The sequence below is a fragment of the Streptomyces sp. NPDC043952 genome (assembly GCF_056435325.1).
Map to the genome: position 1 here is coordinate 1 of NZ_JBWKES010000045.1, position 53,910 is coordinate 53,910.

Annotated in this window: 47 protein-coding genes and 4 pseudogenes; 31 read left to right on the plus strand and 20 right to left on the minus strand. The window is 71.3% G+C overall.

Features of this window, described 5'->3' with window-relative positions; translation table 11 throughout:
- The first annotated feature begins 766 nt into the window (after positions 1 to 766).
- The gene (locus AC069R_RS31005) at positions 767 to 1,324 is read left to right on the plus strand and encodes a hypothetical protein (RefSeq protein ID WP_478770048.1); all 558 of its coding nucleotides are present in this window, start codon (positions 767 to 769) and stop codon (positions 1,322 to 1,324) included.
- A 61-nt stretch (positions 1,325 to 1,385) separates the two neighbouring features.
- Positions 1,386 to 1,571, plus strand: a pseudogene (locus tag AC069R_RS31010) (hypothetical protein); the annotation flags it as partial.
- Between the two features lie 123 nt (positions 1,572 to 1,694).
- Here AC069R_RS31010 and AC069R_RS31015 read toward each other — a convergent pair.
- Positions 1,695 to 2,147: a hypothetical protein gene (locus AC069R_RS31015; RefSeq protein WP_478770049.1), complete on the minus strand. Its 453-nt coding sequence runs from the start codon at positions 2,145 to 2,147 to the stop codon at positions 1,695 to 1,697.
- A 950-nt stretch (positions 2,148 to 3,097) separates the two neighbouring features.
- Here AC069R_RS31015 and AC069R_RS31020 point away from each other — a divergent pair.
- The 3 genes and pseudogenes from AC069R_RS31020 to AC069R_RS31030 all read left to right on the plus strand — a co-directional run bounded on the left by AC069R_RS31020 (position 3,098) and on the right by AC069R_RS31030 (position 5,160).
- Complete coding sequence (locus AC069R_RS31020) at positions 3,098 to 3,439, plus strand: hypothetical protein (RefSeq protein WP_478770050.1); 342 nt, start codon at positions 3,098 to 3,100, stop codon at positions 3,437 to 3,439.
- A gap of 799 nt (positions 3,440 to 4,238) precedes the next feature.
- Positions 4,239 to 4,626, plus strand: a pseudogene (locus AC069R_RS31025) (integrase core domain-containing protein); the annotation flags it as partial.
- A gap of 75 nt (positions 4,627 to 4,701) precedes the next feature.
- Positions 4,702 to 5,160: a PPOX class F420-dependent oxidoreductase gene (locus tag AC069R_RS31030; protein ID WP_478770051.1), complete on the plus strand. Its 459-nt coding sequence runs from the start codon at positions 4,702 to 4,704 to the stop codon at positions 5,158 to 5,160.
- Positions 5,161 to 5,309: 149 nt separating this feature from the next.
- Here the strand turns inward: AC069R_RS31030 and AC069R_RS31035 are convergent, their stop codons facing one another.
- From AC069R_RS31035 to AC069R_RS31060, 6 genes are all read right to left on the minus strand, one after another.
- Positions 5,310 to 6,335 carry a class I SAM-dependent methyltransferase gene (locus AC069R_RS31035; protein WP_478770052.1) on the minus strand — a complete coding sequence of 342 codons (1,026 nt, stop codon included), beginning with the start codon at positions 6,333 to 6,335 and terminating at the stop codon, positions 5,310 to 5,312.
- Positions 6,336 to 6,378: 43 nt separating this feature from the next.
- The gene (locus AC069R_RS31040; protein ID WP_478770053.1) at positions 6,379 to 7,056 is read right to left on the minus strand and encodes a hypothetical protein; all 678 of its coding nucleotides are present in this window, start codon (positions 7,054 to 7,056) and stop codon (positions 6,379 to 6,381) included.
- Entirely contained in the window at positions 7,053 to 8,291 is a 1,239-nt protein-coding gene (locus tag AC069R_RS31045) for an MFS transporter (protein ID WP_478770054.1), read from the minus strand. The genes AC069R_RS31040 and AC069R_RS31045 overlap by 4 nt, the downstream gene beginning before the upstream one ends.
- The gene (locus tag AC069R_RS31050; protein ID WP_478770055.1) at positions 8,288 to 9,529 is read right to left on the minus strand and encodes a hypothetical protein; all 1,242 of its coding nucleotides are present in this window, start codon (positions 9,527 to 9,529) and stop codon (positions 8,288 to 8,290) included. Before AC069R_RS31050 ends, AC069R_RS31045 begins: the two co-directional genes overlap by 4 nt.
- Before the next feature lie 14 nt (positions 9,530 to 9,543).
- On the minus strand, positions 9,544 to 11,877 hold the full coding sequence (locus AC069R_RS31055) for a B12-binding domain-containing radical SAM protein (RefSeq protein WP_478770056.1): 2,334 nt from the start codon (positions 11,875 to 11,877) through the stop codon (positions 9,544 to 9,546).
- A gap of 83 nt (positions 11,878 to 11,960) precedes the next feature.
- Entirely contained in the window at positions 11,961 to 12,113 is a 153-nt protein-coding gene (locus tag AC069R_RS31060; RefSeq protein ID WP_478770057.1) for a hypothetical protein, read from the minus strand.
- A 345-nt stretch (positions 12,114 to 12,458) separates the two neighbouring features.
- On the opposite strand from AC069R_RS31060, the gene AC069R_RS31065 reads away from it, so the two are divergent.
- Entirely contained in the window at positions 12,459 to 12,692 is a 234-nt protein-coding gene (locus AC069R_RS31065; RefSeq protein WP_478770058.1) for a phosphatase PAP2 family protein, read from the plus strand.
- 300 nt (positions 12,693 to 12,992) lie between these two features.
- Here AC069R_RS31065 and tpg read toward each other — a convergent pair whose 3' ends face one another.
- From tpg to AC069R_RS31080, 3 genes are all read right to left on the minus strand, one after another.
- Positions 12,993 to 13,550 carry a telomere-protecting terminal protein Tpg gene (gene tpg / locus AC069R_RS31070; RefSeq protein ID WP_478770059.1) on the minus strand — a complete coding sequence of 186 codons (558 nt, stop codon included), beginning with the start codon at positions 13,548 to 13,550 and terminating at the stop codon, positions 12,993 to 12,995.
- Positions 13,551 to 13,553: 3 nt separating this feature from the next.
- Positions 13,554 to 15,776 carry a telomere-associated protein Tap gene (gene tap / locus AC069R_RS31075; protein WP_478770060.1) on the minus strand — a complete coding sequence of 741 codons (2,223 nt, stop codon included), beginning with the start codon at positions 15,774 to 15,776 and terminating at the stop codon, positions 13,554 to 13,556.
- 229 nt (positions 15,777 to 16,005) lie between these two features.
- On the minus strand, positions 16,006 to 16,386 hold the full coding sequence (locus AC069R_RS31080) for a nuclear transport factor 2 family protein (protein ID WP_478770061.1): 381 nt from the start codon (positions 16,384 to 16,386) through the stop codon (positions 16,006 to 16,008).
- A gap of 129 nt (positions 16,387 to 16,515) precedes the next feature.
- Here AC069R_RS31080 and AC069R_RS31085 point away from each other — a divergent pair, with 129 nt between their 5' ends.
- From AC069R_RS31085 to AC069R_RS31095, 3 genes are all read left to right on the plus strand, one after another.
- Positions 16,516 to 17,106, plus strand: coding sequence for a TetR/AcrR family transcriptional regulator (locus AC069R_RS31085; protein ID WP_478770062.1), 591 nt, complete (start codon positions 16,516 to 16,518; stop codon positions 17,104 to 17,106).
- Between the two features lie 301 nt (positions 17,107 to 17,407).
- Positions 17,408 to 18,667: a ParA family protein gene (locus tag AC069R_RS31090; protein ID WP_478770063.1), complete on the plus strand. Its 1,260-nt coding sequence runs from the start codon at positions 17,408 to 17,410 to the stop codon at positions 18,665 to 18,667.
- On the plus strand, positions 18,664 to 19,875 hold the full coding sequence (locus tag AC069R_RS31095; RefSeq protein WP_478770064.1) for a ParB/RepB/Spo0J family partition protein: 1,212 nt from the start codon (positions 18,664 to 18,666) through the stop codon (positions 19,873 to 19,875). The genes AC069R_RS31090 and AC069R_RS31095 overlap by 4 nt, the downstream gene beginning before the upstream one ends.
- 140 nt (positions 19,876 to 20,015) lie before the next feature.
- Here AC069R_RS31095 and AC069R_RS31100 read toward each other — a convergent pair whose 3' ends face one another.
- Positions 20,016 to 20,273, minus strand: a complete 258-nt coding sequence (locus AC069R_RS31100; RefSeq protein ID WP_478770091.1) for a replication initiation protein, RepL2 — start codon at positions 20,271 to 20,273, stop codon at positions 20,016 to 20,018.
- Positions 20,274 to 20,326: 53 nt separating this feature from the next.
- Positions 20,327 to 20,779: a MarR family transcriptional regulator gene (locus AC069R_RS31105; protein ID WP_397988364.1), complete on the minus strand. Its 453-nt coding sequence runs from the start codon at positions 20,777 to 20,779 to the stop codon at positions 20,327 to 20,329.
- A 1,661-nt stretch (positions 20,780 to 22,440) separates the two neighbouring features.
- On the opposite strand from AC069R_RS31105, the gene AC069R_RS31110 reads away from it, so the two are divergent.
- The 3 genes from AC069R_RS31110 (at position 22,441) to AC069R_RS31120 (ending at position 25,619) form a co-directional block, all read left to right on the plus strand.
- Positions 22,441 to 23,994 (plus strand): DNA primase family protein, encoded by a 1,554-nt coding sequence (locus AC069R_RS31110; RefSeq protein ID WP_478770065.1) that lies wholly within the window; start codon positions 22,441 to 22,443, stop codon positions 23,992 to 23,994.
- A gap of 130 nt (positions 23,995 to 24,124) precedes the next feature.
- The gene (locus tag AC069R_RS31115; protein ID WP_011113174.1) at positions 24,125 to 24,511 is read left to right on the plus strand and encodes a DUF6009 family protein; all 387 of its coding nucleotides are present in this window, start codon (positions 24,125 to 24,127) and stop codon (positions 24,509 to 24,511) included.
- A 238-nt stretch (positions 24,512 to 24,749) separates the two neighbouring features.
- Entirely contained in the window at positions 24,750 to 25,619 is an 870-nt protein-coding gene (locus AC069R_RS31120; RefSeq protein WP_478770066.1) for a DUF6924 domain-containing protein, read from the plus strand.
- Between the two features lie 145 nt (positions 25,620 to 25,764).
- On the opposite strand, the pseudogene AC069R_RS31125 reads toward AC069R_RS31120, so the two are convergent.
- The 3 genes and pseudogenes from AC069R_RS31125 to AC069R_RS31135 all read right to left on the minus strand — a co-directional run bounded on the left by AC069R_RS31125 (position 25,765) and on the right by AC069R_RS31135 (position 27,161).
- Positions 25,765 to 25,859 (minus strand): annotated as a pseudogene (locus AC069R_RS31125).
- A gap of 110 nt (positions 25,860 to 25,969) precedes the next feature.
- Positions 25,970 to 26,240 (minus strand): annotated as a pseudogene (locus AC069R_RS31130) (IS21-like element helper ATPase IstB); the annotation flags it as partial.
- Positions 26,241 to 26,399: 159 nt separating this feature from the next.
- Complete coding sequence (locus AC069R_RS31135) at positions 26,400 to 27,161, minus strand: maleylpyruvate isomerase family mycothiol-dependent enzyme (RefSeq protein ID WP_478770067.1); 762 nt, start codon at positions 27,159 to 27,161, stop codon at positions 26,400 to 26,402.
- Positions 27,162 to 27,936: 775 nt separating this feature from the next.
- On the opposite strand from AC069R_RS31135, the gene AC069R_RS31140 reads away from it, so the two are divergent.
- The 3 genes from AC069R_RS31140 to AC069R_RS31150 all read left to right on the plus strand — a co-directional run bounded on the left by AC069R_RS31140 (position 27,937) and on the right by AC069R_RS31150 (position 30,970).
- The gene (locus AC069R_RS31140) at positions 27,937 to 29,049 is read left to right on the plus strand and encodes a bifunctional DNA primase/polymerase (RefSeq protein ID WP_478770068.1); all 1,113 of its coding nucleotides are present in this window, start codon (positions 27,937 to 27,939) and stop codon (positions 29,047 to 29,049) included.
- A gap of 116 nt (positions 29,050 to 29,165) precedes the next feature.
- A complete protein-coding gene (locus tag AC069R_RS31145; RefSeq protein ID WP_478770092.1) occupies positions 29,166 to 30,602 on the plus strand; it encodes a DNA primase family protein in 1,437 nt (478 codons plus the stop codon).
- Positions 30,599 to 30,970 (plus strand): DUF6009 family protein, encoded by a 372-nt coding sequence (locus AC069R_RS31150; RefSeq protein WP_478770069.1) that lies wholly within the window; start codon positions 30,599 to 30,601, stop codon positions 30,968 to 30,970. Before AC069R_RS31145 ends, AC069R_RS31150 begins: the two co-directional genes overlap by 4 nt.
- 91 nt (positions 30,971 to 31,061) lie before the next feature.
- Here AC069R_RS31150 and AC069R_RS31155 read toward each other — a convergent pair whose 3' ends face one another.
- Together AC069R_RS31155 and AC069R_RS31160 are read right to left on the minus strand one after the other, a co-directional pair.
- Positions 31,062 to 31,727, minus strand: a complete 666-nt coding sequence (locus tag AC069R_RS31155) for a ScbR family autoregulator-binding transcription factor (RefSeq protein ID WP_478770070.1) — start codon at positions 31,725 to 31,727, stop codon at positions 31,062 to 31,064.
- Between the two features lie 285 nt (positions 31,728 to 32,012).
- A complete protein-coding gene (locus AC069R_RS31160; protein ID WP_478770071.1) occupies positions 32,013 to 33,068 on the minus strand; it encodes a ScbA/BarX family gamma-butyrolactone biosynthesis protein in 1,056 nt (351 codons plus the stop codon).
- A 529-nt stretch (positions 33,069 to 33,597) separates the two neighbouring features.
- Here AC069R_RS31160 and AC069R_RS31165 point away from each other — a divergent pair.
- From AC069R_RS31165 to AC069R_RS31215, 11 genes are all read left to right on the plus strand, one after another.
- The gene (locus AC069R_RS31165; RefSeq protein WP_478770072.1) at positions 33,598 to 34,245 is read left to right on the plus strand and encodes a ScbR family autoregulator-binding transcription factor; all 648 of its coding nucleotides are present in this window, start codon (positions 33,598 to 33,600) and stop codon (positions 34,243 to 34,245) included.
- Positions 34,246 to 34,545: 300 nt separating this feature from the next.
- The gene (locus AC069R_RS31170) at positions 34,546 to 35,379 is read left to right on the plus strand and encodes an AfsR/SARP family transcriptional regulator (protein WP_478770073.1); all 834 of its coding nucleotides are present in this window, start codon (positions 34,546 to 34,548) and stop codon (positions 35,377 to 35,379) included.
- Positions 35,380 to 35,472: 93 nt separating this feature from the next.
- Entirely contained in the window at positions 35,473 to 36,417 is a 945-nt protein-coding gene (locus AC069R_RS31175; protein WP_478770074.1) for an SRPBCC family protein, read from the plus strand.
- Positions 36,418 to 36,473: 56 nt separating this feature from the next.
- On the plus strand, positions 36,474 to 37,808 hold the full coding sequence (locus tag AC069R_RS31180; RefSeq protein WP_478770075.1) for a hypothetical protein: 1,335 nt from the start codon (positions 36,474 to 36,476) through the stop codon (positions 37,806 to 37,808).
- 57 nt (positions 37,809 to 37,865) lie between these two features.
- Positions 37,866 to 38,759, plus strand: coding sequence for a 4'-phosphopantetheinyl transferase family protein (locus tag AC069R_RS31185; RefSeq protein WP_478770076.1), 894 nt, complete (start codon positions 37,866 to 37,868; stop codon positions 38,757 to 38,759).
- A gap of 124 nt (positions 38,760 to 38,883) precedes the next feature.
- The gene (locus AC069R_RS31190) at positions 38,884 to 40,944 is read left to right on the plus strand and encodes a condensation domain-containing protein (protein ID WP_478770077.1); all 2,061 of its coding nucleotides are present in this window, start codon (positions 38,884 to 38,886) and stop codon (positions 40,942 to 40,944) included.
- 86 nt (positions 40,945 to 41,030) lie between these two features.
- Complete coding sequence (locus AC069R_RS31195) at positions 41,031 to 41,312, plus strand: acyl-CoA carboxylase subunit epsilon (protein ID WP_478770078.1); 282 nt, start codon at positions 41,031 to 41,033, stop codon at positions 41,310 to 41,312.
- 202 nt (positions 41,313 to 41,514) lie between these two features.
- Positions 41,515 to 42,378 (plus strand): AfsR/SARP family transcriptional regulator, encoded by an 864-nt coding sequence (locus tag AC069R_RS31200; RefSeq protein WP_478770079.1) that lies wholly within the window; start codon positions 41,515 to 41,517, stop codon positions 42,376 to 42,378.
- Between the two features lie 38 nt (positions 42,379 to 42,416).
- The gene (locus tag AC069R_RS31205) at positions 42,417 to 43,145 is read left to right on the plus strand and encodes an acyl carrier protein (protein WP_478770080.1); all 729 of its coding nucleotides are present in this window, start codon (positions 42,417 to 42,419) and stop codon (positions 43,143 to 43,145) included.
- 121 nt (positions 43,146 to 43,266) lie between these two features.
- Positions 43,267 to 44,109: a 4'-phosphopantetheinyl transferase family protein gene (locus tag AC069R_RS31210; protein ID WP_478770081.1), complete on the plus strand. Its 843-nt coding sequence runs from the start codon at positions 43,267 to 43,269 to the stop codon at positions 44,107 to 44,109.
- Between the two features lie 253 nt (positions 44,110 to 44,362).
- Positions 44,363 to 45,184, plus strand: a complete 822-nt coding sequence (locus AC069R_RS31215) for an AfsR/SARP family transcriptional regulator (RefSeq protein WP_478770082.1) — start codon at positions 44,363 to 44,365, stop codon at positions 45,182 to 45,184.
- A gap of 280 nt (positions 45,185 to 45,464) precedes the next feature.
- Here the strand turns inward: AC069R_RS31215 and AC069R_RS31220 are convergent, their stop codons facing one another.
- On the minus strand, positions 45,465 to 46,859 hold the full coding sequence (locus tag AC069R_RS31220) for an ATP-binding protein (protein WP_478770083.1): 1,395 nt from the start codon (positions 46,857 to 46,859) through the stop codon (positions 45,465 to 45,467).
- A gap of 212 nt (positions 46,860 to 47,071) precedes the next feature.
- Here AC069R_RS31220 and AC069R_RS31225 point away from each other — a divergent pair, with 212 nt between their 5' ends.
- From AC069R_RS31225 to AC069R_RS31235, 3 genes are all read left to right on the plus strand, one after another.
- A complete protein-coding gene (locus AC069R_RS31225) occupies positions 47,072 to 47,449 on the plus strand; it encodes a hypothetical protein (protein ID WP_478770084.1) in 378 nt (125 codons plus the stop codon).
- Positions 47,450 to 47,898: 449 nt separating this feature from the next.
- Positions 47,899 to 48,153 (plus strand): hypothetical protein, encoded by a 255-nt coding sequence (locus AC069R_RS31230; protein ID WP_478770085.1) that lies wholly within the window; start codon positions 47,899 to 47,901, stop codon positions 48,151 to 48,153.
- Between the two features lie 584 nt (positions 48,154 to 48,737).
- Entirely contained in the window at positions 48,738 to 49,973 is a 1,236-nt protein-coding gene (locus AC069R_RS31235; protein WP_478770086.1) for a helix-turn-helix domain-containing protein, read from the plus strand.
- Positions 49,974 to 50,036: 63 nt separating this feature from the next.
- Here AC069R_RS31235 and AC069R_RS31240 read toward each other — a convergent pair whose 3' ends face one another.
- Together AC069R_RS31240 and AC069R_RS31245 are read right to left on the minus strand one after the other, a co-directional pair.
- Positions 50,037 to 51,284 (minus strand): class I SAM-dependent methyltransferase, encoded by a 1,248-nt coding sequence (locus tag AC069R_RS31240; protein WP_478770087.1) that lies wholly within the window; start codon positions 51,282 to 51,284, stop codon positions 50,037 to 50,039.
- 45 nt (positions 51,285 to 51,329) lie between these two features.
- A complete protein-coding gene (locus AC069R_RS31245) occupies positions 51,330 to 51,602 on the minus strand; it encodes a hypothetical protein (RefSeq protein WP_478770088.1) in 273 nt (90 codons plus the stop codon).
- Positions 51,603 to 52,003: 401 nt separating this feature from the next.
- Between AC069R_RS31245 and AC069R_RS31250 the strand changes: the two genes are divergently transcribed.
- The gene (locus AC069R_RS31250) at positions 52,004 to 53,314 is read left to right on the plus strand and encodes an aminotransferase class V-fold PLP-dependent enzyme (protein ID WP_478770089.1); all 1,311 of its coding nucleotides are present in this window, start codon (positions 52,004 to 52,006) and stop codon (positions 53,312 to 53,314) included.
- A gap of 195 nt (positions 53,315 to 53,509) precedes the next feature.
- The coding region (locus tag AC069R_RS31255) for a 2-oxoacid:acceptor oxidoreductase family protein (protein ID WP_478770090.1) at positions 53,510 to 53,910 on the plus strand (401 nt) is incomplete at its 3' end.

Genomic DNA, 53,910 nt, shown 5'->3' on the forward strand with positions numbered 1-53,910 from the left:
CCCGCGGAGCGGGTCCCCTTCGGGCTGCGCCCGAAGTAAGCGAACCCCCGCGCTGCGCGCGGGGGTTGCGCTCCCGCTCCGCGGGTGCGCTGGCGGTGCGCTGCGCGCACCGCCCAACCTGCCTACTTCGCAGGCAGGTTGATGCTCCGTCCGCTGCGCTCCCGGAGCGGTCGAGGGCTCCGCCCTCGGCCCCGGCCTTCCGCTCCGCTCCAGTCCGGGGTCGGCGGGTCCGCTGCGCTCCCCCGCTCAACAAACGCGCCTGGAGGGGGTGAGCCGGTCGCTGGGTCAGGCTGGCTGGGAAGGTGGAGGGCGACTGGCGGATGACGGCCGGAATGGTTGCCGCCTGAAGGCCCTTCTTGGCTTTGCTTCAAAGCGAGATATGGATTGAAACTGGATTCGGGCCCCCTCGGCGGTACGTGCCGCACCCCCAGCGGCCGGCCACTGCAACAACTGCGCAGTACCCGATGAACCTGCGCAGTGTTCCGCGATGGCGGGGAGGCTCGGGCCCCGCATGCGGGCTGATGTGCGGTCATACCAAGGCCGTGGCCGCTCCGTTGGTGCATCGGAAGCTTTTCACCCAGTACGTCGAACTGCACAACCCAAGGACACGAACATGACCACTGCTCAGATTCACCGACCGACGACACCCGGCTGTCGGGGGCAGGGCCGTCAGAAAAAACATCCCCTCACTCCGAATACTACGCATAGAAGCTTGAATTACCCATAGTTACTGGTTACCCTGGGAGCGATAAAAGAGGAGGACACAATGAAGCTGACTGTCTTTCAGTTCGAAGGAGCCCCCGAGGAACTGGACGCCTCCGAGCTCCTGCGGAAGCTGACAGGCCAGAGCCTCGGCACCGTTTCGGTGGCGGTGAACGCCGACCGGGGCATCGCGCCGTCGATCCACATTCCCGGCGTGGCCGAGGAGGGCCAGGAGACGGTACGCAAGCTGCTGGGCCGCAGCCCGGCCCCTGAGCTGTTTGTCCGGTTCCTCGAGGAGACGACCCGCTGGGACAACGTGGTCGTCCACGGCATCAAGCGCAAGAGCGCCCAGCCCGGAGCACCCCTGGACTACAGCCGCTACCTGCGCCTGCGCAAACAGGGATCGCAGTTCGGGGGCTTCGCCTACGTGTACCCCGAGTTCAGCAGCATCAACCTCCGCCTCAACCACACCGACGAACAGCTCCAGAGCCTGGGCATCACCACCGCCCGCACACTCCACACCGGGCACCGGGAATACCGCGTCAGCATCGACCTCACCGACGGCGAACCCAGCCTGACCGACGCACTGAAGCTCGCCGAACTCGCCTACAACGCCACCTGACCCAGCCACCCCCGAACACCGCACGGCACGAACAGGAAAGCCCGGCGCGAAACTCCGCCCCCACCAGCGAGAAGCCGTGGACGCGGTGCCGCGCGCCCTCGAACTGCCCGCAAGATCCGTCATGCCCCTGCGAGGACTACACACCCAGGTCATCATGGCCACCGGATCGGGCAAGAACCTCGTGACCGCCCGCAACGCCCAAGAACTCCGGGCAGAACGCGTACTCCGGCCTGGCAACGGTGTTTGAACGGGGCAGTGGGACGCGTCACACGGGGGTGGGGCCTGGAACGCGCCGGAGGGAGCGGACACCCCCTCGCCCCCGCGCTCCGACCCGACGGTCTTGACCTCAGGCCCCCCGTCGACGCAGCGTTCACGAAAACGATGGCGTACCGGCGTGGACGTAGACATCGCCCTTGGCGATGTCGTCGACCTCCTCGGCCGGTACCGCGGAGAAGCCGGCCAACCTCAGGATCCCGATCAACGCCCTCCGCATGAGGAGAACGACCTCGGCATGATGTCTCCATTCCGGCGCCGCCGGGTCCTGCCGTTCTGTCACCGCCTCTATCCCGGCCTCTGCCAGATCCGGTGCGCTCCAGCGAACATAGAGGCCACCGGCGTGATCACCCTGGCTGTCGTCAACTTCCACCCGAGCACCGGGCTGTTTCGTCACTTCCGGAAACATGACGTACGCGGGAATACCGGCACGGTGCAGTTCCCGGCAGACTCGGTCTGCGAGTTCATTCCCGGCGGCGACGTTTTCCCCTGAGGTGAATGAATGACCGTGCGCCTCAGCACCGGCTCGATTCTCGGGATCTCTGTACATCAACGGGGCATCTCCTGCTTCCCTCGCCGGCCGTCATTGCCTTGCGTGTCCACACGCGCAAGAGAAGCGCCGGAAGTGTTTACGACGCCCCCCTTTCTGCGTCGCTCAGACTGGGTCAATTGACTGGAACGGACCGGACTTTCCGCGCTCGAACGTGTCGAGCAAGTACTCCAGCATCGAACAACGATGCTCTGAAGGGAAGTCGGGTCTCCGTTGCATCGTGCAGTCAGCCGCGAGCGCGGCGGCCGAAAGGCGTGGTTGCCGTGGACCCGGCGGACCGCGTCCTCCAGGCACTTCATCGTCCGCCGCTCGCCCTCGCACTCCTGTTACACCTTGCGCCCCGCCCGGCTACTCGGGCTGGGGGCGTAACGCATGGACCCGGTGCGGTTCTCACCACCGGTACGCGGACTCTCGGCGGGGGCGGAAAGGTGCGGAATCGGACCTTCAAGGCCGGAAGGCCGTCACCCGGTACGAGGGCTCCGAGTTCGGCTGGCAGTACTTCACCGGCCGCCACAACATCAAGAGGTGCGGGACGATCGCGGCCATCGTCAACGAACACCCCGAGAGCGATGACCAGCACGGGCGGCTGCTGTACGGCCGGGTAGAGTTCGAGACCGGCGTGCCCGGCCCAGAATGGTGAACACCCGGGCGAACCTGCCTGCGATGCGGTCCATCAGGCCCTCGAACGCTTCCTGCCAGTGGTCAGCGTCTACGAGTGCCAGCAGGATGAAAAGGCTCGTCGAAGGAGACGCCGTGCTGGGATTGCTGGGCTTCTACGACGAACTGGACTACCCCTGCGGCCAGTCGAACGGATCGATTCGCGATACCGTCCAGCCCGTCGGCGAGCCGGATGAGATGGGCCTACAACGTCGACCGGCCGGCAGCCGCCGGCGCTGCCCGCTGCTGAACACGATGTCAGGGTGCGGGCCGAGGCGAAAGGGCGGATACCCATGGAGGAACAGACACCAGCCGAGCGGGCACTGAGCCGTTCGTACGTCACCGCTGACGGACTCCGGTTCGAGGTCATCAGAATGACCGTCGAGCACCATCCTGACCGCAGCGCGACGTTGAGGTACTGGCTGACTGTGCGCCGCCAGGACCACCCGGATGAACGTTGGGTCGTCACCCTCCCCTGGGAGGACAAGTCCTGGGCGGATGTGCTCGCCTCACCCGCGCCTCCTCCCGACCGGCTGCTGCAGCTCGTGCACCTCGTCCACGCCCATCTGGAAGAGTGGTGGGACACGAAGGGACACAACCGGCAGTCGGCAAAGATGGGACGGCGACTTACCTGACCCGTCCCGCCCACGCAGCACCGCTCCTTCCTCCAGCGAAGTCGCATGCCCGGCGCTCTGCGGCTCGAAGCCCCCACGGGCGGCCCATGTCATGGCCCGCCCGTGGGGCCACGACGCGTGGCCCGCATACCCGGCGCGGCGCGATCAGCCGAGGTAGGTCAGCTACAGCACGGTGATCGTCTTGGACACACGACCCAGGAACAGGACGGCGTAGGCATGGTCGGTGACGAGCAGACGAGAAGGCCGCCGGCTGATCGGCATCCGTGCCAGAGGCGCCGAACCGGCGCATGTCTGACTGCCCATCCGCTTGGCCAGTCGATCCCTACCGAGCCACCGTGGATTCCCGGTCGGCTCCCAGATCAATGCGCATAGCATCACGAAGTCGAGTGAGCGCAGCCTCATACTCAGCGCGGCCGCCCGAGCCGCCCAGCAGGCCCGGCAAGAGGCCGTAGAGCTGCGCGCCAATGCCCGCGACCGCGAACGGCCGCCGAGTAACTCCAGGCCGAGCAGCAGCCGCGCCAGCAGATCAGCACGCAGACCCCCATGCAGTTCGCGGCAGGGGGGCGGCCCGGCGACGCCGCGCTGCAGCAGGAGCGGCGGCACAGCGCCCTGCACGCCCGTCAGGCCCCGGAACAGGCACAGCGCTATCGAACTACCCCCGCGCATGCGGGGACGACCTGGTCAGGGTGTGGCGCAGGGTCGCCCCGGCGGAGCTACCCCCGCAGGCGCGGGGACGACTGGCTGGGCATCGACTACGGCATGACGAACCCTGAGCTATCCCCGCGGGCGCGGGGACGACCTGCCCGACGAGAAGGCTACGACCTGCGCCAGCTTCCTACGACGAGCGGTCGCCTGGTTCGCCGAATGCGGCGTGACCGTCGAGCGGGTCCTGACCGACAACGCCTGGGCCTACACCAAGAACACCCGGCGCGACACCTGCCGCGAGCTGGGCAACAGTCCCCGCTGGACCAGGCCCTGGCGCCCGCAGACCAACGGCAAGGTCGAACGCTTCCACCGCACCCTGCTCTACGAATGGGCCTACCAGAGGGCCCTACACCTCAGAAGCCGAGAGACAGGCCGCGTTTCCCGACTGGCTCGACTGGTACAACTACCACCGACCCCACACCGGCATCAGCGGCCAACCACCCGCCAGCCGCGTCACCAACCTCTCCGAACAGCACACCTAGGGTGTGTCGTGAAAGTGGGGAGGGGGCTCGCTGCGTCCACGAAATTGTTTGACGGCTACGGACGTTGATCACATCATGACTCAAGGACCAGCGCCTCGCCCACTCTCCGACGAAGCCCTCTCCAACCTGCTTGGCAACCAGCAGTTCGGCACGCTCGCCACCGTCAAGCGCAGTGGCCATCCTCACCTGACCACCATGCTGTACAGCTGGGACTCCGAGGCCCGCATCGTGCGGTTCTCAACGACGGTCGACCGCATCAAGGTCGGGCACCTGCGGCGCGACCCGCGTGCCTCACTGCATGTGCAGGGCGGCGACGTGTGGTCGTTCGCCGTGGCCGAAGGCGAGGCCGAAGTCTCGGAGATCACGACGGTTCCTGGTGATGCGGTTGGTCGGGAACTGCTCGGAATGATCCCACAGGCCGCAAAGCCGGAGAATGAAGACGCGTTTCTGGAGCAGTTGGTTGCCGAGCACCGAGTGGTCATTCGGTTGAAGGTGGACCGGCTGTATGGAACAGCACTCGACATCAACGGCTAGGACGATCAGGTCCGTGCTGGTCGTAGCCACTCGTTGATGGCTACGACCAGCACGGTCGCGTGATAGCAGACGGCGAGCGGCGTCCGACAGTTCATGGCGACGTAACACGACACCGTGATCCACCAGCGGTGATCATTTGAAGTCACCCCCTAGGGCTGCCAGACCTCGTCGACCGACGACCAGCGCTGGTCGTCGTAGGAGACGAGGCCCGCCCGCTGGAGGGCGGTGAGGGCCTCGGTGATCTGGGCCGGGGCGGTATCGAGGCGGGCGGCGAGGCCCTCGGCGGTGTCGGGGTTCAGGACGAGCGCGCTGTGGACGGTGCGGCGGGTGGCGTCGGCCAGCGCCGCGAGGATCGGCTGCCGCGGTGCTGCGCCGAGCCGGGGCACCCCGACCGAGGGTGTCTCCCCGAGTGCCTGGAGCTCCTCGGTGAACGGAACGCCCCGGTCGCGCTCCCACGCGGCGTGCTTGCGCAGCAGCAGCAGGCCCGTCTGCCGGTGCTTGTGCGGCTCGCTCAGGGTGAGGACGTCGAACTCGCCCTGCGGCACCGCCACTTGGCGACGCAGATCCTGCACCAGGGGTGTGGGGACGACCCGGCACGCCGTCCGTCCGTCCCGGGTCTCGGCCGTCGTGGCGAGATACGGCTCGTGCAGCACGACCGTGCCGCCCGGGGCCAGGCGGGGCCACAGCGCCGCGAGGAACCCAGCGTCGTCGGCCTGCGTCCCCGCGTCCAGCCACACCAGGTCCAGCGGCCCCCAGGCGTCGAGCTCCTGCTCGGTGAGGTCGAAGAAGTCCCGCTGGACGAAGGTGAGCAGGGAGTCGAGGCCCAGCGCGCGGGCCGCGTCGTTCACCTGGTGCGCGGACGTCCCGGCCACGGAGATGTCGTCGACGACGAGGAGCCGGGGCGCGTAGTCGCCGAGCGCGGAGCGCGGGTGCAGGACGGAGGCCCGCTCGTCGTCCGACACCGCACCGCCGATCAGCCGCCGGTCCGCGGCGGCCTCCTCCTGGGCGTCGCGCAGTCCGAGCAGCAGGTGCAGCGTCGAGGAACCGGCGCCCACCTCGACCACCGTGCGCGGCCGTGTCATCCTGGTCACCGCCCGCAGCACGGGTCCGGCGTTCTCCGTTCCCATTCCGGGCCGGGTGAGCCCCCGCACCGCCTCGTCGGCCGACACGTCCACGCGTATGTCCCCTCTCGTCCCTCGCATCGTCACCGGGCGCCCGTCAGGCGACGGCCCGCAGCATCCCCGCCGACAGCAACCGGTCGGCCACGTCGCGGAGTCGGTCGGGAACGTCGTCGCTGGCGACACCGGGCCCGGTACCCGCCAACTGCCACAGGGCGAGCGCCGCCGTGCCCACCCGGAGGAAGTTGCCCGTCGGGGTGTGCGCCAGGACGCCGTCCCCGGCGTCCGTCACCCAGGCCTCCCGCACCAGTGCCCGGGGCGCGTCGTTCGGCGCCGCCGGGGCGCCGGTCAGCAGGCCAAGGCGGAGCAGGCCCACGAGCAGGTGGTCGACGGCCGCGTCCGCCCCGCCCCACGCCGCGCGCAGCTCGGCGACGGAGGAGCCGTCACCCAGCAACTCGCCGACAGGCACGGGCAGTTCGGCGAAGGCGGCCGGTCGCGCGCAGGACAGTACGGCCACCGGTCCGCCCGCACCCAGGAACGGGACGGGAGTGCGGCTGAGCCGGGCCGTCCGCGCCGGTGCGAGGACGGTGTCCGGCGGCAGCACACGAGGCCAGACTCCGCGGTCCAGGACCCGGGGCTCGGGCGGCGGTGCAAGGCGGACCACCGGTTCGTCGGGGTGCGGGGTCCAGGCCAGTTCCCAGGCGAGCGGGAGCGAGGCTCCCGTCTGCGCGCAGAACCGGGGCACGACCGGGTCGAGCACGAGGGGGCGTTCACTCATGACGTCCTGCCTCCTTCCAGAACCGGCGCCGCGGCCACCGGCGCGGCTCCCACCGCCCGCAGCCCTCCGCACAGTCCGGCCAGGGTGGCGATCACCCCGCCGGCCAGGATGCCCCAGCGGGCCCAGTCGGCCGGGGCGAGTCCGGCCAGCGCGAAGCCGACCGCCACGGCGCTCTGCAGCGTCGCCCCGTACGCGGCGCCCACCCGGCCCCGTACCTCGGGCGGGCAGTGGGCCATCACATGGGTGCGCAGCGCCACGTTCTGCACGGCGTTGGCCATGCCGCCGCCCAGGAAGGCCGCCAGCATGACGGGGATGACGGGGAACGCGCCGGTCACCAGATAGCTGACGCCGATGGCGGTGGCCGCGGCGACGGCGACCCGGGCGGTGGGCCTGCGACCGAGCGGGCCGCGCAGCAGGCACGGGCCGAGGACGAGGCCCACGCTCCAGGTGGCGAGGAGCGTCCCGTAGACGGCGGTGCCGCCGGGGATGTCGTGGGCGAAGAACGGCAGCAGCACATTGGCCACCGAGGTCGCCGCGATCGTGATCACGACCGTGCCGAGGGTGATCCGGCGCCCCGCCCACAGCAGCGACAGGCCGACTTTCAGGCCGCCCTCGGGCCGCTCCGCCGCCTCCTGCGGCGCGGGTCCGCCGCTGCGCGGAGCCGCCGCCAGCCAGGCGCTGATCACCGGGATCGCCAGCAGCGCGAAGGCGAAGGTGGCCGCGTCGACACAGAGCGCGAGGCCGGTGCCGCCGTGTGCCGTCAACAGGCCCACGAGCAAGGGGCCGGCGATGTATCCGGCGTTGCGCACCGACTCCATGAGCCCGTTCATCCGCAGCTGTGCGTCGGCCTGCGGGTACAGCTGCGGCACGAGGGTCATCACACAGGTCTGGGCGACGGCCCCGAGCACACCGAGCAGCAGCATCGTGGCGATGAGCAGCAGTGCCCCGTCCGCGACGGCGGCCGCACCCGCCGCGATCACGCACTCCAGGGCCAGGGCGGTCGCGAGGACGCCGTCCAGCCGGAACCGGTCGCAGATCCGGCCGATGGGACCGCCCAGCGCGATGCCGGGCACCAGACCGGCCAGCATCTGTGCCGACACTACCGACGTCAGTCCCGTGCGGTCGGCCCCGCGCAGGGCGAGCGCCACCATCGCGACCTCGTCGCCCACGGTGCTCACCAGCAGGGCGGCGACCACCAGGAGCGCCGCGGGCCTGCTCGCTCGGATCGCGGTCACCGGCCCTGTGCCTCCTCGGCCTCGACGGCCCGCCACGCCGACAGCCTGAGCAGCACGGCGTGCAGCAGCGGTACGGCTTCGGGGTCCGCCGCGCGCTCCCAGTCGGCGAGATCGAGGGTGTCCCCGTCGGCAAGTGCGGTCACGGCCGCGGCGACCTGCGGATGCGCGGCGACCTTCAGGGTGTGCCCCTGGGCGGCGACGGCGTGCCGCCCGTCAGCGAGCAGCCGCTGGCGCACCTCGGCCTCCGGACGGGTGCGCACCCGGGCCCGGCGGGGCACCGGGACGAGCGGATCGGCGGGCCTGCCGACCCCGAGGCCGCCGGAGGTCACCGCGGTCATGTGCTGCTCCCAGACGACGTCTGCGATCTCGGCGCCGCTCAGCCCGTCGAGCGTGGCCAGTGCGGCGGCGGCCTGCGCCGGGATGCCGTCCGCGACGACCGGGGCCTCGCCCGCCGCACGAGCCCGGCCGAGCAGGGTGCCGACCGCGTCGACGACGAGCGCGGCCGGGTCGCTGCGGGTGAAGAAGGCGATGTTGACGTTGACGGCCACGGCGTCCGGGGCCTCGCCGACGTGCAGCTGCTCGGAGGGGAAGTACGTCAACGCGCCTGGCACACCGACCAGTTCGTCGGCGAGGCCGCGGGCCGCGGCGTAGTCGGCGGTGTGCTGGGGGACCCGGTCCGCCAGCTCCGGCGGCCAGGTCAGCAGGAGCTTGCGGCCGCGCAGGGTGAAGCCGAAGTTCCCGGCGTGGTCCACGTGCACCCCCACGTTGGTGGAGGTGTAGCGGCCGATGAAGGTGTCGATGTCGACGCGTCCGGCGACCCGGCTGCCCGTGTACCGGTGGACGTCGTCGGCCAACTTCTTGGCCCGGTCCCACAGCGCCGCGTCGACGGCGTGCAGTCCGGAGACGGCGACGCTCCACTCGTGCTCGCGCATCCGCGCGTCGACGCGGGCGAGGTAGGCGTCCAGGTCGTGGTCGTGGGGCAGCGGCAGGAACGGCCGGGTGTCGATGGGCTGGGTCCGGCCGTCGACCGTCACCACGACCCGGGGCAGGCCCGAGCCCTTGACCCGGTTGGCGGGGTCGGCGGCCAGCGTCAGGGCGCGGACCAACTGCTCCTCTGTGAGCCCGAGTTGGACCGGCGACGAGGGCAGCGTCAGCGGGGCGCGCTCCCAGTGGCGGGAGGCGAAGTCCTTCCAGAATCGGTCCAGTCTGGCGTCCGTCGCGGGGGCCGGGTGGGGCACAGCAACTCCTGTCGTCAGGCCGCGACGCGCGGCAGTTCGAGAAGCCCGGGTGCGAGCGCTGCGGAGGCGATCACCCGGTGTTCGGCGAGGTTCTGCAGGAGCAGCCGCCGCTGCCGCTCGGGCAGCCGGGACCGCTCCGCCAGCTCGGCGTCGGTCGCGCCGTCGGCGGCGAGCAGCCACAGCAGCCGTCCGGCGGCGCTCACCCTGACGGCCCGGCCGGTTTCCGGGGAGACGAGCAGACAGCTGCCATCGGTCCGGGAATCCCGTACGAGATGGGGCTGCGCGGCGTACCATACGCAGGCCAACTCCTCGGTGGAGAAGCGCTGTTCGACACTGAGCGCGCCGTGGGAGGTGAGCCGCGCCAGCGTCGCCGCGGCCGCGCGGGGCGAGGGGATGTCACGCCACAGGTCGGCCAGGGCGTGGTCTCGCCCGTCGAGCAGTGGCCGCCATTCTTCCGGTATGTCGAGCAGGGCGTCGCACGACGGCACGTGCAGCAGGACGCCGCGCCCGGTGACCGAGACCCGTCCGCGTACGCCGTCCGCGAGCCGCACCGTGGCGGCCCGCCCCACTTCGGGGCAAGGTGCGGCGGGCACGGCCACCTGCCGGGCCGGCAGCTCCGCCTCGGCGAGCGCCCACAGGAACGACCACTCCTCGGCGTCCCCGATCCACGTCCCCCGGTGGAAGGCGGCGCCGACGACCGGGCCGCCGGGCCCGCCGGAGGTCAGCCGGGCCGCGTCCTGCCGGCTGAGCCCCGCGCTCACCGTGTAGTCGAGGTCGAAGGCCAGATCCTCGCCCTCGTCCGGCGGGATCAGCTCGACGCCGAACAGGTCGGGTCGCTCGCCGACGGGCGACAACACGTCGAGGATGAACGGCCCGTTGGCGGCGGTCGAGTACGGCACGCCGAACTCCTCGACGGACCGTCGCAGCGCCTGAGCGGCGAACTCCTGGGTGCGCAGGGCCTCTTCTTCGGTCTCGCCGGGAAACCCGGTCATGCAGAAGAGGTGTACCGGGACCTTGTTGCCCAGCAGCGCCTGGAGCGACGGCTCGATGTCGTCGACCTTGGTGCCCTTGCGCATCAGGTCGAGCACGCGCTGGTTGTACGACTCCAGGCCGAGGTCAAGGCGACGGCAGCCGGAGCGGCGCAGCGCGGCGGCCAGTTCGTCGTCGAGCCCCTTGCTGAACCGGGTCTCGCCGTACCAGTACAGCTCGTGCCCGCCGTCGTTCAGCTCTCGGGAGACGCCCCGCAGCGACGTCAGCGTCATGATCTCGTCGACGAACATGAAGCTGTCGCTGCCGTGCTTGGCCGCGAGCGCCGCCATATCATGGACGACCTGCTCGGGGCGGCGGATGCGGAACTTGTTGCTGGCGAAGGGGATCGAGCAGAACGCGCAGTCCCAGGCACAGCTGCGCGACGCCTGCAGCGGCAGCACGGGGCCGGGGGCGAAGTAGCGGTCGAGGGGCAGTCCGTCGAAGTCCGGCGTAGGCAGGTCGGAGACGTCGACCATGGCGGCCGGGGTGCGCGACAGGCCGCCGCGCCCGTCCCGTTCCAGGAGCCCGGGCACCGGTCGGTCGTCGCGGCCGGTGATCCGGTCGCACAGCGCGGGCAGCGCATCCTCGCCCTCGTACGACACGAACGAGTCGACGTACGCGAAGAAGGGATGCTCCTCCTGCCAGCGGCTGACCATCCGCGTGGTCAGGTTGCCGCCCATCACCACGTGCACGTCGGGGCGGCGGAGCTTGATGTGCCGGGCGGTGGTGAGGGCCGCGATCAGCTGGGTGTCGGCGGAGACCGAGATACCGGCCACCGCCAGGTCGGGGTCGTCGAGGCCGGGGATCGGGCGCCGCTCCAGCGCCCACGCGTACACGTTGCGGTCCGGCGAACCGGCCGCCAACAGGATGTCGTCGGAGCGCCGGTGCGAGAAGCACGAGAAGTTTCCCCGGAGGTCGAACCTCAGGCCGGGGAAGGAGGCGGAGACACAGGCGAGCCCGTTGCGGACGACGGTGGCGGCGTCGGTGAAAGCGGCCGGATCGGCCAGTACAGCACGGGACTTGAGCGCCGCGCGCGCGGCGTCCAGGCGCCGCACCGTGTCACCGAACACGGTGAGGATCTCTTCGTGCGCCCCGCGCTCGTGCGCGGCGAGGCCGTCCAGGCGGCGCTCCGCCTTCGGCAGCAGCTCCCCGAGGCCTTCGGAGGAGAGCAGCCAGTCCGTCTGCTCGATGCTCAGGTCGAGCGAAGTGACCTGCCAGCCGTGCCGCCGCATGACGGCGGCGAGCAGCGGTACCGCGAGGTGGGGCGCGTACACGTTCCAGATGGGCGGATTGACCAGGAGAATTCGAGGCTGCCGCATATGAGCCCTCGTGAAGTCCGATGCCGGATGGGGTGGGGAGTCGAGCGAGCGTGGCCGTCAGTGCGCGGACAGGTCCCGCGGTGTCAGCTGTCGGTGCCGTCCTGCAGCAGGGCGTACTTGCTGTTGGTGCGCTTCGGGGTGACCGGCTGGGCGGCGGTAGCCTCGTCCGTCTCCGCGAGGGCGGCGAGCTTGTCGGCGTCGAGCTCCTGAGCGGATTCCTCGTGGTTGATGTTCATGCGTACTCCGATCTCCTGACTCGATGGCACGTTGACTTGATGGGGTGGTGCGCTGTGCGATGCACGGCCGCGGCGCACGCCCGACTCCCCGGGCGTCCGGCACGTCACACAGACAACCAACATCGCCTGGAACATCCCTCGGACGACGCTCGAGATCCTTTCGGGGAACCCTCCGGGCCACCGATTCACCCTGCGCACCGAGGGCGGCCCGATCCGGCGGCAGCAACCCGGTCCATGGCCGGGTCGATGGGCCGACGTCGAGCAGCGCTCCATGTGGTGGACGACCGACGAGCCGGGCGTAGTCGCGGTGCGGCAGCGGTGGCGGGTTTGGCGGCTCTCACCTTGGTGCGACTGGTCTCCGACGGCGTGTGCGAGCGGGTGAGTGAATGCCCGCGCCCGCCCAAGGAGTGGATTCCGCACGATGAGGTCGCGGACCGGACCGCGTCCTCGTCGTTCCCCTCCGGGCACACCAGGGCAGCAGTGGCCTTCGCTGGCGCTGTCACCCCCACCTGGCCGCTGGCCGGGGCCGTGTGCGCGGTGCCGGCTGCCCTGGAGGCCGCCGAGCGGGTGAGCGGGTGAGCGGGCTGGGCCGCGCCCTGCCCGACGGTTACCTGCACGAGGCGCGCTGAACGCCGAGGACATCGACCGCCAGATCGACCTGATCGAGCAGGGCGCCGTCGGCCGGTCCACCGCCCCGGCGCGCGAAGCCTCCCTACGCCCTGGGCGGGCACGGCACGAAAGATCACGGCCGCCCTGGACAAGCACCGACGCCGTTGGGGGATCACCCGCTACGTCGTCCGCGAGCCGCACCTGGACGCGGTGGACCGCCTGCGCGCCCACTTCCCAGCAGGCGTGGGCCCGTGGGGACTGCCCAGGCCCTTACAGCTGGATCTCGATCTGTTCGATATCGGTGAATTCCACGCCCAGGCCGTGGGCGCGGGTGTTGTTGGCGCGGAAGTACATCTGGGCGAGGCCGTCGGCGGCGATCTGCTGGAGCTGGGATTCGGTGGCGCCCTGCTCGCGGGCGGTGAACAGTTGGGCGGCGAACTCGGGCGGCAGGGCCTGGAGGATGTCGCGGATGCGGGCGTCGTCGGTGGTGCCCGGCGCCGCGGTGAACCCGAACCGGGCGCGGGTGGAGACGACCAGGCCGTCGCTGGTGGCCGCCCTTCTGCGTGCCCTGGCGCGTACCTGGGGCTGCCAGCGCTTCTTGACCTCGCGCTCCATGCGGTCGCGCAGCTCGCGGCGGGGTCGTTTGAGCTGGCCGGCCACGTACCGTTCCACGGTGCGCTGGGAGATCCCGAGGAGCTGAGCGACGGCCCTGGTGCCCTTGAGCTGCTTGACGAGGTACTTCATCTGCGCCTGGGCGCTCTGCGGGGGGCGGCGGGTGAATGCCGCCTCCAGCGCGCGGTCCAGGCCGTCTCCGATCGAGTCCACCATGGGTTACTCGCCTTCCCCGGCGGTCGGGTCGGTCTTGACGAGGTTGGCGATGTTGAAGACGCCGCCGTGCTCCTCGAATTGCTGCTCCGCCCACAGCACGGTCCGGGTGCCCTGGTGCTTGACCATGCCGGGTGAGACGCCGAGCCGGAACGAGCCCGGCGCGGGCTTGCCTTCGGGCGTGTGCGGCAGGAAGTCCAGCGGGGAGGGGCCGGGTGAGGGGTAGACGAGGGCGTCGGTGCTGATCGCGACGGGGTAGACGCCGGCCGCGGCGGCGGTCTTCATCATCTTGCGGTGCATGCTGATCCGGACGCTCGCCAGGACGGCCGCCCGGATGTCGGGACGCCAGGTGAGGCGTTCCAGGGCCGGCCACGGCTCGTAGTACGGCACCTGGCCGCGGTTGCGCTGCCGCAGTTTGCCGATCCCGCCCTTCGCCGTGGCCTTGATGGCCTTCAGTACGAGGAGCAGGGCCGGGTCGGCGTCCCCGGAGCGGGCCATGGCGTCCAGGAACTCGCTTCCGGCCATGTCGGTGGTGACGCCGAGGTCGGCCATCGTCGTGACGTAGGCGTCACGCAGCCGCTTGTACCAGGGGTCCAGGTAGCGCCCGGTCCGGGTGCGCACGTACGCCTCGATCGGTGCGACGTCGAAGCCCAGTTCCTGCGCGTAGGCGACGGTGGGGGTGGCGTACCAGGCCGGGCCGTCGGGGCGGTCGCCGGTCGGTGTGAACGGCGAGGGCAGCCGGTCGGCGTCGAGGGAGCGGCCGTTGACCTGGACGCGGGAGAGGTCGACGTGGGAGAGGTCGACCAGCCACGAGCCGGGCAGCGCCGGGTCGAACCGGGGGTTGCCGGTCACGTGGGTGGGGCCGTTCAGGCCGACGGTGAGGCCGTTCGCGGCGGCGGCGAAGGCCATGTTGACGTCGATGGCGACCAGGTACGGCTGCATGCACTCGTCGTCGGTCAGCTGCCGGCACCAGTTGTAAGGCTCCTCCATCAGCATCTCGGCCGGGGTGCGCTGGTGGTGCCGGGCGTACCTTCCCCTCAACTTCGGGTGTTCATCGGGGATTTCGCACTCCACCACGTCGTAGAGCCGGGTGAGTGCGTCGTCGTTCAGCGCCGGTTTGAACTCTCCGGTGGCCTCGTCCTTCTCCGCGCGGGTGGGGGGGCGCAGCGCCGTCATCAGCTCCAGGCCGGTGACCGCCGTGGTGCCGCGTGGTGTCATCACCCGGTCCGCGTACGTGCCCAGGAAGCGGGCCAGTTCCGCGGCGTGCATGGTGGGCAGCTGGGGGTCGTTCTTGTTGTCCCACTCGTCGATGGGCAGCGCGCCCCAGGCCGGGATGCACAGCTGCACGCAGCGGCGCCGGGAGCCCTCCGGTTCGCGGAAGACGCGCGCCCACGCGCCGAATCCGCGCCGGGTGAGTTGCTGCCCTGCCTTGGCGATCTGCTTGATCACTTTGTGGTCGGCCGGCAGCCGTCCGGCGCGCCGGTCTTCGGGCGACAGTTCGGCGGGCAGGCCGTAGCGCTCCAGCGCGGCGGAGGTGAGGACGAGGACCGGGTCGGCGTCCTTGCCGTGGCGGTGCAGCCGGGCCTGGCCGAGCTTGGCCTCGGTCAGTGTCCAGTCGACCAGCGCGGGCAGGGTCTTGGCGGGCACGTCCAGGACCAGGCCGCCGACGCAGTACGCCGCCACCTGGCCGTCCTCGTCGACGTCGACCACGGCCAGCGGGCCGTTCTCGAACCGGCTGTCGGTGGCTGCCGTGGTGGCGGGCCCCTTCGCCGCCCCCTTCGCCGCCCCCTTCGCCGCCTTCTTCACGCCGGGGTGCTGGGAGGAGGTGGCCGGCCTCACGGCGGGCGCCGGTCGTACGGCCGAGGTCGGGGCCGTCATCGCGGGCGCCGGGGCGGGAACGGACGCCGCGGCCGGGGTGGGAGCGGGCGCCGGGGCGGGGAACGACTCCGGCTCCGGGGCGGGTGCCTCGTCGGGGGCCGGGAAGCGCTCGGCCAGCTTCTCCAGCAGGCGGGCGTAGGCGGCGCGTTGTGGCGGGCGGGGTTCGTTCCTGCCGGATTCCCAGCTCGCGACCGTTTCCCGGCGGGTCTTCAGCGCGGACGCCACCTGGGCCTGGCTGAGCCCGGCGGCCTCTCGCAGGCGCTTGCGCTCGGCCGGGCTCGGGAGCGCATCCTGGGCGACTTGCTCAAGCAGCGCATCCACCGCGCTGAACAGTTGGTCCTCAGTGGCCACAGGGCTCACCTCCAAGGGACACCCTATCCAAAGCGCTCATTGAATCGGACGAAGTGTCGCCCGTGGATCGCACATGGAGGTGCGGGGGTAAGAGTGAGTGATTACGGCGTAATCACTCAGGGCGGAGGAGAGCAAGTGGGCGGGTGCCTGCGTCGGGTTCCTGCGTCGGGTGATTACGGCGTAATCACCCGAGCACTCCCCCGGCAGGCATCAGGAGCCTGAGTTGGCGTCAGACGAAGAAGGCGTTCATACCGGGAACGTCCGACAGGTAGGTCTCGATGTCGGCGATCCTGCCGTCGCGCAGGCGGCAGACGGTGGTCAGGTACTCGTCGAGGATCGCGTCCGGGCGCCGGGCGGTGTTGTGCAGCGACAGGGCCATGTTCTCGCGGCTTTCCAGGATGTGCAGCAGCTCGAAGGACAGGCCGTACGAGGCGATCTTCTGAGCGCGTTCGACCACGGCGTCCGCGCCGACGACGGTACCGCTGACGGTGTTGTCGCCCGGCAGGGTCCAGGTGGCGTCGTCGTGGAGCAGGGACCGGATGGCCGGCCAGTCGCCGGAGGTGAGTGCGGCGTGGAAGCGCCGGCCGAGGTCGTGGGCGGTGGTGGTCATGGCAGTCCCCTTCGGAGTGCGAGCGATGGCACGGCTGAAGCAGCGCACTAAAGCAGATCGATTTGCTTTAGTGCAGGCTAGCGCTCCTCGACCTCTAAAAGCAATCGGATCTGCGTTAGTCTCGGAGGCGTGAATGCCGAACCCCCCGCCAAGCGTCCCGGCGGCCGCAGCGCCCGCGTCCAGGCGGCCGTCCACCAAGCCGTCACCGACCTGGCCGGTGAACGCGACGTGACCCAGCTGACGATCCCCGCAGTCGCCGAACGCGCCGGGGTCAATCCCACCACCGTCTACCGGCGCTGGGGCACACTCCAGGCCCTGCTCGCCGAGGTGGCCGCCCTGCGCGAATCCGCCGCCCCGCCGTCCTCCAGCGGCGACCTCCGCACCGACCTGGAGACCTACGCGACCCGGACACTGGCCGACCTGACCCGGCCCGGCGGGATCGCCTTCTTCCGGGCAGAGGTCTCCCCCGACATCGACGAGCGCCGCAGCGGCCTGCGGGAATGTCTGCGGCGCGCCACGGCCGGCCTCGACACGATCCTCGAAGCCTCCCGCGATCGGGGCGAGACACCTCCCCCACTGGAGCGACTGCTCGACCAGATCGTCGCCCCGCTCTACTTCCGCACCGTCTTCTCCGTGCCCGACACCGACGAAACCTACGCCCGCGCCCTGGTGGCCGACCTGTTCAGCGGGACCTGGCACCCGGCGATCAAACTCCGCTGAGACAGGTCACCAGGGTGGGCGGGAGCCGACGTCGGGTGATTACGGCGTAATCACCCGACCGGTGAGAGCGCCGAGGGGCCGGTGGCGCGCCATGCCGAGGGCACCTCGGTTGCGGCGCTCCCTCCGGTGTGCTGCGTGATGATTACGCCGTAATCGCTCTGCTCCACAGGGAAGGGTCGGCGGGGAGGGCGGTCCGGTGATTACGGCGTAATCACCTTGCGTGGGAGCTGACGCGGTAACAAAGAGGCTTAACTAACGTGTCGGTGAGGTAGATGATCAAGGACGTTAGTATGGTGTCTTCATGAGTTCGCCAGCCAACGATCGCGAGAAGGTCGTCTCCAAACTGCCGGGCTGGCTCCGGCAGAGCCTCAAAGTCAGAGCCGCTCAGTACGGCGTCGAAATCCAGGTCGCAGTCGAGCAGGGCATCACGGACTGGTGCCGACTGGCCTCCACCGCCGCAACCATCGATACCTCCGGCGCCGATTCCTTCTCCACCTTCCTGCCTCCCGGGCAGTGGGAGGAGTTCAGGCAGATCGCGACGGACCGGCGGGTCTCGCTCATCCAGGGGCTTGCCCAATCCGTCCAGCTCTGGCTCGACGCCAATCCCGCGCCGGAAGTCGAACGGCCCGAGATCACCCGCCGGATCATCGTCTGCAACCAGAAGGGCGGGGTCGGCAAGACCGCGATCACCGCGGGGCTGGGGGAGGCGCTGGCCGAGGATTCCGAAGCCCTGTACCCCGTACGGGTCGCGAAGGCGCTCACCAAAGCTTTGCGGGACAGTGAGACACAGTCAGGCGACATGCCGCCGGTGGACGACCCGCTCGACATCGAGAACCTTCCCGGTCCGGGTCTGAAGGTGCTGCTCGTCGACTTCGACCCGCAGTGTCACCTCACCAACCAACTGGGCGCGACGCCGCTGCCCATGAACGGCGACAGCCTCACCAACCACATGGCGGGGGACCCCAAGGGTGACCTCCGCGACCTCATCGTCTCCATCGACGAGGACAACTTCGGCGGCAGGCTCCACCTGCTGCCCGCCTGCAACGACGCCTTCCTCCTCGACGTACGCCTGTCCGCCGTACGGGCCCGTGAGGCCGCGCTTGAGCGGGCTCTCGCGCCGCTGGAGGCTGATTACGACGTAATCATCGTCGACTGCCCGCCCAGCCTCGGCCTGAGCATGGATGCCGCCGCCTACTACGGCCGACGCCGTGACGGGGAGAAGCCCGGCCAGTCCGGCGCGTTGATCGTCGTCCAGGCCGAGGACAGTTCCGCGGATGCCTACGAGCTGCTCACCACCCAGATCGACGACCTTCGCGGCGACCTCAAGGTCGACATCGATTACCTCGGCATCGTCGTGAACCTCTACGACTCCCGCCGCGGTTACATCGCCACCTCGTCGCTCCAGGGGTGGGTCGACATAAAGGATCCGCGCGTCGTCGGCCTCATCGGTGACCTGAAGGAGCAGAAGGAAGCCGTCCGGGTGAAGAAGCCCCTGCTGTCCTACGCGCCCAAATCGCAGCAGGCCGTGGGGATGCGGGCCCTGGCCAAGGAGGTCCTGTGAGCAAGGCCGACCAGCTGGGCAGTGGCCGTTTCGGCGGGGGAGTGCGCCCCATCAGTGCCCGCCGCCAGGCCGTGGCCGCCGCGACCGGGGTTCCCACCGAGGGCGTCGCGGCCCCCACGGAGCTTCCCGTCCACCGCATCAGCCCCAACCCCGACAACCCGCGCTCCGCTCTCGGGGATCTGACCGATCTCGTCGGCAGCCTGAAGACCCATGGGCAGAAGCAGGCGATCACGGTCATGAACCGTGACGCCTACGTCAAAGCCAACCCCGGCCAGGAAGCCGCCCTTGAGCCGGACACCACCCATGTCGTCGTGGACGGCAGCAGCCGTCTCGCCGCCGCCCGCGAAGCCGGACTCGCCACCGTCAAGGTGATGGTCAGCGACGACCAGGGGGCCACCTCGGAGGAACTTCTCGAATCCGCTCTGGTCGCCAACATCCACCGGCAGGACCTGGAAGAGATCGACGAAGCGCGCGCCCTCCAAAGGCTGCTGGCCATCCACGGGAGTCAGCGGGCCCTGGCCAAGCGCCTGCACCGCTCGCAGGGCTGGGTGTCACAGCGTCTCGCCCTGCTCAATCTGACGCCCGAGCTACAGGCCCTCGTCGGGGAGGAGCCCATCGACCTCCTGCGCGCGGTCGGCAACAAGCCGGCCGACGAGCAGGAGGCGGCCTTGCGGGAACTGAAGGCGGAACGACTCCGTCGGGAGGAGGAGAGGTCTCGCACGGCGAAGACTCAGCGCGAGCAACCCGCCGGGGGATCGGCAGAGGGCGTCGCGGAGCCTCGCGGTGGTGATTACGGCGTAATCACCGAGGCGCCTCAGAGGGCGCGGGCGGGGGGCGCGTCAGACAGTGCGCGGGGCGCGAACTCCGCTCCAGCATCGGCTCCAGCACCGGGATCGGCACCAGCGTCGGCACCGGCATCCGCCCCGAAGGGCGTCACCGATCGGCCTGTGGTCCGCGAGTCGGCGGGCAGGGAAGGCGCGGGGGCTGCCAGCGGAGCCGAGGAGGCTGCTGCCACGACGCTGCCGGTCCAGGGCACAGCCGCCGATACGACGGCTGGTGCGGGGGGATCACAGCCGAAGAGGTTCCCCTATGAGAACGGCACGGACGCGGCGTACTTCCTGATCCACAAGATGCCGCCGCAGGAGTTCGACAAGATGCTGGACCTGCTGATCAAACACAGGGACAGCCAAGCGGTCCACGCTGGATGAGTTCATACGGGCCCGCGGGCTCCCTCGGCGACGCCCCGGCGCGGAGCTGGACGCCGGGGCGATTGCCTGGTGGTGAAGGAACACGTCCTGCGGACCGCACCTCATTGACGTGACGTACATGAGGTGCGGTCCGCAGGACGTCATGTCGCGCGTCGGAGAGGGATGACGACGTGCTCGCCGAGACGCTTGGGGTCGAGCCGGTAGTACTTGATGTGGCCGATCCTCCCGGTCTCCTCAAGCCAGCCGGCTTCGATGACCTGCTTGCGGGTGCGGGAGAAGACGGGAGCTGCCATCCCGACCAGCTCCGCCAGGTTGGCGGCGGTCTCTAGGACCGCTCCGGAGCGGTCGGTGGGATGGAGCGCGTAGAGCATGACGACGAGTCGCTGATTCGCTGTCATGCCTGCGGTCTTCTCGAGCAACTCGAGGTTCTGGTGCTTGTCGTCGCTGCTGTTCACTGGGCCTCCCACCGTGCAGGGATTTGGTCATCGAATCCGGGAATGTCCGGCGGGTTGCACGTCTTCACTGCTTCACGTTGTTCGAGCCCCGTTCCGTGGAACGCGATGTAGGGGCTGATCCGGTAGAAGTTGTAGTTGCCGACGCGACCTCGGACGACCAGGATCCGATGCTTCACCAGCTTCCTGTTGATCTTGCCGACGGCGTCGGCGGACATCCCTACCCGCTTGGCGATGTCCGCACCGGTGGCCCGCAGCGGTTCCATCCCCTCGGGGGAGACTCCGATCCACCATAGGACGAGGAACTTCTGACTGGGTGTGAATGCCTTGGACTCGGTGATCGCCTCTACCCGCGCCTTGTCGACCTGTGTGTGACGGCCGGAGAAGGCGTACGGCGCATAGGGGACCGGCTCGCCTGTATCGGCGTCGACCAGCCTGCGTGCTGCTCCCAATGAGCCCTCCGAGCGAGAGGTTGGCTACCGGTTCATGAGGGGCGGCTGCGAGGCCGACCAGATGAACCTAACGTACATGAACGAGACGTCAATCAAGTCCGCCTGGGGGACGTGTCGTCTGCCTCCAGGCTCATCTCGAACCGCGCCCGGATCCCCGGTCTTTCGGCTCTCCTCATGTACTTCACGTCAATCTAGGGCGTTCCTAGGAACTGGGTATCGGGTCACAGGATCTGGGCACTCAGTTCCTAGGAACGCCCTCCACGATCGTGAGAACTGCCTGCCAGTTCTCACGATCGTGGTCGTCGAGGGTCTCTATGCAGGTCAGAGCCGGTTTGGCGGGCGCGCTCTCTTACTTCGGGAAGCAGCACCGCCGTCGGGGTTCCCGCCACCCCATCTGGGGCGTGCGTCCGCGACCACACGACACGACGTCAGGAACTACCCCGTTCCTTGCCCGATGCATCACCACCACCGCCTACGACGCCCACCCGGTTCACAGCGACCCCCCTCGCACCACCGCTCTCACCGCCGTATGCCACCCCGTTTCCGAACGCAGGGACCCAGCCCCCGGCCCCACCGGCCCGCCGCTTCCTGGCGCGGACGGTCCGCGCCACGATGAAACGGCTGCGCGCCAGGAAGCGGCGGGGGAGCGGGGTCCAGGGGCCGGCGAAGGCCCCTGGTACCACGCGCCCGCACCAAGTCCAGCGACCACGTACGTCCTTCGCCTCCCTCATGGTCTGGACGTCACGACCACGGGGGAGGTCGTGACCCGCGGACGAGGGCGAACAGGACCCGCCAGGAGAGCTCAGCCGCGGTCGCGCACTGGGTGCCGACCGCCGTACTGGCGGACTGTGCACTCGCCGTGGGCGGGCAACGGTCCGTCGGGGCAGCTACCGACAGAGGCGTGGCTGAGACCGGGAAGGGGTTGCTGTGGCACACGCGCGCCTGAGACGGCGTCGAACGGCATCGTCGTGGCTGACTTTCGGTGGTGCGGGACCAGACGGGACTGATGCTGCGTTTCAGTCCCGTTTCAGTCCCGCGGGCAAAATGCCTGGTCAGAGGCTTGTCTCGGTGGCGAACGGGACTGACGGGACTGAGAGTGCTAGTTATAACGATCAAGCGCGCGCGTGTATGCGCGCGTACGTATGTAAGTAGTACTACGCGTGTTTTATAGCTCATATATAGGAGGTTGAGTCCCGTCAGTCCCGTCAGGGCAGCGTTGAGCCGTCTGACCTGCGGTTTTGTGGACGGGACTGAAACGGGACCGAAACGATGCCAGGTCCGCCGCGCTCTCTTGCCCGTCGCGGCGTTCACGCTGTGCGGGGCTGACGGGACTGAATGTTCGACACGCGGATGCTGGGGGTGCTGCCACGACGGGGTGTGCGCTAGCCTCTGATCGCAAACGGAAGCTTCAGTCCCGTCAGCCCCGTTGGTCCCGCCCCGCAGGCGGGTGGCGACGCGATGGACAGGGTGTCCGTGGGGTTGATGCCCCAGACGAAGAAAACCAGCTAGGACAAGGACTCTCTAGTGCCCGGCCAGTTTGCGGCAGGCCCGTCGAAGCCCCGCGGTGTCTGCCGCGTTGAAGGACTTGGCGAGCACCGCAGCCGTGCTGATCTCCCGTCGTCCGCCGGCCTCTTTGTGCCGGGCTTCGACAAGGGACGCTCATGAGCAGTGCTGAGCCGGCGCACCTCGCCACCGCGGCCGCCGCGGAGCAGACCAGGCAGACGAGCCTTGATCTGGGGCTGCCTGGAGACCAGGCGCTGGTGCCCGCACAGGCGGGAAGTGAGGGTGTCCGACGAGGAGCGCCGGTGGGCCTGTTGCCGGACGAGCTGACCGACCGGGGCAACGCCAAGCTGTTCGCGCGCCTGTACAGCGATCGCTTCCGCCACGTGGAGGGCTTGGGCTGGTACTCGTGGGATCAATACCGGTGGAAGCGCACCGGGGGCGAGAAAGGCGCGATGTGGGCAGCCGGTGACATGGCCGAGCAGATGCCGCGCACCGACCCGCAGGGAACGTTCAGCAACCGGGAGCTGGCCGCGCACCGGCGTCGTACCCAGTCCACCGCGGGTGTGAAGGCCCTCCTCCAGCAGGCACAGGCCGCGCCGGGACTCAGTCTCGATCCGGACTCCATGGACGGGGACATCTACGCTCTGTGCACCCCAGGAGGAGTCGTCGACCTGCGGACCGGTGAGTTGCGTAAACCCGACCCGCTGGCGGACATGCACTCGCGTGCCACCACGGTCGGACCGGAGGACATGCCGCTGCCCCGATGGCACAGCTTCCTGCGCGACACCTTCGGCGACGACGCCAAGGGCCGGGAGACGATCGCGTTCCTGCACCTGCTGCTCGGTTACTCCGTCACCGGGGATGTGGGCGCGCAGATCCTGCCGTTCCTCTACGGGTCCGGCGCCAACGGCAAGTCCGTGCTGCTCGAGGTGATGATGCAGATCCTCGGGGACTACGCCAACGCGGCGCCGCCCGGTTTCCTGATGGAGAAGGGAAAGTTCACCGAGCACAGCACCGAGCTGACCGAGCTGCACGGTCGGCGCATCGTCGTGTGCTCCGAGCTCAAGCCCAACGACAAGTTCAACGAGGCCCGCGTCAAGCTCTTGACGGGCGGCGACACCATCACCGCCCGCCGGATGCGCCAGGACTTCTTCACCTTCCGGCCGACCCACAAACTGTGGCTGCTGGGCAACCACCGGCCGGAAGTCGGCACCGGCGGGTACGCGTTCTGGCGTCGCATGAGGATCATCCCGTTCGAGCGGAAGGTCCCCGATGAGCTCAAGATCGACAACCTCGCTCAGGAACTCGTCCGTGACGAAGGCCCCGGCATCCTGCACTGGCTCATCCAGGGCGCCCAGCACTACCTGGCCACCAGGGACCCGCTCCACGGACCGGCCAGCGTGCGGCTGGCTACCGAGGCCTACGAGAAGACCGAGGACCACATCGGCCGGTTCATCGCCGAGCGCTGCACCAAGGGCGAGGGCGGGCAGCCCAATCCCGAGCTGCGGGTCGAGCAGAAGCTCCTCTACGCGTCGTACGGCCGCTGGTGCTCGGAAGAGGGGATCCGCCCGGCCACGAGTCGTGCCTTTGCCAGCCGGATCCGCCAGGAGCTCGGTCTGGCCTCCCCGGCAGAGATGATCAAGAACAACGACCGCAAGCTCTATCCCGGCCTGGCCCTCCTCGCCGACGCCGGGACAGAGCCCGGCCCATGACGCCGCGGGTGGAGTCCGGCGGCAACCTGTTCAGGACTCTTGCGATAATTGCCCGAACCAGACGACCAGCGGTGAGCGTGCCGCACGATCCGGCCAGAGGCCGGCCCACGGGACAGGAGGGTCCGCGGCCATGAGCTCGATGCTGCAAGACAGCCAGCTCACCGACGAGAGCGAAGTGGTCTGGCTGGAGGACCCGGAAGACCTCGACTACGTCCGGCAGGCCCTGGACAAGGTCCCCACCCGCAAGGGCAAGCCCCGCTACTCGCGCGACGGCCGCCTCATCGGTTACACCAACCTCCATCCGGGCGCCGCCAGCGACCCCGACTCCGGCCTCTTCGCCCGCCGTGCGTTCTTCCTGCTGCCCCACGACCGTGACAAGGAGCCTCAGGGCCCGTACTCGGTAGGAGCTCCGGGCGAGGCGGTCGACCCTCGCACCATCGAGCCGGGCAAGGTCGGAGCCAAGACGCTGCGGTCGCAGAAGGGCCGGACCGCGGAGATAGCGGCAGCCTCGGGATGAACGACATCGGCGTGGGCGCGCAGCACGGGACTGACGGGACCGGCCCGTCGGGAAGGCCGTAGGCGGACCGGAGTAACAGGCCGAGCTGGTTGCGGGGGATGCCGATTTCTCAGTCCCGTCAGTCCCGTGGCTGGGGGAGGGGCCGGGTACAGCAGCGATCGTGGACAGCCGTAGGGTGCACGATGCCTCGTGCCCGGACGCACATGACCGGCAGGCATCGCGCAGACAGGGGGGCTCCATGCCACGCTCCACCTGGCCCCTTCTTCAGGGCCGCACCCACCCCCTGAAGATGAAGGAGTGGGGCGACCTGACCGTCATGGACCCCGACACCGGCGCACAGCCGCACGGCCGCGGGCTCCTGGCGGCTGGGAAGGACTGGCTGCACATCGACGCCGGCAGCGCCCTGGAGAACCCTGTCGTCACCCTCTACGCCGGAGCAGACCCGGAGGCGGAGACCGGCTGGGACGAGGTCGAAGAGACCACCGTGATCTCCACGACCGGCTTCCTCGCGCTGTGCGACAGCGGATACGAACCGGTACGCAAGGAGAACCTCGCCACCGCCGGAGCCGGTCCCTACCTGGTCCGCGTCCATGCCAGCGACCGCTCGGCGGACGGCAAGAAGCCCCGCTTCCTCATCCAGGTCATCCCCGGCGACCGCACCGGCGCCGAACCCGAGCCGGCGGCCCCCAGGATCGAGGACGCCGCCGGCCCCCTCCTGGTCCGTACGTCCTACGGCCAGCCAGACGCATGGGCACGTCTGCTCCAGGCCCTCGAAAGCGGCCCTGAGCACTACGAGTCGGTCACCGTCATCGACAACCCGATCCATGCGGGCTGCACGGCAGACCAACTCCGGGCACGGAACGGCCGCGACGAGGCGGACTGGCCCGACAGCAGCCTTCTCCTCATCGCCGACGAGCAGGCTCTGGCCTCCGCGGAATTTCCGCTGCTGGCCGTGAACAACCTGCCCGGCGAGGACGACGGCCCGTTCAGGATCACCCTCGCCGCGGCCGGCTCCTTCATCGTCAACATGGAGTTGGGCAACACGAGCTTCGGCGACTGGAGCCGCGGCGCCGACACGCACGGCGTCTACCGGGGACAGCACTACTGACAGCGCCTGGACGGAAGCCAGAGTCGCGCGGCGAAATGTCTGCCAACGCAGCGGCGGGTACCGAAGCCTGCCCAGTCCGGTGACGCCACAGGGCAACGGCCTGCCGCTCACCGGGAGTTCCTCGTGAGCGGCAGGCCGTGCGAGGCGGAGAGGGCAGGATTCGAACCTGCGTGGACCCCTGGGGATCCGACCTTGAGGCGTGCTCGCTGGTCCCCGATCAACCACTCCGGGCACCTCTCCTTGCTCCCGGCCCCGGTGGTGTCCGGGGTCGTTCACGTGAAAGAGAGTGGCACGGGCCCCTGACGCAGGGCTGACATGGCTTCGCCGAACGGCTCGTCGGAGCCGATTGCGACGCGGCCGTAGCGGGCGATGGTCTTGTTCAGCGGCTTCTCATCGGCGGCCTCGGTGCCCAGGGTGAGGAGCATGCGGGACTTGCCGGTGCCGGAGCGCCGATCGGGGAGAACGGCTGACTGTTCCTGGTCCGCTCGCAGAAGCTGGCTGCCTTGATCCGCCGTTTTGAGCGGCGCCGTGCCCGGTCGTCGCACTCGGCCGGCAGCAGTGCCGCGAGGAAACCGCGCGGTAGGTCGTCTGATCTTTGGCCGCCGAGGTTGCGATGTCGGGGCAGGGGCACCGGGCTTCTCCCTCATGGTGGGTGCTGCCCCTGGTACGGGGGCGTGGTTCGGCAGTGCTGTGGGAGGCGCTCGGTCCCGAGCTGTACGAGGTCGCGCCGACCGTCCGGCGCGGACGTCGTCAAGGCTGCCCGCCGGCGGTATCGACTGGCTACTCCTCGGGCTCCCAGGCGATCAGATTCTCGAACACCTGCTGGTCGCCGTCGATCTTCAGGTCGCTCAGTGTGAGGCGGCCCCAGACGAAGAGGAGCAACTGCTCGGCCGTGCCCGTGGCTGAAGCGGAGGCGGGCGCGGCGTCGTCCGTGAGGGGTGCGGGCCAGGCGCCGGTGCCGTCCAGCGTGAGGAGCCAGGAGCGGCCCTCGGTGGCGTGGTAGTGGATGGTGGCGGCCTCATGCGGCCAGGCCGCCGGGGTGGAGTTGCAGGTGTCGAGGAACTCGGCCACGCCGTCGATCGCGACGTCCGTCGGCATCGGCTGCACGGCGCCTGCGGCGAGCTGGGCGTCGTAGGTGTGCACCAGCACCTCGTGCACCCGGCGGCGGGCAACTCCCCAGGCGTTCGCCGGTGACACACCGGCGCTCCACCATGTCCAGCACTCGCGCTCCGGGCCGGCCTCGCGCAGCGCGCTGAGCAGCAGCTCGTTCGACTCGGCGGACCAGGCCAGCAGCGGCTCCAGCTCGTGCGGCGCCTCCGCGGCATCCTTGGCCGGCGGAGCCTCGGCCGGGCCCGCGGCGACGATCGCGGCCCACCAGCGCTGGCCCGTACCCAGGTGCTGCACCAGATCGAACAGCGTCCACTCGGGGCAGGACGGCACCGGCGCGTCAAGGCCGGGCGCGGCGGCAACCGCACTCCGGAACGCGGCCGACCGCTCGTCGATCAGCTGCAGCAGGGCGGAAAACTCAAGGCGGTCTGTCACATCGTCTGCCTATCACCCCAACTCACCCGACCGCACCCCGTTTTCCAGGCCGTCAGCTGCGGGAGTTGGAGCACCTGCTGGACACCGCGCTGCCCGTGGTGACGAATTGGTGGCACCCCGCGCCCGTACCAAGTCCAGGTACTCCGCACGGGCTCGGCCTGCTTCACAGGTCCCGAGATCGCCGAGTGGATGCGGCCGCTGAGGCGCCGCCTTCGGTCGCTTCGGTCGCTGGTTTCGTGTGCGGAGCCCGGTGCGGCTCCGATCGTCCAGGTTCGATCCAGAGTCGCTTGAGTCGCTCGGGTCGCTGGGACTGCCACGGCCCGAGCACGGCGGTCGGGGGCAGCGACTGAAGGGCAGCGACTGAACGAGGGGTGGGTAGCTGTTGGGTCGCTGCTCGGTCGCTGGAAAAAACGCCAGGTCAGAGGGGTTTTAGAGGGCGATCAGCGACTGAAGCGACTCAAGTTCCGGGTATATGACGACATTCGCGTGTGCGTGTGTATGCGCGTGCGCGTGCGTATGGCGTTATATGCAGGACTCTTGAGTCGCTTCAGTCGCTAATTGGGGGGTGTTTGGGGTTTGACCTGCGGTTTTGTCAGCGACTGAAGCAGCGACTCAAGCAGCGACCGAACAGCTTCGGTCGCTGCGGGCCGGTCTTGGGTCGCTGTTTTCACTCCAGGCGCGGAACGAGTTCTTCGTCTACTTGGCCCCGCCTTTATCGGGGCTTCGCTAGGGTGTTCCTATCCTTGAGTCGCTTCGGTCGCTGACGGGGGAACACATGACCGACGAGCTGCGGGTTTCACGCAGCGACTCACGGAGGCCTGCTGCTGCCGAAGCGGGCGTCTCGCAGTCCTTGGCCATCGCCCGATGGTGCGCCGGCCGCGGCTGGCCGGTCCATCCGCTGGCCCCAGGACGCAAGACACCCGCGGGCAACTGCGCGGCCTGCCGTGAGCCGGGGCACACCCACCGGGGTTGCCGTTGTCCCGCCGCCGGTCGCTGGTGTCACGGATTCCGGGCCGCCACCCTGGACTTCGCTCGGATCGAGCGGTGGTGGGGGACCCATCCGGAGTTCGGGGTCGGGATCGCCTGCGGGCCCGCAGGACTGGTCGTCGTGGACATCGATGCCCATGCCCGCCAGCTGCCCGGACGTGACCGACTGCTCCCCGGCATCGACATCGCCGACACCGTGGATCTGACGGGACTCGCCAGCGGTTTTCATACGATCGGGGTGCTGGCGGCGCTGCGGGGTGCGACCTCTCCCGCGGACGACGAGACGACCCTGCGGGTGCGCACGCCTTCCGGCGGGCTGCACGTGTGGTACCGGGCTTCGGGAGGGCACCGCTGGCAGTGCTCCTCCGGCTCGGGCGGCGGCCGTGCGCTGGCCTGGCAGGTCGATGTACGGGCGCACGGCGGGTACATCGTCGCGCCGGGCACCGTGACCGAGGCCGGTACGTACGAGGCCCTGGGCACGGCACGCGAACTCGCCCCGCTCCCGGACTGGCTGGCGCGGGAACTGGAGCGCACCGGCCATCTGCCGCCCGTTCACCTGCCCGCGCCCCGTCCGGTGCCGCCACGGGCCCGCCAGGCCGTGCTGGCGGCCGGAGGGGGCCAGGGGGCCGCCGGGCGGGTGCTGGCCCCTCTGGTGGCGGAGGTGGCGGCGTGCGGAGCCGTTCCGGAGGGGGCGGGGTTCACCGAGAAGCTCAACAGGGCGGCGTACACCGCCGGTGGGCTCGTCGCCGCGGGCCTGCTGGACGCCGGTGAAGCCGAGCGGCTCCTCCAGGCGGCGGCCGCGCAGGCCCGGCCCGGACAGGAGCGGCGCTACGGTGCCGTCATCCGGGGCGGTTTGAGCGCGGGCCGTACCCGTCCGTTGTGCCCGGGAGGCCGCCGGTGACACGCGTCCACGACGACACCCTCTTCGACGCGGGCTCGGTCGCCGCGCAGATCCTGGCCCAGAGCGGGCGTACAGAGGCCCAGGACGCCCCTGGGGCGGGTGCGGAGGCCCGGACTGTGCCCGGTGCCCGTACGGGCGCTCAGGGCGGCCTCGGGGCCCCTGGTGGGGCCACTGCCGCCGGGCTGGTGCCCGACACCCTCAGCGACCGCGGCAACGCGAAGCTGTTCGTCAGCCTCTACGCCAACGACTACCGGCATGTGCCGGGACTCGGCTGGTTCCGGTGGGACAGCACCCGCTGGCAGATCGACGAGGACGACACCGTGCTGTGGGCGGCCGGCGACCTGGCCGAATCCCTCGCCACCACCGACGCGCGGGGCGTGCACAGCACAACCGCCCTGGAGCAGCACCGCAGGCGCGCGCTGAGCACCAGCGGGATGAACGCGATGCTCACCCAGGCCAGGTCCGCCCCCGGCATGGTGCTCAACGCGGCGCTGCTGGACGCCGATCCGTACGCCCTGTGCACGCCCGGCGGCATCGTGGACCTGCGGAGCGGGCTGATGCGTCTGCCGGACCCGATCAAGGACTTCCACTCCCGCTCCACTTCCGTGACGCCCGAAGCGATGCCGACGCCGCGCTGGGACCGGTTTCTCGCCGACACCTTCGGGGAGGGCCCCGAGGGAACGGAGATGATCGATTTCCTGCACCTGCTGCTCGGATACTCCATCACAGGCGACGTCGGTGCCCAGGTGATGCCCTTCCTGTTCGGTTCCGGCAAGAACGGCAAGTCGGTGCTGCTGGACGTGGTGATGAAGCTCGTCGGGGACTACGCGGACGCCGCGCCGCCCGGGTTCCTCATGGCCCGCCCCTATGAGGGACACCCCACCGACTTGGCCGAACTGCACGGGCGCCGGGTCATCGTGTGCAGCGAGGTCAAGCCGGGGGACCGGTTCGACGAGGCTCGGGTGAAGCTGCTGACCGGCGGCGACCGCATCAAGGCACGGCGGATGCGGCAGGACTTCTTCAGCTTTCAGCCGACCCACAAGCTCTGGCTGTTGGGCAACCACCGGCCCGAGGTCGGGACCGGCGGCTTCGCGTTCTGGCGGCGGATGCGGTTGATCCCCTTCGAGCGGGTCGTGCCGGACCACCGCAAGGTCGACAACCTGGCCGACGTCCTGGTCACGGAGGAAGGGGCGGGGATCCTCAACTGGCTCGTCGTCGGGGCACGGCGCTTCCTGAGCGGGGAGAAGGACCTGCTGGGCCCGGAGGCCGTGCGCATCGCCACCACGGCGTACGCGGAGACCGAGGACCACATCGGGCGCTTCCTCGGCGAGTCGTGCAGACGCGAGCCGGGCTTGAGGGCGGAACAGGCCGGTCTCTACGCGGCCTACCGGACATGGTGTCAGAATGAGGGGGCCCCGGCCGTCTCTTCCCGGTCGTTCGCCGCGCGGGTCCGGGAGGTGGTGGGACTGGCGTCTCCGAAGCAGATGATCCTGTCCAACCAGCGCAAGTACTATCCGGGCATCGGGCTGGCCGCCGACGAGGAGACAGTATGAGTGCCCTCATAGCCGAGGACGAGATCCTCCACGAGGTCGACCTGGTCTGGCTTGAGGACATCAGCGGGCTGGACTACGTCCGGCAGAGCCTGGACCGGCTGCCGACCCGCCGGGGCAGGCCCGCCTACCACCGGGACGGCCGCATGGTCGGCTACGCGCTGCTCGGGCCGAAGGCCAAGCCGTCCCGTTCCTCGGGCACCTTCCGCCGACGGGTGTTCTGGCTGCTGCCGCACGACCGGGACACCGTCCCCGGCGGGTTGTACGCCACGGGGACGCCGGCCGAGGCCGTCGATCCGCGCACCCTGGCGCCGGGCAGCAAGGGGCGCAAGACGGAGCGGTCGGAGGGCGGGGCGGTGTCGTCGCTGTAGGACGGGGGCAGCGGATGCCGGGCAGCCCTCAGCACCCCCTGCCGGTGCGGGAACGGTCGCCGCGTCGGGCCAGCGGGGGTCTTCCGCTTTTTCAGGGGGCGGCGACCGCGGACGCGTCCAGCGCGGCCTGCACTTCGGCGAACACCCTGGCCCCCCGCGTCTCCGACAGGTCCAGAGCGGCGATCAACGAGGGCATGACCACACTCGGCAGGATGTGGCGCAGCAGAGCGGAGGAACGCTGCATCAGGTCGTCGTAATCGCTCAACGCGTGCGACATGGACTGGATGCCCGCGAAGGCGCCGGTCAGGACGTCGGCCGTCTCCTGCAATTCGACATGGGGAAGCAACTCGCCCTGCTTCCGGGCGTCTTCGAGCAGCTGGCAGGCAAGGCTGCCCCACTTGAGGAACGGGCCCTTGCGGTCCAGTTCGTTCGAGGTCTGGTCCATGGTCAGGCGTACGCCCGCGCGCACCATGGGGTCGGTCTGCAGACGGTGCGCGTGGAGCATCACCGTGTCCACGAGCGCCTGTACCTTGCTCGTGCGTTCGGGAAGCTCGATCACTTGGTCCTGGGCGTTCAGGACCCCTTGTGCCAGGTCTTCCTTCGACTGGAAGTGGAAGTAGAGGGCACCCTTCGTCACACCGGCGGTCCTGAGGACCTCGTTGATGGTCGCCGACCGGTACCCGCGGGACTCGAAGACCTCGGCCGCTGCTGAAAGGATCTTCCGGCGAGTGCGGATCGCACGGTCCTGCGTTGCCATGAGAGCCTCTCCGTTTCGAGCTGCGCTGTACCGACTGCAAGAAAAAACCGCCCAGTTTGTATATTACATAGGAAAGTCTCAGTGTGAAGCGGGCAACATGCGTCATGGCCAGGCAGTCCGCCGGTTCGCCGGTGCCCGCGCGGGGGAGGCGCGCGCGGGACTATCGCGACGGGGATTCGAAGACTCGTGCTGTGGAGGAAGCCGTCTGAGACCGGCCGGCGCTCGCCGCAGGTGCCGGGCGCACTGCTCGAGCCCGGCACCGGTCTGACGCCCCCGACCTTTGGGTCAGGCGTGTGAGGCCGCCGCGGTTACCAGGCATACGAACGCCTCGGTTCCGTTCTGCCGGCCCGTCACCCGGACCGACTCCGTCCGGCCGTCGGCCGAGCACCCGAGGTGCGTGGTCTCGATCAGGCAGGGTGCATCCAATTCGACGTACCGCTTGAAGGTGCTGACCATGCCGAGAGGGGACAGGAAGGAACGTTCCAGCACGCCGGCGGCGGCCTGCCGTGCGGCCTCGAGCAGGAGCATGCCCGGCACATGGTCGACCGGGTGGTCGAACAGAACAGGGTGACGGGTGTCCACTCTCAGCTGCCAGCGGTGCGGCCCGTCGGCAGGTGACAGCACGACGTCGACCGGTGAAGTGCGTCCCACGCTCTGCGGTGAGCTGGGCGCGGTGAGCGGCAGAGCGCGGATGAGCCCGAGGTCCTGGCGGCCGCGCAGTCGGCCGTACACCGCCGGTGTCGCGGTGTTGAACGAGGCGGCTCCCCTTGCGACGGGGGTTCCGTCCCGCAGGACCGTCGCCTCGTAGCCGAGCTGGGCGAGATTGCTGCCACGGCGTTTGACGTCGGTGGCGGTGACGATGAGTTCCAAAGAGGCCGGCGTGTCTCCGACGACGAGCCCCGCGGGGTCCACGGTGATGTCGAGGTCCCGCATGAGGAAGTGGTGACCGAGCGGGACGCCGTACTCGGCGTGGGCCAGCAGCGCACCGACTTGCCGGAGTGTCTCGGCGGCGATGAGCGGATCGTGCAGCAGGCCTTCGCAGGGCGTGAAGAAACTGTGTGCGCGCGGCCATTGCGCGGTCACCGCGAAGCGGGCGTCGCCCTGGCGGTCCCAGCCCGTCAGCATGACCTCGGCGACCGCCGCGCGGTGGACGAACTCCTTGGGGACGGTGGTGGTCAGCGACGGGTGGGCGAAGACGGCCATCCCAGGCACCGAGAGCGCCGTACCGCCTTCCGCTTCCGCCTTGTGAAGTGGTGTGCGCTCGGCCTGGAACGTGATCGCAGACATGGCTTCCCCCTGAATGCCCTGGCGATGGATGAACGTTCGAGCAGGAAGATACATACCAACCGGTTTCGTTTCTACCGGTAGCAGGGGCTCCGTATGGCGAAAATGTGGAGGACATCCGTCCGCGCGCGGTGCTTACCCGTGTCCTCCTGCGGTTCTCGGCCGGGGTGGCGCCCGTGGGGTCATGGCGCCGCCCCAGCCGACCCCGAGCGCTTCTCGAGCGGGACAGGTGAGCAGTGGCTGAAAATCGTTATCCGACTGACCGTTCGGGCCGACAACTCCCGGCTCCTGCGCGGCGGACCGGGCCGAGGCGCCGGTGGCCCGCGTCCCGGGCGGGCGGGGGTAGGCGCCGACGGGGCGCCGAGCTGACGTGCCGCCGAGTCGGGCACCGGATGGGCACCCGTTGAGCGGCGCCTGCCGGAAAGCGGCCGATATCCTCCGCAGCCACAGACTACAAACCGCACAAGCGGTTTGTTAACCTGAGGGCTGCGAGGCATTGATCCACTTCCTGGCCATGACTGCGCGCCAGCGCACCCGGCTGCCGATGAGGAAGCACGGGCCCCTCAGTTCAGTAACGGAGTACGTGATGGTCAAACAGGAACGGGCGGCGCGGACGAGGGAGAACCTGATCAGGTCCGCGGCCGAGGTGTTCGAGCAGGAGGGCTACGCCGTGGCGTCGCTCACCGCGATCAGTTCGCGGGCCGGGGTCAGCAATGGCGCGCTGCACTTCCACTTCGCCAGCAAGGAGGAGCTGGCGCAGGAGGTCGAGGACGCCGCAGTCGACGCCGTGGAGAAGATGGCGGAGGGCTGCTGCGACTCCGCTGAGACCCTGCTCCAGTCCCTGGTGGACGCCACCTGTCTGCTGCTCGCCGCCGTGGCCGGCGACCCCCTGGTCAGGGCCGGTTTCAAGCTGGGCCGTGACCCTTCGCGCAAGAGCGGGGAAGGGGGCGTGTCGGGTTGGTGGTGGGCCTGGGTCCGGCAGCTGGTCGCGCACGCTCAGGAGAAGGGGGAGCTGGCACCGGGTGTGCCGCCTGAGGACGCCGCCGCGGCCATCGTCGCCGTGACGGTCGGTTTCGAGGTGCTGGGCACCCGGAACCGGGACTGGACGTCGCGGGAGCGGGCGACCCGCTTCTGGGCCCTCGTACTCCCCCTGCTGGCCGCCTCGCCCCAGCAGGTTCCGGCCGGGCTGGACGGCAGCTGGGGGCCGGCCGGCGAAGTGGCGGTGACCGGGTGACCGGACACCGACAGGGAGGGCTGAGCGAAAACAGTCCGGAAGGTCGGCAATGATCGCGAGGGGGACCGGCAAGGTCCGGCCGGGTGTCCGGTTCGGGCATCGGGCCTGAAGTCCCCCTGGAGAGACGGCTCTTGGTGCCTGGTCCGGATACCGGCAGCTCACCGGGGCGACGGGGGATTCGGTGTATGTCGAAGGTAAACAGGGTGACCGGTACCGTATTGACATACCGCGCGTGCTGTTTTTTACTCGGGGTGCTAGGGAAGCACTGCAGATCTGCACCAGAGAGTGGGGGAGACGGGCGTGGACATCGATGTACTCGGCACACTCGCCGTACGGCACCACGGGGCGTCCATCACACCGACGGCGCCCAAGCCGCGTCAGGTGCTCGCTCTGCTGGCGCTGCGCGCCGGTCAGGTCGTCCCGGCGGGTGTCCTGACCGAGGAGCTGTGGGGCACCAGGCCCCCGCGCAGCGCCCGTGCCACCCTTCAGACCTACATCCTGCAACTGCGCGAGCTCATCGGCGTCGCCCTGGAGGACGGGGCGGCGGACCACACCGGACAGCGCCGCCAGCCCAAGGACCTGCTGCTGACCGTACCCGGCGGCTATCTGCTCAAGGGTGGCGAAGGTGTCAGTGACGTAAGGGAGTTCGAACGGCTCGCCGGCTGCGGGTACCGGGCCATGGACGCCGAGGACTATCCCCGGGCGGCCCGGCTGCTGCGCGAGGCGCTCGAACTGTGGACCGGCCCCGCGCTCGCCGACGTCCACACCGGCCCCCATCTCCAGACCGAGGTCAAGCGGCTGGAGGAGAGCCGGCTGTGCGCGCTGGACCAGCGGGTGGAGGCGGACCTGCGGCTCGGCCGGCACCGTGAGCTGCTCGCCGAGCTGACCGTGCTGGTCAACCAGTACCCCACGCACGAGAGCCTGTGCGGCCAGTACATGCTCGCGCTGTACCGGTCCGGCCGCCGCGGCGAGGCGCTCGCCGCCTACCAGCGGCTGCGGACCACCCTGGTGCGCACCATGGGCCTCGAACCGTCCACCGCGCTCGCCAAGTTGCAGCGCTCCATCCTGATGTCCGGCCCGGACACCCTCGCGGCCCAGCCCACGAGGATCGCGTCCGTGGCCGCCGTGGGCTGATACGCCGTCACCTTGCGCCCCTTCCACCAGGAATCGAGCACCGCTCAGGCCCGGCCGTGCAGCTTGGATCCCACCTGGAGGAGGGGATCGCGCATGTCGTCGCAGCGAACGCACTCCGCCCAGCGGACGGTCTCCGTCGCGGCGCCCGCCGGCGTCGTGTACGGCCTGCTCGCCGACTCCCCGCGCTGGCCGGTCCTGCTGCACCCCTTCGTCCATGTCGAACGCATCGACTTCGACGGCACCGAGGAGAACTTGCGCCTGTGGCGGCTGCGGGACGGCCGGGTGTCTTCCGTCTCCGCCCGCCGCGTGCTGCGGCCGCAGGAGCGCCGTATCGAGTTCGAAGCGCGGGACGACCTGCTGCCCGGTGCGCCGACGTCCGGTGTCTGGAGCGTGGCACCCGACGGCGCCGACCGGTGCCTGCTGACCCTGCGCCAGGAACGCCCGGCCGGTCCCCGGGAGGACTCCCGGACACTCGAATCCGACGTACTGTCCGGTGTGGTGTCCCTGCGCGAGGCGGCCGAGCGCTGGGACCGGCTGGACGAACTGCTGCTCTCCTTCGAGGACAGCGTGTACGTCTGCGGCTCCCCGGAACTCGTGTACGACTTCCTCTACCGCGTCGGGGACTGGGCCGAACTGCTTCCCCACGTCGACCGGGCCGAGGTCACCGAGGACCAGCCGGGCGTGCAGGCGACGGTCCTGCACACCTGGGCCCCGCAGACGGGGGAGACGCTGGTGTCCGAGGCCGTGCGGCTGTGCTTCCCGGCCGCGGGGCGGATCGTCCACAAGGAGACCGTGACCCCCGAGCCCGTTGCCGCGCACTACGGGGAGTGGTACCTGGAGCCCGACGAGACCGGGGTGCGGGTCGTCTCCCTTCACCACGTGATGCTCCGGGAGAGCGCGGTGGAGGCCGTCCTGGGCGGCGGCGCCCTGCTCGTGGACGCCCGCTGGCATGTGCGCGAATGGCTGGGCCGCTCCAGCACGGAGACGCTGGACCTGGCGCGGTGGCACGCCGAGAGCGCCGTCCGCCGGCTGCGATGAGCCCGCCGGAGAACGGCCGCGGGGCGACCCGCGCCACGACGACGAGGAGATGGGCGATGGCCCTGTCCCGGCCGGCCCCGGACACCGGACGGCCCCCGGCGGCCCGGACTTCGGGTCTCGCGGCCGTACCGTTCGGCGCGACGCGGTCCGCGGCGCGCCTCGAAGCGCTGCTCGGCAACCCCAGGGACCCCGGCAACCCCTACGGCCGGTCGCGGTTGTGGGCCGCGGGCTACGACGCACTGCCCGCCCCGCCCGCCGCTCTGCCCGGCACCGGGGAACCGCTGCCCGCCGCCGACCAGCTCGCGCGCGCCCTGCGCCCGCTCTTCCGCCGGGACCTCGCCCTCGCCCATGCCTGGAGCATCCGTCCGCTGCTGGACACACCGGTGCCGCACCCGGCGGCCGCGCTGCTCGGACCGGCGGCGCTCCTCGCGTCGGTGGGCGGCGTCCTGCGGAGCGCGGTCCGTGTCGTGGACGGCCTCGGCAGGTACGAACCCGCTGCCGGGCAGTGGCGGCCGGCCCTGGCGTCGGTCTTCGCGGAACTGCTGGCCTGCGAGAGCTTGACGGCCGCGGCCCTGCGGTCCTGCCCCGCGCGGGATCCGGGCACGGCCGGGCCCGGACCGCACGGCCCGGTGCCGCCCCGGCGGCCCGGTCGGTCGCTCGCCGCCGTCGTGGGCTACCTCGTCCCCCAACTCGCCGGTGAACTGCTGGGGGATCTCGAACTGGTGCTGAACGAGTGCGGGTTCGACGCCGGTACTCCCGAACGGCGCACGCTGGCCAAGATCCTGCGGGACCGGGAGTTCGTCCGGGTCGGCTGGGCCGCCTCCGGCGCCGCCCAGGCACGCATCGTGCGCGGGCTGAACGGTGCGGGCGGCTCATGGCCGGGCGACGACGGCACGGCGGCCGCGGCGCTGTTCCGGATCACCGGGGCGGTCTGCGCCCCGGCACCGGGCGCAGACTGCCCGCGGGCCGTCGCCGCGACGCTGGCCGGTGCCACCGACCGGCTCGCCGGTGCCGCTGGACCCGGCGCCGCGGCGCTCGCCCGTGTCGGCCGCAGACTGGTCACCGAGCTGCGGGCGCTGCGTGTCGACTGCGCGGCCGTCGCCGAGCACGACCCCGCCGACCCCGCCGCGCGGGCCCTGGCGGACCGCGAGGCCCTGCTGACGCTGGCTGCCGCCGCGCTGGGGGTGCGGGAGGCGGCGGCCGGGGCGCGGCTGCCCTTCCTCGGCGAAACCGGCTGGGCGCTGCTGGCACTCGGCCGGATCGCCGGGCGGCTCGGACTGCCCCTGCCCGAGGGGCTGCCCGATCCGCAGCCGGGGGTGTGGGACGAACTGGTCCGGCGCGCGGCGAGCGGCGTGGACTGTGACTTGTACGCGACGAGGGTGGCGTGGTGAGCGCATGGGACACGGCGAGGGCGGAGCGGTGAGCGCGATGGAGGAGACGGGGGTGGCGTGGTGAGCGCGATGGACGTGGCGAGCGGCCGCACCCCCGAGCCGGCCTTCCCGCCGCCCTGCCATGTCTCCGGGCCGGACGGTCCGTGGGAGGAGGTCCAGGAGCGGTTCGAGCGGTCGGGCCGGGCGGTGGTGCACTCCACCTGGGGCGAGTGGCTGACGCCGGCCCTGCTCGATCCCGGTCTGCGCACGCTGCTCGGCCGCGACTGGCCCCGCTACCGGCAGCATCCGGCCCCGGCCGGCCGGCTGACCCTCGCCGTCTCCAGAGTGGTGCTCAAGCACACGGCCGCTGCCGCCCTTCAGGTCCCCGCCGAACGGTTCGACCTCGCCGGCCTGCCGGGCGGGCGGCCCGTGCTGCGCGGGCTCGGCGCGGACCTGCGGGTGAGCCTCAGCCACACTGACGAGTTGATCGTGGTCGGTGTCAGCCGCGCCGGACCGGTCGGTGTGGACGCCGAGCCCGCGGGGCGCCGGATCTCCTTCGAGGCGCTGCGCGCTCACGTGTGCACCGCCGAGGAGGCCGCTTCGCTCGCGGCTCTGCCGGAGGGGGAGCGCACCGAGCGGTTCCTGCGCCTGTGGACCCTGAAGGAGGCGTACACCAAGGCGCTCGGGCACGGTATGCGGCGCCGGTTCTCGGCGGTCGGCTTCGGGTGGGACGCGTCGGGTGCCGCCCGGCTCGTCGGGGACGCGGCCGGGGAGTGGGCCTTCGCCACCCATCTCGTCCAGGGACGCTTCCTGGTGAGCGAGGCGCACCGGCAGGACATCGGGCCGGTGGTGCCGGACGGGACACGGGCGCCGTCCGCCGGGTGCGAACCGGTGCGGCCGCCCTCGGCGGATACGGCGCAGGGCACGAGGGTCCTCGCGTTTCCGGGACGGCGGGACCGCGGGCAGCGGTGAGCGGAAGCGGCGGGCGAGGCTGCCGGGCCGCGCCGGGACACGCCACGCGGAAACGATTCGAAAAGGAGGTCGGGGCGCCGGGGGCGGCTGCTGCGGCAGCAGTTTCCGGCCCCCTGGGGAGCAGATGAGGGGTCATCACGCGCACGCGGGCACGGTTCTCGCCGTGGTGCACGAACCGCCCGGCACCCAGGCCTGGTCGCCGCTCGTCTTCGAGCTGTGCGGTCTCGCCCGCACGGAGACCGAGGCGGTCGCCGCCCGTGTCGCCGAGCGCCATCGGGGATACGGCGTCGAACTGGACGGCGTCGAAGCCGACGGCGTACCGGACGCCGGGCATGGCGGCCGGTATCTCTTGCGGCTCACCCCTCGCGGCCCGGCCGGGCACGGCGGGCCGCTCACCGACGACCTGCTGGCCGATCTGCTGGCGCCGCTCGCGGCGGACACGATCGCGGTGTCCGGGCAGCAGCGGGTGCTGCTGGCGGCGGCGCTGGAGAGCCAGGCCGGCCTCGGCCGGTACGTGGAGCAGCTGTTCTGGGACTGGACGGGGCCGCTGGATCGCGGCCGGTTCACCACCGCCTGGCAGTCCGTCGCCGAGCGGGAGGCGGTGCTGCGGGCGTCCTTCGACTGGGCCGGAGCCGCCCGCCTGGTGCTCCACGACCGCGCCGTCGTCGACGTCGTCCACCACGCGCACACCGATGTCGGCTGGAGCGAACTGCTTCGCCGGGATCGGGACCGCGGCTTCGAGCTGTACCGGCCGGGGCTGCTGCGGGTGTCCGTGCTCGACGGGCCACCGGCCACGGCCCGCGCCGGACGGACGCCCAGCCGTCTGCTGGTGACCTACCACCGGGCCCTGCTCGACGAGCGCGGGGCACGTCTGCTGGTGCGCCAGTTCTACCGCTCCTACCTCGCCGGCGGGGTGCTGCCCGGCGGGGACCGGCGGCCCGACATCCGGGATCACGGCGCGTGGCCGGCTCGCCGGGAAGCGCCCGGTGCTCGCGGGCACCGGGCGGCGGCCCCGCCCGCCCACGCCGCCGTCAGTCCGGGCCGCCCCGGTCCGCCGCCCGGAACCCCCGGAGGGCCGGGCCGGATACAGCGCCGGCTCGGACCGCCCCAGACCTCCCGGTTGCGGTCCTGGGCCGCGGGCCGGGGAGCGGGGGAGAGCAGTGTCCTGCACGTCGCCTGGGCCCTGTTGCTGTACCGGGCGGCCGGAACCGACGGTCCGCTGCCGGTCGCTTTCGGCGTGGACTCGTCCGGCCGGGACATACCGCCGCGGGCCGTGGCCGACATCCCCGGGCTCCTGGGTGACCCGCTGCCGATGACGGTCACCGTGGACCCCGCCGCACCGCTGGTGGACCTGCTGCTCCAGGTGCGGGACGCCGCTTTCGACCTCAGCCCCTGTGCCTCGGTGGATGCCGACCGGATCAGGCGGTGGAGCGGGCGCGCCCCCGGCTCCGGTCCGACCGAGACCACCATCCGCTTCGACAACCACCCCGCACTGCCGGAGAACCTGCGGGCCGAACTGGCGGCGCAGGGCGTCTGGGTGGGCGTGCCGGAAAGCGCCGGCGGTGACACGCCCCTGCCGGTCACGCTCGCCGCGCACTACGACACCGAGGGCTCCCTGGTGCTGACCGCCCTGTACGACCGGGCCAGGCTCACGGACCCCGACGCCTCGGACCTCCTCGCGCAGTGTGTGCGCCTGCTGCGCGGCATGCCCCGGCACCCGGAGGACACGTTCACCGTCGCCGACGCCCTGGGGCTCCTGGTCACCTCCGGGGTGCCCCGCGTCTCACCGCCGCGACCCGGCGGCGTCCAGCGGTACGCGTCGGCGGTGCTGCGGGCCGGGGAGCCCGGCGCGGACCTCGTGTGCCTGGTCACGGTCCCCGGTGTCACGGCCGGTGCGTACGACAGGTTCGTGCACGAGCACGAGGGGCCGGAGCGCATCGTGTCGCTCAGCGCACCGGACCGCCGGGTGCCGCCCGGCACTCTGCGCGAACTGCTCAGCGGTGGGCGGCGGTTGATCCTGTGCGGGACCGGTCCGGCCGGCCTGGTCGCCCACGAGATCGCCCGCCGTGCGGCCCGGCACACGGGCGAGGTTCCCGCCGTGGTGATGACCGGGGTCGGCGGCGCCGCCGAGAGCGCTGAAGCGCTGTCACGGGCGCTGCGGGCGGTGCGGGCACGCAGTGGCTGACCGGTGGCGGCACCGGCCGTGCCTCCAGTGGGGCGAGAGCGGCCCTTGAACTCCATGGCCCACGGTGGCCGGAAGAGGAGGTGGCCATGGGCGGCACGGACGGCGTGGAGCGGACGCTGCGCGTCGAGCGTGGCACGGCGACCGCGGAGGAACTGGCCGCGCTGACCGTCGTACTGCTGGCACTGTGCGGTCGGTCGGTGGGCGGGGACGTACCGCCGCGGCCTGCCGACGGTCCGCGCTGGCGGCGGCCGGGAGCTACGACCGGATGGAAAAGACCTTTCGGTCTGTTTGACGGGGGGTGGAGCTCGCGGACGGTCTCTTTCTCCGGGGCGACTCCTGCCCTTCGGCGGGGCACGCTCCAGCCGTGAGATGCACCGGACTGCGCGTCAAACTTGCTGCTTCCTAGGGAAGTTGGCAGGTGGGAGACGTGTCCTTGAGGGCTGCCGTACCTGCACCGTATCTGGGCTTGAAGGTCGTTGGAGACAGGTGGAACGGTCTTTATTGACATACCGCCTGCGCTGTTTTTTAATCGTGCGTGCCAGCGGCGCACGTGAACGTAGGGGAGACGGCGTGGACATCGACGTACTGGGCGCACTGGACGTGAGGGTGGACGGCGTGTCCGTCGCCCCCACGGCGCCGAAGCCCCGCCAGGTGCTGGCGTTGCTGGCGTTTCACGCGGACCGGGTGGTGCCGGTCGCCTCACTCATCGAGGAAGTCTGGTCGAGCCGGCCCCCGCGCAGCGCGCGCACCACCTTGCAGACCTATGTGCTGCAACTGCGCGAACTCATCGCGGCGGCGCTGGCCCGGCCCACCGGACAGCACGCGGAGGGCACGGCGGAGCGCCGTACCGCCAAGGACGTGCTGCTCACCCTGCCGGGCGGATACCTGCTCGCCTCCGACGGCGGTACCAGCGACGTCCGGGAGTTCGAGCGGCTGGCGGGACTGGGCTACCGGGCCATGGACGCCGGTGACTTCGCGGGTGCCTCACGCACCCTCGCCGCCGCCCTGGACCTGTGGTCGGGGTCCGCCTTCGCCGACGTGCAGACCGGGGACCGGCTCGCCCTGGAGGCCAAGCGCCTTGAGGAGAGCCGGCTGTGCGTGCTCGACCAGCGCATCGAGGCGGACCTGCGGCTCGGGCGGCACCGCGAAGTGCTTGCCGAACTGACGGTCCTGACGAGCCGGTACCGCACGCATGAGAACCTGCACGCCCAGTTCATGATCGCGCTGGACCGGTCCGGGCGGCGGAGTGAGGCTCTCGAGGCCTATCTGCACCTGCGCGCCACTCTCGGGCGCGACCTGGGTCTGGAACCGTCCCCGCGGCTGCGCCGGCTCCAGCACTCGATCCTGATGGCCGCGTCCGAGACCGCGCCGAACCCGGCGCCGGCCCGGACCGCGCACGTCCCGCACGCCGGACCCCTGGCACCGATCCACTGACCCTCCGGCCCGAGCGCCGATCCTTGGAGGCATTCCCCATGACCAGTGAGCCGACGGCACCTTCCGATGGGACCGGAGACCTCCTTGTCGAGCTCACGGCCGTGCTGGCCGGTGTCGTACACGCCGACCCCGACCGGATCGACCCCGAGCAGCCCTTCCCCGTGCTCGGCCTGGACTCCCTGCTCACCGTCGAGTTCGTCGCGGCCGTCGCCGAACGCTTGGGCGTCCGGATCGCCGGGGCGGCCCTGTACGAGTACCCCACACCGGTGCTGCTCGCCCGCCACCTGGCCGTTGTCCGCAGCGGCGCCGACGAGGCCCCCGCCGTCCAGGACCCCGGCGCCTCGGCCGCCGTGCTCCAGGTGCTGCGCGAGCAACTGGCCCGCATCCTGCACTGCGACCCCTGGGAGATCGACGGCGGTGCCGCCTTCGCGGAACTGGGCATCGACTCCATCCTGGCCGCCGATTTCATCGCCGGTGTCAACCGCGCCTACGGCCTGAGCGAGAGCCCCGTCAGTGTCCACGAGCATCCCAGCCTCGCCGCCATGGCCTCCTACGTCGCCTTCCGCAGCCGGGGCCCGGCGCTCCCCGCGGCACCGGACCACGGCGCACCCGCCGCGGCCCCGGTAAGGCAGCCTCCGGCGGCCACCGCTCCCACGACGCGGTCCCCGCTGTCCCAGGAGGAGGTGGTCGCGCTCCTCGACGCGGTGCGCGGGGAGCGGATCGGCGTCGACGAGGCGGCCGCGCTCCTGGCGGACCGCTCCGCCTGAACGGAAACCCCACCGTGGAGCACCGACAGTTCCCCGCCCGCTACGGCCCCGGCGGCCTCACGCGCCGCGATGGCACGCCGACCGCAGCGGCACGGCGCACCGAGACGGACGAGACGACACCATGACCCTCACCGCACCGGAGTCCCCCAGCGCCGGGTTCCCGCCGCACCACGAGACCGTGGCCCCGGTGAAGCTGTGGCTGTGCCCCAACGACGCCCTCCCGCCCGACCTCGCGGGGGAACTGGCAAGGCACTGGCTCGACGAGCGGGAACACCAGACCGCGACCCGGTTCCTCTTCGAACGAGACCGCCGGCAGTACCTGGTCGCCCACACCCTGGTCCGCCGGGCGCTGGCGCTGGAGGCCGGCCTCACCGAGGCGGAGCTGGTCATCTGGCGTTCCTCGCGCGGCCGGCCCTTCCTCCAGCCGCTGCCCGGCGGCCTGCCGCGAGGCGGCGACCACCTGGACTTCAACCTCTCCCACGCGGGCGGCTACAGCCTGCTCGGGATCGTCCGCAGGCAGCGCATCGGCGTCGACGTGGAGGGCCTCGGCAGAGAGGCGCGGGGTCTGGAGACCATCGTGACCACCTTCGCCCCCGAGGAGCAGCGCTGGGTGGCCGAGGTGCCCGAGGGCCCGCGGCGGGAGCGCCGGGTGCTCCGGCTGTGGACCCTGAAGGAGGCATACTCCAAGGCCCGCGGACTGGGACTCGGCCTGCCCTTCGACGAGTTCTCCTTCTCCCTGGCCGACGACCGGGGGGTGCTCGGTTTCCGGCCACCCGCCGACGACCTGGCCGGGCGCTGGCGGCTGCTGGAACTGGAGCCGGTTCCGGGCGTGCTGGTCGCGGTGGCCGTACCCGCTGACGAACCCTTCGCCCCGCACCTGGAGTTGCACCACGGGTTCCCCTGGAACCGGGCCGCACCGCACATCGTGCCCCTGCCCGAACCCGTGGGCGCGCCGCGCGGCTAGCCGGGCCCCGCCGCGCGGCGTCCGGGCACCGTGCACCTATCCGGGCCACGCGAATTGTCCGCCGTCCCAAAAGGCCGGGCAGCGGCGGGAATTCCTTTCGGGAATCGAAAGACCGTCCCGCTTGGAGCACGGCTAGAGGACCGCTACAGGAAATCGGTTGAAGGACACGCACACGGCTAGCGTGTGGAGTGGCGAAGATTTCTGGCCACCAAAAGGAACTGGACAAGGAACTCGACGAGGTGGGGAGGCCAGCATGAAGATTCAGGTTCTGGGTCCGTTGAGTGCCGAGGTCAACGGGGGATCGATCGTTCCGACGGCCGGCAAACCGCGACAGATTCTGTCGCTGCTGGCGCTCTATCCGGGACGGGTCATGCCCGTACCCACACTCATGGAGGAACTCTGGGGAACCGAGCCTCCGGCGAGTGCGCTGACGACCCTTCAGACGTACATACTCCAACTGCGCAGACGGCTCGGCACGGCGATGGGTCCGGGCGCTCCGACCGGAGCGAAGGACATTCTCGCCACGCGGCACGGCGGATACCTGCTCCAGATCGACAAGAGCTGCGTCGACGTGAACCAGTACGAGGAACTGGCCCGGCAGGGCCAAGCCGCGTTCGAGGCGGGGGACAACGAGGTGTCCGCGGCGCGTTTCCGCTCCGCGCTGGACCTGTGGACCGGCGCACCGCTGGTCGACGTGAAGCTCGGCCCGGTCCTGGACATCGAGGTGATGCGGTTGCAGGAGAGCCGGCTGGTCACCGTGGAGCGGCGCATCGACGCCGACCTGCGGCTCGGCCGCCACTCGGAGCTGATCGCCGAGCTGACCGAGCTGACCGCTCGCCACCCGCACCACGAGGGGCTGCACTCCCAGGTCATGGTGGCGCTGTACCGCTCGGGCCGGCAGGCCACCGCGCTGGAGGTCTACCGCAGACTGCGGATGCGGTTCATCCAGGACCTGGGCGTGGAGCCCTCCCCGCAGTTGCAGCGCATGCACCAGGCGATGCTGGCCGTGGACCCCCAGCTGGACGTGCTGGCCGGGCCGCGCCACAGCTCGACGTTCGACCTGTTCGCGGCCTGACGGCCGGCGCCGCCCGGTCACCGGAGGAACGGCGGTCTGTCGCAGGGAAGTTGTTCCGCGCCCCGGCAGGTCCGCCCTCGGCGGTGGCCCGGAGCGCCGGGCGCGCACCGAAGGCGCGTCCGCGTCCGCGTGCGGTGCCCGGACAGCCGGGGCTGTGGTCGCTGTGGGCGTCGCCTGTGCCGTCGCCGCTTTCACTTCCGCCTTCGTCCCTGCTTCCGCCTTCGTCCCTGCTTTCGCCTTCGCCTTTGCCGAGCAGCCGTGGCGCATCGGTCGGCCGGTCCTACAGCGGGAGCAACTGGGCCGGTGGCCGCGCCGGTGCGCCGCCGGGACCGCCCTCGTACGACCCGCCGGGTGGGCCGGCGGGCAGTCGTACGGCGGCCATCGGGCCGAACAGCCGGCCGGCCTCAACGAGCCGGACCGCCACGTGATCCCGCCGCGCGCCTTCCCCGCAGAGCTGGTGGGCCGCCTCCAGCAGGGCGAGTGCGCAGCGGCCGTCGTCCTCGGCGATCCGGCTCTCGGCCGCCGCGCACAGCAGCTCAGTCTCCTCGCCGGTGGCCGACCAACCGGTGGCGGACAGGGCGGCGGACAGAAGGTGCCCGGCCGCCTCCACCGCCGGGCGGCCCTGGCGGTGCAGCAGGAGGGCCGCCCGGCGGTGCAGTGCGACCAGGTCGGCGGGGGACAGGGCGCCGAGGACCGCGGTCCGCACGGCGGGAGTCGGGTGACCGGCGTCGCTCAGCAGTCCCGCCGCGTGCAGGCCGGCCAGGCTCCGCCGGACCGCGGGCGGCGCGATGCCGGTCAGTTCCGTGATCCGCTCCGGCGTGATGGCCCGGTCCAGCACGGCCGCGGCCCGGCCGACCGCCGCGGCGGTGGCGCCGGCGCGGTGCAGGCAGGCGTGCACGGCACGGGCGAAGGGGCCGCCGGGGTCCGCGGCGGTGCCGCCGTGCCGGATGCCGGCCCCGGCCGTCCCGCACCCGCCGCAGCCGGGTGCGGGACGGCGGGCGCCGGGGGCCGCGCCGGAGCGTTCGTCCAGGAGCGCGCGCAGCAGCAGCGGGTTGCCGCCGCTCAACTCGTAGAGGGAAAAGACCTGTTCGCGGCAGCCCGCGCGCTCGGCCAGCGCGGTCACCTCGGCCGGACCGAGCCGCTCGAGCCGGATCCGGCGAGACGTCGGCAGGTGCGTCAGGCCGGTCGTGAACGCGGGGTCACCGCTCTCGTGGTGCACCGGTCCGGCCAGGACGAGCAGCGTGCGGGCGGCCCGTGCGTGGCGGGCGAGGTACGACAGGAACGCGAGGGATTCGTCGTCGGCGTGGTGGACGTCGTCCACGCACAGCACCAGCGGGCCGTCTCCGGCCGCCTCGCGCAGTTCGGCGCATAGGGCCCGCAGGTCCTCGGCGCGTGGTTCCCGCTGCGGCATGCCCGTCCACCGGACCGGCCCGGAAAGGCCGGTCAGCAACTGGCGGACCACGTCCCACGCGGTGCGGCGCCCGGCCGGGAAGCCGGTCGCGCACCGCACCACGGCACCTGCGGCGGCGGCCCGTTCGATCAGCAGGTGGACGAGTGCGCTCTTGCCGCACCCCGTGGGCCCCTCCACCAGGACGGTGCGGGAGCACCCCTCGGCGCAGTCCGTGAAGGCGTCCGTCAAGGTTCTGATCGCCGTGGTCCTGCCGACCAACGTCATAACCGTCCCGTCGCGGTTGGTGCTGCCCCCCGAACCGGACCAGTCTCACCGCGCCGCCTGGAACGGCGGTGGAGCGTCGATGGAACGCGGCACCCTCCCGGCCGGGGTCCGTACGCGGACGTCCCCGCACCCCGCCCCGGCCACCCGCTCTCCATCCCCTCTCGAGCGGGGACGGCCATGCTGTGCGGGACGGTTGTACGGGACGACGAACCATGAGGAAGGACCTCGGCATGGTGACCGCGCTGACCGAGCCCCTCAGCGGAGTGCTGCACGAACTCCTCACCGCTCGCACCCTGCGTGAGCGCAACAAGGAACTCGTCCTCGCGCTGGTCGCGGCGGCCAACCGGGGCGAGGCCAACCAGCTCACCCGCCACTGGGCTGCCCCCGCCGGCCCGGACGGGCGGATGCCGCCCGCGGAGCTGGGGCTGACGGCCGAGAGCGTCCTCGCCGAGGGTGACCTCGTCGTGCTGAGGGCGACGGCGCGCACCGCGGGGGCGGCCTGGTCGCTGGTCGCGGAGCTCCGCTTCGACACCGCGGGCCGCGTCGCGCACTGCCACGACATGCTCGTGCCGCGGACCGCGGCGGCCTGACCCGCTCTCGCGCCGGGGGCGAGCCGGTACGGACGGCCCCGGCCGGGGTCAGGGCCGAAGTCGCGTGGGAGCGGGGTGATTACGGCGTAATCACCGGGCCCGGTGACGGCGGACCGGACCGCTCCGCTGCCACGGCGCGTCTCTCCCCGCGCCCGGTGACCCGGCTGCGCTCCGCATGCGCCGACCACGGCCCTCCACGCAGGACGAACGCGGACCCAGGACGGTTCGGGGGCCACTGGAGAAAACGGCCGCGCGGGACATGGCGGAGCCGGCGCGGGGAGGCCGGGAACGAGGGGACGGCCATACGGAGAGCGCGTGCGTGCCGGCTGTCACAAGAGCGCCGTACGCGTACCCGGTGCCTCCCTCCGCCGCCCGGCCCTGCGGGCGCCACGCCCCCGCGACGCCGCCGCTCCGATCGGGCACGCGGAGCCGGCGCGGCGGAGCGCACCGTGCGGACAGGCCGCCGCGGCAGCGGCCCGGACGTCCGCTGGTCCGGAGGGCAGACGTCCGTTCCGTACGCGGGTGTCCGAGAGGGCGAGGCGATGAACGACGGCCGGCCCGCCGGCGTCCGCGCGCTGCTCGACGCCGAGCGAGGCGCCCACGGCGCACTGGAACCGCTCGGGCCGCTGGACACCGCCCGCTTCCACCGGCCCCTGCGCCGCGTCGCCGGGATCCGTCCGGGCGCCTGGTACCCGCAGCCCTGACTGCTGCGACACGGCCCCGAACCGGACACTGGCGAGCGCCCTGCGACGGGCGAGCGGATCGGCCGCCCGGCGCTGAGGCGCCGTGCCCGCGGGGAGGCGGGTGCCCTGCCCGGCGCGGCGGGTACGGCACGGAAGCGCCGCGCCCGTACGACGCGGACGCCCGGCACGGTGGTACGGCAAGATCACTTCTTGGGCCAGCCGATGTCGTCGTCGGACGACGGACCGCGCATCGGCGCGGGCCGGCCGGCGCGGCACCTTTGGCAAGCGCGGCGGGCAGGAACCGCGTGATTCATGGGCGACTCCCGTGGTCGCGACGAGACCGGCTCCGTGATCGAGGACGGACCGGTGTGCAGGTGGCGGCACCGGCGCTCGAGATACTCCCCGCAATCGCTGGAGGACCGCTGGAGAAACGCCGGAGGATCCCGTGAGGTGCGCACGAGGTCCAGGGCATGGCGTCTGGCAAAACATTGCCCGGCACTTGCCCGGCCGCCTACGCTCGTCGCGGCTGTCGGCGGCCCGCGGACCATGGCCCGCCCCGTCCCGCCCCCGGCCGACCCCACCCCTCCGTCCCAGGGAATGGTCCTATGCTGCGTCAGCCCGCGTTCGGCCGTCGTCTCCGCAAACTGCGCCAGGCCCGCGGGCTGTCCCAGACCGCCCTGGCCGGTGACGGCATGTCCACGGGATACCTCTCCCGGCTGGAGTCCGGCGCCCGCCAGCCCACCGAGCGGGCCGTCGCCCACCTCGCCGAACGGCTCGGTCTGGAACCCGCGGACTTCGAGGAACCCGCCGGCGGCTCGCTTGCCCACGCGCTGTCGCTGGTCTCCTCCACCGGGTCCGACGCGGCGATGGAAACCCTCCGCGAGGCTCTGGCGGCCGAGGGGCACGAGGCGCCGGTGCTGCGCTGGCAGGCGCTGTGGCAACTGGCCCAGCAGCGGAAGGTCCAGGGCGACCACGCCGGCGAGCGGGACTACCTGGAGGAGCTGGTACGGCTCGGCGACGCGGTCGGGCTGATGGCGCTGCGGGTGCGCGGCCTGACCCGGCTGGCCCGCTGTTTGCGCGCGCTGGGGGAGATGCACGCCGCCCTGGACGCCGCGATGGCGGCCCACCACCTCGCACAGGACCACGACCTGGAGGCGGAGGACCGGGGCGCGGTGCTGCTGGCCCTGGTCTCGGTGGAGGCGGAGGCGGGCCGGCTGCCGGACGCGCGGGCCCACACCGACGAGCTGGTCGAGCTGGTCGCGGGCCGTTCGGACACGCTGTGGGCGGAGGCGATGTGGACCGCCGCGGCGGTGCGCCTGCGGCAGGGCGACCATGCCGGCGCGCAGGCCTGTCTGGAGAAGGCGCTGGCGGGCTTCGGCAGCAGCGAGGACCTCGTGCTGTGGGTGCGGCTGCGGTTCGCGGCCGGGCGGCTGTACTTGCAGAAGCTGCCGCCGGACCCCGAGGCCGCCGAGCGGTGCCTCACGGAGGCCGAGCCGGCGCTCGCGTTCGTCGGCACCCCGGCCCTGCGCCAGGACCTGATCGCGCTCAAGGCCGACGTCGCGTTCCTCACCGGCCGGTACGACGACGCCCGCGTCCTGCTCGGCGAACTCGCCGAGGTGGAGTCGAGGATGAGCTACCGGGACCGGGTACGGCTGGACATCCTCCGCAACCAGCTGCGCATCCGCTCCGGCGACGACAGCGGAATCCAGGGGCTGCGGAACCTGGCCGAGCAGGCGCAGGCCGACGCCAACATCGACCTGGCCGCGGACATCTGGCGCATCCTCGCCGAGGCTCTGGCCCAGTCCACCATGGAGCGGAGCACGGCCGCGTCGGGGGTATGACCGGTACGAGGGTCCCCTGCGGCCGGCCCGGACCGGGCCCCGCGGTCCCCTTGCCGCCGGTGTTCAGCGGCAGGTCGTCAGGAGCCTCGGCGCGGGCGGGAGCGCGGGCCGCGCAGGCCGCTCCTGGTAGCGCGGGGCGGCGTCCGGGCCGGCGGTGTGTTCGCCCGCGGCCGGGGCGTCGGCGCGGTTCCCGGAGCCGGTGACGGATGCCGCGTACACGCCGGTCAGCCGGCCCACGGAAAGCTGCTCGGGGTCGAGGAGGACGATGTCGAGGACGTCCGGGCTCTCGCCCCAGGTGGGCAGGGCTCGGTAGCCCAGGCTCTCGGCGGTCGCGCACAGCACCTCCGGGTCGGGGGCGGGCGCGTCCTGCGGCGCGAGGTCGATGCTCTCGCGGGGGTCGAAGAGGGACTGCATGGCCGTGTACTCGTCGTGCACCCGGCGGTTGGGGATCCCGGCCAGGCGCAGCACGCGGGGGCGCGACGCCGTCAGGCGGTGTACGGCCTCGACGGTGCCGGGGAGGTCCCGGCCCCAGCGGAGGGCGGGCGCGGTGCGGAGGTCGGCGACCGGCTCGGCGGTGGAGAGCACCACGTCGTAGCGGTAGCGGGTCAGCTCGTTGTGGTTGCGGCCCCGCTTGGCGCGTACGTCGACCGCGCGCACGGCGGGCAGGTCACGGGCGAGTGCGTCGAACAGGCCGGGCGGGACCAGCAGTTCGGGCTCCGTGGCGACCTGCCGCTCGATGCCGCGGCGCAGTGCCTCCCGGTCGCTCCGGGCCGCACCCGGCCGGGCCAGGGCGACGCCGGTCCGGAAGCAGCGGGCGAGGTCGCGGTTACGCAGGTCACCGAGGAACAGCGAGCCGTTCGGGGCGAGCAGTGCCACCGCCCGCTCGACGACGGTGCGCAGGTGGGCGAGGCTCGGGCAGGAGCGGGCCACTGACGTGACGACGACCGTGTCGAAGTGGCCGGTGGGCAGACCACTCGTGTCCTCGGTGTCCCGGCGGTCGAGCCGGACCTTGCCCTTCAGGACCGGGTCGGGTGCCACCCGAGCGGCGAGCGCGGCGACGGTGGCGGGGGAGGAGGCGGTGGCCCAGTACTCGTGGACCTCCTCGTCACGGGCGAGGCGGGCCATCGGCAGCCCGGCGCCCGCGCCGATCTCCAGGACCCGGCGGCGCGGCAGCTCGCGGATCCGGTCGAGGGTGGTGTCCTGCCACTCCCGCAGGTGCTCCGGCGGGATCGGCAGGGTGTCGTAACTGCTGTGCCGGACGAGGGAGTCGTCGCCCAGCACGGCGGCATCGGGGTCGTCGTAGAGCACCATGTGGATCTCCTTCTCCGGCCGGCGGGGGCGTCATGGGGTCGGACGTCAGACAGCGGCGACAGCGGGCCACTGCTGGTCGGCCGGTGCGGCGGTGGCCGGGGCGATGGGCCACTGCTGGTCGGCGGGGGTGGCGGTGGTGGGGGTGGTGGGCCACTGCTGGTCGGCGGGGGTGGCGGTGGCCGGGGCGATGGGCCACTGCTGGTCGGCGGAGACCGCCTTCTGCGTCGCCGGCGAGACGATCGCGTCGGCGGCGGTGGCGCCGACGGTGGAGAAGACGGCGGCGGCGGCGACGGCGGCGATCCGGGCGATGCGGTTCATGGCGGGCTCCTCGGTGTCAATTCCGTGTGCGTTGCTTGGCAACCTCTTGCCAAGAAGACTGGCAAGCGCACCTCGGGAATTGCTGGGGAATGGGTGGATTTTCGCTGGAGATACCCGCCAGAAACGCATCAAGGGACATGGAGACGCACCGAATTTGCCTAACGGAACGGCTCTGAGCTGCGGAAACCTGCCCTCTTGGCACATACGGAGAAGCTGTGGCAACACTTGCCAACTACTGGAGACGGAAGCCGGAACCCCCCGAATTCCGTTGCCAATCGCCCCCTCACTCGAGCCTTGCCTGAGCCCGTGGCACCCGATGTTGCCAACTCCCCGCACCGGCAGGCAATCTATTGCCACCTTCCAGGCAACGAATTGCCCCGGCTAAGGGGGAGGTCCCTGAAATGAACGCGACGTCCCACGGCGACCGCAGGATCCACCTCGACCCGGCCGGCGCCGGCCGCATGCCCGCCGACGTACGCGCTGTGCTCACCGAATGGACGCGCTTCGAGGACCGGTACGGGCCGTACGAGCTGGACGACCGCCTGGGCGATGTCCTGCACGGGGAATTCCACGAGCGATTGGGCGCCCTGCTCGGCGCGCCGCCCGCGGACACTTTTCCGTGCACCGGCGCCGCCGACGCGTTCGCCGGTGTGCTGTCCCGGCTGCCGCTCGGCCCGCGGGACCGCGTCTGGGTGACGCCCTACGAGTCGGCCGCCAACCTCACCGCCCTCTTCGCCCTGCGCGCCCGCACCGGGTGCGCGCTGGACGTCGTACCGCTGCGCCACGACGGGGACCTCGACCTGGAGTGGATGGCCCAGCACATCGGCGGCGACGTCGCCCTCGTCTGCGTCCCGTACGTCCCGGCGGGTTGCGGCATCGTCAGTCCCGTGCGGGAGGTGGGGCGGATCCTCGCCCCGCATCGGTGCCTGTACGCCGTCGACGCCTCCTACGCCGTCGGACAGCTCCCTGTTGACATCGCCGGCATCGGCTGCCACCTGCTGGCGGGGGACGGCTGGAGGTTTCTGCGCGGCCCGCAGTCAGCGGGATTCGCCTACGCGGCACCGCTGTTGCGCGAGACCCTCGCCCCGCACGGCGGCCTGCCGTTCGTGCCGCCGCACGGCGCCGCCACCGCCGCGCTGAACGCATCTCTGGCCCGGCACGCCGCGCCGTCCGCGGGCGAGGACCTCGGCGGTCGCCTACGCGCCGCCGTCGAGGGGGCGCCCGGCATCGAACCGATCGCACCGGGACGTACCCAGTCCGGCATCGTCACCTTCCGGCACGAAGAACTGCCGTCCGCGCTGCTGCGCCGCCGGCTCGCGGACCGCGGAGTCGTCGTGTGGAAGACGGTCGCCCAGGAAGTCCCGCTGTACCTGCCCCGGCGCGGTGTCGTCACGGCGGTACGCGCATCGGTCCACCACGACAACTCGACCGAGGACATCGAACTGTTCGCCGACGCCCTCCGGGACGCCGTGGCCGTAGGACTTCCGCGGCCCGCCGCCCCGACCTTGGGCCCCGCACCCGCCCTGCTCACCACGCCGTCCGACGCGTCCGTGCCGTCCGACGCGTCCGTGCCGTCCGACGCGTCCGTGCCGTCCGGCACGTCGGTGCCGGTCGCCTTCCCGGTGCCACGGCAGCGGGCGGCCGGGCGGCGGCATCTGGCCCTGGTGTCCGGCGGCCCGGCCGACTCCGGCCGATGCCGGCCGGGGGCATGAGCGGCCTCGTGAAGAAGGTCCCGCCGGTGGTCCCCCTTCGGCTTGTGGTCCCCCTTCGGCTCTCCGGGAGGCGGTAGCAGGACCGGGCAGACACGAGCGCCCCTCTAACGGCCGTCCCTAGCCTCGGACCCAGTCGCGCGCACCCTGCGGTGGCGCCGCGAGACCAGTCACGGACCGACAGGAGCGGACGTACGCATGTCTGTGGAAATGACCGGGCCGACGGGGACGGGGACCGCGAAGGATGTGCGGCGTCTGGACCGGGTGATCATCCGGTTCGCGGGGGACTCGGGTGATGGTATGCAGCTCACCGGGGACCGGTTCACCTCGGAGACGGCTTCCTTCGGCAACGACCTTTCGACCCTGCCGAACTTCCCCGCCGAGATCCGCGCGCCTGCCGGGACCCTGCCGGGTGTCTCCTCGTTCCAGCTCCACTTCGCCGACCACGACATCCTCACTCCGGGGGATGCGCCGGACGTTCTCGTCGCGATGAACCCGGCCGCTCTGAAGGCCAATATCGGCGATCTCCCGCGTGGCGCGGAGGTCATCGTGGACACGGACGGGTTCACCGGGCGGGCCCTGCAGAAGGTCGGCTACGC

Excerpts from the sequence above, each read along its gene's own strand:
- AC069R_RS31005 (WP_478770048.1), top strand. The coding sequence starts at position 767 with ATGAAGCTGACTGTCTTTCAGTTCGAAGGAGCCCCCGAGGAACTGGAC.
- AC069R_RS31015 (WP_478770049.1), bottom strand. The coding sequence starts at position 2,147 with ATGTACAGAGATCCCGAGAATCGAGCCGGTGCTGAGGCGCACGGTCAT.
- AC069R_RS31020 (WP_478770050.1), top strand. The coding sequence starts at position 3,098 with ATGGAGGAACAGACACCAGCCGAGCGGGCACTGAGCCGTTCGTACGTC.
- AC069R_RS31030 (WP_478770051.1), top strand. The coding sequence starts at position 4,702 with ATGACTCAAGGACCAGCGCCTCGCCCACTCTCCGACGAAGCCCTCTCC.
- AC069R_RS31040 (WP_478770053.1), bottom strand. The coding sequence starts at position 7,056 with ATGAGTGAACGCCCCCTCGTGCTCGACCCGGTCGTGCCCCGGTTCTGC.
- AC069R_RS31055 (WP_478770056.1), bottom strand. The coding sequence starts at position 11,877 with ATGCGGCAGCCTCGAATTCTCCTGGTCAATCCGCCCATCTGGAACGTG.
- AC069R_RS31060 (WP_478770057.1), bottom strand. The coding sequence starts at position 12,113 with ATGAACATCAACCACGAGGAATCCGCTCAGGAGCTCGACGCCGACAAG.
- tpg (WP_478770059.1), bottom strand. The coding sequence starts at position 13,550 with ATGGTGGACTCGATCGGAGACGGCCTGGACCGCGCGCTGGAGGCGGCA.
- AC069R_RS31080 (WP_478770061.1), bottom strand. The coding sequence starts at position 16,386 with ATGACCACCACCGCCCACGACCTCGGCCGGCGCTTCCACGCCGCACTC.
- AC069R_RS31090 (WP_478770063.1), top strand. The coding sequence starts at position 17,408 with ATGAGTTCGCCAGCCAACGATCGCGAGAAGGTCGTCTCCAAACTGCCG.
- AC069R_RS31100 (WP_478770091.1), bottom strand. The coding sequence starts at position 20,273 with ATGACAGCGAATCAGCGACTCGTCGTCATGCTCTACGCGCTCCATCCC.
- AC069R_RS31110 (WP_478770065.1), top strand. The coding sequence starts at position 22,441 with ATGAGCAGTGCTGAGCCGGCGCACCTCGCCACCGCGGCCGCCGCGGAG.
- AC069R_RS31115 (WP_011113174.1), top strand. The coding sequence starts at position 24,125 with ATGAGCTCGATGCTGCAAGACAGCCAGCTCACCGACGAGAGCGAAGTG.
- AC069R_RS31120 (WP_478770066.1), top strand. The coding sequence starts at position 24,750 with ATGCCACGCTCCACCTGGCCCCTTCTTCAGGGCCGCACCCACCCCCTG.
- AC069R_RS31140 (WP_478770068.1), top strand. The coding sequence starts at position 27,937 with ATGACCGACGAGCTGCGGGTTTCACGCAGCGACTCACGGAGGCCTGCT.
- AC069R_RS31150 (WP_478770069.1), top strand. The coding sequence starts at position 30,599 with ATGAGTGCCCTCATAGCCGAGGACGAGATCCTCCACGAGGTCGACCTG.
- AC069R_RS31155 (WP_478770070.1), bottom strand. The coding sequence starts at position 31,727 with ATGGCAACGCAGGACCGTGCGATCCGCACTCGCCGGAAGATCCTTTCA.
- AC069R_RS31160 (WP_478770071.1), bottom strand. The coding sequence starts at position 33,068 with ATGTATCTTCCTGCTCGAACGTTCATCCATCGCCAGGGCATTCAGGGG.
- AC069R_RS31165 (WP_478770072.1), top strand. The coding sequence starts at position 33,598 with ATGGTCAAACAGGAACGGGCGGCGCGGACGAGGGAGAACCTGATCAGG.
- AC069R_RS31175 (WP_478770074.1), top strand. The coding sequence starts at position 35,473 with ATGTCGTCGCAGCGAACGCACTCCGCCCAGCGGACGGTCTCCGTCGCG.
- AC069R_RS31180 (WP_478770075.1), top strand. The coding sequence starts at position 36,474 with ATGGCCCTGTCCCGGCCGGCCCCGGACACCGGACGGCCCCCGGCGGCC.
- AC069R_RS31190 (WP_478770077.1), top strand. The coding sequence starts at position 38,884 with ATGAGGGGTCATCACGCGCACGCGGGCACGGTTCTCGCCGTGGTGCAC.
- AC069R_RS31195 (WP_478770078.1), top strand. The coding sequence starts at position 41,031 with ATGGGCGGCACGGACGGCGTGGAGCGGACGCTGCGCGTCGAGCGTGGC.
- AC069R_RS31205 (WP_478770080.1), top strand. The coding sequence starts at position 42,417 with ATGACCAGTGAGCCGACGGCACCTTCCGATGGGACCGGAGACCTCCTT.
- AC069R_RS31210 (WP_478770081.1), top strand. The coding sequence starts at position 43,267 with ATGACCCTCACCGCACCGGAGTCCCCCAGCGCCGGGTTCCCGCCGCAC.
- AC069R_RS31215 (WP_478770082.1), top strand. The coding sequence starts at position 44,363 with ATGAAGATTCAGGTTCTGGGTCCGTTGAGTGCCGAGGTCAACGGGGGA.
- AC069R_RS31220 (WP_478770083.1), bottom strand. The coding sequence starts at position 46,859 with ATGACGTTGGTCGGCAGGACCACGGCGATCAGAACCTTGACGGACGCC.
- AC069R_RS31225 (WP_478770084.1), top strand. The coding sequence starts at position 47,072 with ATGAGGAAGGACCTCGGCATGGTGACCGCGCTGACCGAGCCCCTCAGC.
- AC069R_RS31235 (WP_478770086.1), top strand. The coding sequence starts at position 48,738 with ATGCTGCGTCAGCCCGCGTTCGGCCGTCGTCTCCGCAAACTGCGCCAG.
- AC069R_RS31240 (WP_478770087.1), bottom strand. The coding sequence starts at position 51,284 with ATGGTGCTCTACGACGACCCCGATGCCGCCGTGCTGGGCGACGACTCC.
- AC069R_RS31245 (WP_478770088.1), bottom strand. The coding sequence starts at position 51,602 with ATGAACCGCATCGCCCGGATCGCCGCCGTCGCCGCCGCCGCCGTCTTC.
- AC069R_RS31250 (WP_478770089.1), top strand. The coding sequence starts at position 52,004 with ATGAACGCGACGTCCCACGGCGACCGCAGGATCCACCTCGACCCGGCC.